The following is a 42,597-nucleotide window of genomic DNA, read 5'->3' on the forward strand; positions in this document are numbered from 1 at the left end:
CGCCACTGCCGTCGCTCTTCACGCGAACCTTTACGTTGTAATCCACTACCCGTTTGACCGGTACCAGGATCTTCATGCGAACTCCCTTGAATCAGAAAAACCGGGCGGCACGCTGCTCACGCAGCCCGTGCCGCCCGCGAAGAATACGAACTTACTCGATCTCGCGCCCTTTCGTCTCGGGCAACAAGAAGGCGGTGACCAACACTACGAAATAAGCACCGCCGGCAAACATGCCGATCGCCGTGCCCAGACCGCTCGTCTTGGCCAGATAGCCGACCAGACTCGGGAACAGCGCACCGATGCCGCGCCCGAAGTTATACGCAAAGCCCTGCCCGTTGGCACGCACGGCCGACGGAAACAATTCCGTCAGATAAGCGCCCATGCCGCTGAAAATACCCGAAGCGGCGAAGCCCAGCGGGAAACCGAGAATCAGCATCTGATCGTTGCTCAGCTGGAACTGCGTATAAGCATAGATGCTGGCCCCAGAGAGTACCGCGAAGATCAGCAGGTTTGCACGGCGCCCGAGCCGGTCGGTCAGGTACGCGCCGGTCAGGTAGCCGATGAACGACCCCAGAATAATCACCAGCAAGTATCCGCCCGTGCCGATGACCGACAGATGACGCTCGGTCTTCAGGAACGTCGGCAGCCACGTCGTCACCGCGTAGTACCCCCCTTGCACGCCCGTGCACAGCAGCGCGGAGAGCAGCGTGGTCTTAATCAGCGCAGGCGAGAAGATGGCCCATGCCGACGTGCGTTTGGCCGAGGCCGCTTCCTGCTTGCGCGTGCGTTCGAACAGTTCCGGTTCAGGCACGTTCTTGCGGATGAACAACACGAACAGCGCCGGAATCACACCGATCCAGAACAGCGCGCGCCACGCGTAGTCTTCCGGCAGCAGCGAGAACGACGCCGTGTAGCACAGCGCCGCCACGGCCCAGCCGATGGCCCAGCCGCTTTGCACCGTCCCCACCGCGCGGCCACGATATTCCGTGCGCACAATCTCGCCCATGAGCACCGAGCCGACGGCCCACTCGCCGCCGAAGCCCAGCCCTTGCAGCGCGCGCAGCACGAAAATCTGCTCGAAGTTTTGTGCGAAACCGATCAGCACCGTGCACACCGAGAACCACAGAATCGTGGCCTGCAAAATGCGCACTCGGCCGAAGCGGTCGGCGAGCACCCCCGCCAGCCAGCCGCCAATCGCCGAGAACAACAGCGTCACGGTGGCCAGCATGCCGGCTTGCCCCTTGTCGATGTTGAACACGGTAATCAACGTCGTGATGACGAACGTGAACACCATGAAGTCGAGCGCGTCGAGCGCCCAACCGCCGAACGCGGCGATAAACGTGCGCCGCTCGGTCTTATTCATCTGACGATACCAATCCATCTCTGTCTCCCCATTCCTTCTAGGTGATGCAAGGGCGCGCAATACGCCCGGTAATTACAACGTAGTGACTTCAGTCCTTTGCCGGAAAGCCGTACAGGCGCGCCGGGTTGTCGACGAGAATGCGGCGGCGCGTGTCGGCATCGGGCGCCCATCGCGGCAGCAAGTTGCGCAACGCGCCGGTATTCGGCATGCGCGTGAGCGACACGTGCGGCCAGTCGCTGCCCCAGACCATGCGATCGGGCGCATCTTCGATGAGCGTTTGTGCGAACGGCGTCACGTCGTCGAACGTCGGGAACCGCTCACTAATGCGATATGCCCCGGACAACTTGACCCAATAGCCGTGATCGCGCACGAGCGAGCGCAGTGCCGTGAAGCCCGGCGAATCGAGACCTTGCGCGACCGGGGTATGCCCCATGTGATCGACGATGCCCGGCACGGGCAGCTTCGTCATGCGCGGCATCAGTTCGGGCAGCGTCTTCACATCCATCAGGAACTGCATGTGCCAGCCCAGATCCTTGATGCGATGCGCGAGCGTTTCCATCGCCGTGAAACCGATACCGCCGCCGAACAGCACGTTGATGCGCAGACCACGAACGCCTGCCGCGTGCATCGCTTCGAGTTCGGCGTCGGTCACGTCGGGCGACACCACGGCGATACCGCGCAGGCGGTCCGGGTTGCGCTTGAGCGTCTCGAGCATGTAACGGTTGTCGGTGCCGTAGACACTGATCTGCACCAACACGCCATAAGTCATCCCGGTGGCGTCGAGCATCGCGAGGTATTTGTCTTCGGGCGCGGGCGGCGGCGTATAGCTGCGCTCGGGCACCATCGGATACGCATCGCTCGCCGCCACCACGTGAGCATGCGTATCGACAGCGCCGAACGGCACGTCAAACGTCGGCGGATCGATTTCCGGCAGCGGGCCAAGGCACAGCGGTGCCCCGGCAGCGGAAGTTACAGACATGGCGACTCCTCAATAGGCGCGAGGCGTCAGGCAGGACGTCGGGCTCACGCCGGAAAAAACGCGGACGAATGCCGCAGGTAATCGTGGTGGACACCGGCATCGCCGATGTCCATAAAGCGATGCTTACTGCACCTTCAACAACTTGCCCGGATTCATGATCCCGGCGGGGTCGAACACCGCCTTGATCTCACGCATCAGGCGCAGTTCGAGCGGCGATTTGTACTTCGCGAAGTAATCGCGCTTGAGTTGACCGATGCCGTGCTCGGCGCTGATGCTGCCGCCGTAGCGCGCCACTTCGTCGAGCACTTCGGCGGAAATCGCTTCGCCGTGCTTCGCCATGAAATCGGCGGCTTCGCCCGCTGGACGCGAGAGGTTGTAGTGGAGATTGCCGTCGCCGAAGTGACCGAAGATGAACGGCCGCACTTGCGGGCACACACAGCGTACGCGGGCTTCGGCACTGACCATGAATTCAGGGATGGCCTCGATAGGCAGCGACACGTCGTGCTTCAGATGTGGACCGTCGGCGCGTTGTGCTTCGGAAATCTCTTCGCGCAGTTTCCACATTTCCTCGACCTGACCGAGCGTGGAGGACACCACCGCGTCGGCGCAAAGATCGCGCTCGATGGCGGTTTCGATCACGCGCTCGAGCAGCGCGGCGAGTGCTTGTTCGTCGGCCGTGTCGGCCAGTTCCACCAGCACATAACCCGGATGACGCTCACCGAACGGCGCGCGCACGCCGGGCACGTGGGCCATGACGAGGTCGACGCATTCACCGGTGAAGAACTCGAACGCCTGCATGCGCGAGCCGCACTCGGTGAACAGCAGCTCATACAGTTCAAGCGCCTGACGCGGCGACGTGACGGCAGCGATCACCACCTGACGCACCGGCGTCGGCGCGAACAGTCGCAACGCAGCGGCGGTGATGATGCCGAGCGTGCCTTCCGAGCCGATCAGGAGTTGTTTGAGGTCGTACCCCGTGTTGTCCTTTCGCAAGGTGCGCAAGCCGTGCAGGATCTCGCCATTGGGCAGCACGGCTTCAATGCCAAGCACAAGCTCACGGGTCATGCCGTAGCGCACCACATTCACACCACCGGCATTCGTCGCAAGATTGCCGCCGAGCTGGCACGAGCCTTCGGCTGCCAAACTCAGCGGGAACAGACGGTTCACATCGCTGGCGGTGCGCTGCAAGTCCTGCAAGATGCAACCGGCTTCGGCCACCATCGTGTTGGCGATGGTGTCGAGGCTGCGCACAGCGTTCATGCGATCGAGGCTCAGCACCACGTTTTGGGCCGCGCCATCGGGCGTCGCACCGCCGCACAAGCCCGTGTTGCCGCCGCGCGGCACGACCGGCGTGGCCGTCTGCTGGCACAGCGCGAGCACTTTCGCGACGTCCTCTGCCGAGCGCGGACGCACCACCGCCTGTGCGTTGCCACGGTACATGCCGCGCCAGTCGGCGAGCCAAGGGGCGATGTCGTCAGCGGAGGTGAGCACGCTGTCGGCACCGATAGCGTCGATGAGTCGTTGAGCGAAAGCAGTGATGGTCATGGGATCACGCGTCGGGGGTTAGGCGAGAAGTTGGGGGAGCGATTCGATAGCGACGGGTCGAGCGGCAGACGCAGCGCGTTACGTTGCGTGCGTCGGCGCAATGGCGCCTGTAATGATGTCGCGCCCTGGGAGCGTCAGGCCTAGCCGGGCCGAGGCGCGCAGCAAGTGCGAGAGCGACGCCGCGCGCGCGAGCAGCGGATCGCGGGCCTTGATCGCGTTGAACACGGCCACGTGTTCCTGATGCACCTGTGCGGCGAGCCCTTCATGGCGCAACGTGTTCGTGCGCGCGGCTTGCACCACTTGGCGGATTTGAAGATTCAGGTATTGCAATAAATCGGCGTAGTAGCGGTTGTGCGTGGCGCGCGCGATGGCGGCATGGAACGCCGTGTCGTACTCGACGCCGTTTTCCGCGTGATAGAGATTGGTTTCGAGCTTTTCGAGAATCTCGCCCAGGCGGCGGATGTCTTCGTCGGTGTGGCGCACGGCTGCCAGCGCCGCCGCCGTGCTTTCCAGGTCGAGACGCAGTTCATACACGCTCGCAAGGTCGGCGGCGTCCTGCCCGACCGGCACCTGAAAGCCGCTCGACGGCGTACGTGCCCGCACGGTCACGCCCGCGCCCTGACGACTGTCGATCAGCCCCTGCGCACGCAAACGCTCGGTGACTTCACGAATCACCGCCTGACTCACGCCATAGGTTTCGGAGAGCTGCTTGCCGGTCGGCAATTTGGTGCCGACGGGATAGGTCCCCTGCCGGATCGCTTCGTGCAGTTGCTGCGCGACCTGTTCGGTCAGGGTTTTGGGCTTGGTTGTCATCCTCTCGCGTCTTCTCATGCTTTTCTGGTTTGCATGTTATATGAAAACTTTTGAGAGGTTACATCGCGTTAACCCTCGGTTCAACCCTGCTATCTCATCTCATGAAAAGACTTGGGCGGTGCCGGTAACGCTACCGGACACCGCCCTGGATCCTGCCGACTGCCTGCTTAGAAGCCGATCAGCGCTTCAGTCACGTGGCTCACGTTCGGCGGTGCGGCGAAGCAGTCGCTCACCAGAGCGCGCCATTGCGTGAAGGCTTCCGAATTGCGGAAGTCGACGGTGTGGTTCTCCAGCGTTTCCCAAGTGACGACGAGGCTGTAGTGCGTCGGGTTCTCGATCTGCTTGAGCAGGCGCATGCCGTGGCAGCCTTTCGAACCCTGGAACAACGGTGCGGCTTTGGCGACGCCTTGCTCGAATGCCGCTTCCGTGCCGGGTTTGACTTGGATCTGGGCGATTTCAAAGATCATGGGGTTTCCTCAGTGGTTAGCTCGTGTGTGACTGGATGTTTTGATGTGGTCACGCGGTTGCAGCGCAAGCGGCGCGGCATCCAAATAACGGGATACGCGCCGCCGCGAGAACGCCCGATTCTATACCGCCCCATGTGGCGATGTATTGCGCGTGCCATCACGAGCGGCTTACAGAATTTTATCGATACGTCCCACGCCTGCCCGTGCACCGGCCTCGGTCACGATGCCGCTCGCCGCACCACGAACGTGCCGCCATTGCCCCCTTAAGCATTTCCATCTAGCAAAACATTCATATAAATCAGTCACCTGAATTTTCTGGCATCGGTCTTGCTCATCTTCTTTCTTCTTCCCGTTTGCACCAAAAGAGCACATTCATGCCCAATACCAATACACCCGGCGACGTGCTGTTCCTGCTGCTCGGCGCGATCCTGGTGCTTGCCATGCACGCTGGCTTTGCCTTTCTCGAGCTCGGCACGGTTCGCAAAAAGAATCAGGTCAACGCGCTGGTCAAGATCCTGACCGACTTCGCCGTCTCGGGGCTGGCCTACTTCTTCATTGGCTATCCGCTCGCGTATGGCGTGGACTTCTGGTCGAGCGCCACGGTGCTGTCCGAGCACAACGGTTATGCGCTGATTAAGTTCTTCTTCCTGCTGACGTTTGCGGCGGCCATTCCGGCGATCGTGTCCGGCGGGATTGCGGAGCGGGCGAAGTTTCATCCGCAATCGGTCGCGACGTTCTTCCTCGTGGGGTTGATCTACCCGTTCTTCGAGGGCATCGCGTGGAACGGTCACCTCGGCATTCAGGACTGGCTGACGCGCACGCTCGGCGCGCCGTTTCATGACTTCGCGGGGTCGGTGGTCGTGCATGCGGTGGGCGGCTGGATTGGATTGGCGGCCGTGTTGCATCTCGGCGCGCGCCGCGGGCGTTACAACGGACAGGGCCAGGTCGCGGCACATCCACCGTCGTCGATTCCGTTTTTGGCGTTGGGCGCGTGGATTCTGATCGTCGGTTGGTTCGGCTTCAACGTGATGAGCGCGCAGCGCGTCGGGGGCATTTCGGGGCTGGTCGCAGTCAATTCGCTGATGGCGATGGTCGGCGGGACGCTGGTGGCGATGTGGGTTGGCAAGGACGATCCGGGCTTCATCCATAACGGCCCGCTCGCGGGTCTCGTCGCGGTTTGCGCTGGCTCGGACGTGATGCATCCGCTGGGCGCGTTGGTGGTCGGTGCCATCGCTGGCGGGTTGTTCGTGTGGTTGTTCACCGTGACGCAGAACCGTCTGCGCATCGACGACGTGCTTGGCGTGTGGCCGTTGCACGGCGTCTGCGGTATTTGGGGCGGGCTTGCCGCGGGCATCTTCGGCCAAACCGCGCTCGGCGGCTTGGGCGGTGTGAGCTTTATCGCGCAGATCGTCGGCACCGTGTTCGGCGTGGCGATTGCGTTCGCTGGCGGCTATATCGTCTACGGCGTGCTGAAACGCACCGTGGGGCTACGACTCGACGACGAGCAGGAATACTATGGCGCCGACCTCTCTATCCATAAGATCACAGCGACGCCGGAGCGGGAGACGAACTGGTAACCGCAGGTGCGCTGGCAAACCAACGCCGGACGAGCAACGACCAGAATCTGGCACCCACCGAGAGGTTGTTGTCATTGAAGTCGTAATTCGCGTTATGGAGCGGCACACCGTCACCGTGCGCAGGCCCGTTGCCGATCCAGCCATAGGCGCCAGGCACCGCCTGCAACATGAAGCTGAAGTCCTCTGCCCCCATGGAAGGCGGTCGATTCGAATGCGCTTTGTTCTCGCCAACCATCTCGCGCATCACGCTTCCCATGAAAGCCGCCGCCTCGGGGTCGTTCTCCGTCGCCGGGTATCCGGGATGGTAGATGACCTCCGCAGTGGTTTCATGCGCCGCGGCCACGTGCTGTGCCATGCGCTCGAGACCCCGGCACACTTCATCGGCCACCTGGGTGCCCAACGCACGGCAAGTGCCGTAAATGACGGCCGACTCGGGAATGACGTTGAAGTTGGTGCCACCGTCGATCCGAGTCACGGACAATACCGCCGAATCGAGCGGATCGATGCGTCGGGAAACCAACGTCTGAAGTTGCCCTACGAGCGCACAGGCGACCGGGATCGGGTCGATCGTCAGATGCGGTTGCGCGGCATGACCGCCACGCCCGGCAATCCGAATCTCGAACCGCCGCGACGCGGCCATGATCGGACCGGCCCGAACGGCCATTTCGCCAGCCGGTAGCTTCGGCCAGTTGTGCAGCGCGAAGACGGCGTCACACGGAAACTCACGAAAGAGGCCCTCGTCGATCATCTTCTGTGCCCCTGCGCCGCCCTCCTCGCCCGGCTGGAAGATAAGGTGCACGGTGCCGTCGAACTCGCGGTGCCGAGCCAGCAATTCGGCAGCGCCGAGCAGCATGGCGGTGTGCCCGTCGTGACCGCATGCGTGCATCTTGCCTTCGCAGGTACTCGCATGATCAAAGGCGTTCAGTTCGTGGATCAGCAACGCATCCATGTCGGCGCGCAAGCCGATAGCCCGTCCCGGATTGGCAGGCCCCCGCCCTTGACCAAATACGGTTGCCACGACGCCCGTTTGTGCAAGACCGACCCGGACGGGCAGCCCCAATGCCTCCAGAAACGCAACGACCTTGCGCGACGTACGATGCTCCTCGAACTTCAGCTCCGGATGCGCATGAAGATCGCGCCGCAGCCGAATCAGTCGCTGAAGATCGAGGCCCGTCTCGGCGCCCACATTCGCTCCCGATGCCACGTCCCACTGCTCTCGCCTGCCGTTATCCATTGCTAACTCCCTGCTCCGACGAGCGACCTCAACACGTATCCGCTATCTTCGAGTGCCGCCAGCAACGGCGCAGGATGAGGCACGCGGTCCTTGCTTTGCACGTAAGGCACAACGCTGCGGACCACGTCGAGCACCTTGGCCGTGGTCACGCCAAGCGGCGTTGCACCCCGCATTTCCACTGCCTGCGCCGCCACGATCAGTTCAATGCCGAGCAGCGATTTGCAGACCTCGACCGTGTCGCGCACGCGACGCGCCGCGATCGTCGACATACTGGCCCGATCGAGATTGCCGTTCGAATGACTAGAGCTGGAGAGCTCACCGACGACTGGCGCGGCCAGCAATCTTGCCTCGGAAGCGATGGACTTATGGAATTGCGCGAGACCATTGAAACCGGGTAACCCGACGCTGTCTTCCTCGATCAGCCCGACCGGCAAACCCGACCAAAACGAGTCGGTGAGCTTGGCGACCCGCTCCGTGCAACTGGTGACGACTGGCGAGAGTGCGAGGCGCGCGGTGTCCAGCGCCATCGACAGCGACAGCATGTCGAAGTTGGCCACCGAGAACAGCGCGTCGTCCTCAATGGAGACAATCGGGTTGTTCTGGCTGGCGTTCAGTTCGATGCCGACCTGACGCTCGACGAACGCGAAGCTGTCCAGCGCATTGCCGAACAGGATGGGGATCGAACGAAAACTGAGCGGATCTTGCAAGTGCCGGGGGCCCTGCTTCTGAAAGAGATAGCTACCCTCAAGGTCGGCGCGAAGCGATTCGGCCACCGAGCGCAATCCGTCGAACGGTCGCGAGCTCACCGCCGCAGGCGAAAGGATCGACGGATTGGCGGCAAATCCTTCCATGCTCAACCCGGCAGCCAGCGTCCACGAACCGAGCAGACGCCCGAGATCGTCGATCGCCATCGCCCCCATGCCGAGCGAGAGCGCGCTGGAATTGAGCAATGCCAGGGCTTCGCCAGACACCAGTGTCACGTCCGCATAAAGCTGTAGCGCCAGATCGGCGACAGGCGACATATCGCTTTGCCCGATCGATCCCCATGCATGCACCGTGAAGCGCTTGTGGCTGTTGAGCGCGTCGACCAGTATCTCGGCTAAAAGCGGGCGTACGCCTAGCCGGCCCGTGGCCATCGAGTTCAGGAGAATCACCATCATCGCGCGCACCACTTCGTCCGGCGCCACTGGCCCATGCCCGAAGTTATGGGTCAGGAGCAGACGACGGTTGAATTCGCCGATCTGCTCGCTCGCAATGGGCACTCCGGTTTTCGCGCCGACGCTGGTTGTCACGCCGTAGACGCGGTCGCCGCGCGCAACCGCCCGTTCAACGACTTCGCGAGCCGCCTGAATGCGCTCGCACGCCTCTGGCGTGAGTGCCACGGGCGCGTCGAAGCGCGCAATCGAAACCAACTTCCGTGTGGTGAGCGTTTGCCCGTCGAGGGTCACTGCATTCGTCATCATTACTGACTCTTTCGGTTATCAGGCACTGGCGCGAGCCTTCGGCCCCGCGGTGGTAACGGTTTCGCGAGCGTTCTGTCTGACCAGCGGCGGCTCCCGATAAAACAGCATCGAGAACAGGCCAAGCACCAGGAACACCATCAGATAGTGCGCCGGCATCAGTTTGTTTCCGGTCGCGCCCACCAGCCAAGTCAGCACGAACGGCGTAAAGCCGCCGAGCAACGACGCGGCCAGGTTATACGTCAACGACAAGGCAGTCGAGCGAATGTGCGGGGGGAAAATCTCTGCGATGGCGGTCGAGTGCGGGCCAAAAACGACAGCCATCAACAACGCGAACACCAACTCGATGCAAAGCAACGTCTGGAACGTGGGGTGCGACGTCAGCCAATAGAACGCGGGATAGACCGATAGCGTGAACAGCACCAGCCCGACGCCGATCACCTTCTTTCGACCGATTTTGTCCGAGAGATGACCGAAGAAAGGCACCAGCGTCATGCGCACCAACAGCGTGACGGTCAGGACGATGAACGGCGCATTGAGCGGCATGTGCAACGATTGAACCGCGTAGATCGGAATGTAGGCGATCAACACATAAACCATGATGTTCGCGACCGCGCTCAGCGCAAACGCCACGAACAGCTCGGCGGGATATTGGTTGAAGATATCGGAGAACGAGAGCTTCTGGTCCGGCTTGCTTTTGACGAACTCGGCAGGCTCCTCAACGTTGCGACGGATGTAGAAGCCGACCGGACCGATGCACAGCCCGAAGATAAATGGCAGGCGCCAAGCCCACGACGACAACGCGTCCTCGGTGAATACACTCGTGAGCAATGCCCCCATCATCGTCGCCAGCAATACGCCGACAGACTGTGCGACCGCTTGCCAGCTTCCGTACAGGCCACGACGATGCGGCGGCGCATATTCGACCAGCAGCGATGTCGCGCTACCGAATTCGCCGCCAACGGAGATGCCCTGCAAAATCCGCGAAAACACCACGATCACCGGTGCGAGCACGCCGACCTGACCGTATGTCGGCGAAAAGGCCAGCATTGCTGTCGACACCAGCATGAGCAGAATGCAGGTCGACAGCGCGGCACGTCTTCCCACGCGGTCTGCATAGACACCCAACACCACCCCGGCAATCGGGCGGACGATAAAGCCGACGCCAAACGTTGCCGTGGTGAGCAGCATCGAGACGAAAGGGTCGTCCGCCGGAAAGAACTGCTTCGCGATAATGACGGCCAGATAGCCGTAGATAAGAAAGTCGTACCACTCCAGTGCATTACCGATCGTCGATGCCGTGACCGCCTTCCACTGATTCCCTTGCCGGGTTGCCATGCTGCCTCCTGAATCCGTTTGTTGTCTTGTTGTCTGTTGACCAACAGCAGCGCGAATCTCCGCAACCACGGAACGCAATGCCTTCAAAAAATCGTAGCTCGCCATATATCCCCCGCCAAGCGCGGTTCACGGAGATTTCGAGTGGCGGAAAGTACGGGCGGATGACGTCGAATTTGACGATTTGCGCAAACGGATTGGCGCCCTGTTCGGGCTGCTGAAACGCCGTGGGAGAAGTGCACGCGGCCAGACGCCGGACGTGTTGTCACTACGCCCCCGTGCGACAAGACAAGACGAGACGAGACGGTCGGGGCTAGAGTTGCGCCGCGATCTGCCGGGACACTTCGGCCAGGCGGCCGTAGTAACGATCGACCACCTTCTCGACCGTCAGGGCAGACGAGAACCAAGTCAAACCGATGGACGCGATCACGAAGCCGTTCACCATCACGGGCACTGCAAGCGTGCCAGACACCGGCCGCACGGAAGTATCGCGCAGCGCATAGCCGCGCTGCCGCGTCTCGGCAAGCATGACCTGCACCGCCTTCTGATCCTGCGCAAGACGGTCTTCGGGATGGTGACTCTGACGAACGACCTCGAGCAACATCTCCTGCTCCTCGGGCGAGCAGAACGCGAGGTACGCGCGGCCCAATGCCCGGGACACAAGGCTCAGACGCATATTGATCGAAGAATGCAGCAACGAGAGCGGCGAATAGGGAATCGTGCTGTACCGGACCACGAGCGCATCGACATCGAGCATGCCGACAGCAATCGGCCACTTGATCTCCTCGGTCAACTCACGCACGAGCGGCCCGGCGACCTGCACCACACGCGGTACATGGTGATATCCCGAATTCAGCGAATTAACCCCGTCGATCAGACGGTATTCCCCCGGCCTCGCGCCTCGCGCGACGAGTCCCAGCTCTTCGAACGTGCGCAGCAGGCGCACCAGCGTCGGCTTGGGCAGCGAAGTCGACTGATGCAAGCCGTCGAGTGTCGATATGGGCATCTGATTAAGTGCGCGCAGCAGGACAATGGCCCGCTCGACCGCGCGGATCGACGAATCGCGTTCCGCCATTGAGTCGCTCTGATCGGTGGTCCTGAGCAGGATGCCCGCGCCGTCATGGCGCGACCGATGCCCAGTGGAAACGTGCGAATTATCGCAGTTTTGGCCGCCCACCGCCGCGTCTTGTCTCATCAGGACATCAACGCCAGCGCACCCTTGCGCAACAACGACTGATCGGAGCCGATCACAAACCACGTTGCGCCCATTTGCGCAAACTCCCCGCATTCGCCGACGTCGCCCACGGCAACACCGGCAATCTTGCCAGCGTGCTTTGCGACGGCCAGCACATCGACTGTCGCGCGCATGACCTCAGGCGCCTTTGCATCGGTCAGATCGAACGACAACGCAAGATCGGCACGCCCGACGAAAAGGCCCGCTACGCCGTCGACGGCGGCAATTTCACGCGCGGCGTCGCAACCGGCACGGCTCTCGATCTGGCAGATGATGGTCGTGCCGTTGCCCGCATCGACGGCGCGCTTCATGCCCAGCGCGCCGTAGCCCGCAAAGCGTGGCGAGCTGGAATAGCCACGCTCGCCCCCGAGAAAACGAGTACGGGCGACGACTCGGCGGGCGTCTTCTGCCGAATCGACGTGAGGCACGAGCAGTCCCGACACGCCCAGGTCGAGCGCGGACTGAATCGTCGCCGCCTGCATGTCGGGAATTCTCACGAACAGCGGCAAGCCGACCGAGCGCGCCGCGATCACCATGATGTCGAGCGTGTTGCGATCGAACGGCGCGTGCTCGGCGTCGACGACTGCGAAATGAAGGCCCGCGCCGCCGAGAATCTCGACGATCTGCGGGGCGCCGGTTTTGACGAAAGTGCCAATCTGATGCGTGGTGTCGTGCATGGGGATAGGTCCGTAATTCCGTGATTCCGTGAAAGCGGGAGACAGGCGATCGAGTCAGCGCGCCGATGAGGCGGCCGACGTCCGACGACTCAATATCTCCATCGACAAGGCAATACCGGCAACGAGCAACAGACACAGCGCCGGCAGCAGCATGGCGTACGCGGCCTGACCGAGCGTCTTGCCGATCCACGGCATGGCGTTCTGCGCAAGGAAACCGCCGAAGTTGCCGATACTGCTAATCGCCGCGAGGCTGGCGGCCGCGCGTCGCCCGCTGAAATATTTCGACGGCAGCGACCAGAAGCACGGCAGCAGCAACGACGTGCAGGGTGTGCCGACGACAAGCGCGATATACCGGTGTGTGGGGTCGCTTACCAGCAGGCTCACGATGAACGCGACGCAGCCGATCGAGCCGATCGTGGCCGCGGCAAGGCGCACGTGACTGTCGCGCTTGAGCAGACGAGGCACGCTCAACAGGAGCAGCGAAGTCAGTGCCCACGGCAGCATCGTGAGCACGCCGTTGTACGAGTTAGACACGCCGAAGCCCTTGATCACCGTCGGTAGCCAGTAAATGATCCCGTATAGCGACGTCAGCATTAGCGTGTAACCGAAAGCGAACGCCATCACGACACGGTCGCGCAGCACTGTCCAAACAGTCCCTTCGTGGTTGGTCGACGGCGCTTCGTCGTGAACCATCTGCGCGAGACGTGTGCGCTCGCTCAAGTCCAGAAACGGCGCGGTCTCGATGTTTCGCGGCAAATAGAGCAGGACAACCGGCGCGAGGATGAGGGCGAGTGCCCCCGTCACCGTGAATACCCACTGCCAGCCGGCGTGTCCGAAGGTGCCGTCGAGCGAGAGCAGTGCCCCGCCGAACGCCGAGCCCAGCATGTTGCCCAGGGCACTGCCAAGTGTGAGCAGCGCCACGGCGCGCACCTGATAACGGCGGGGCAGCCACACCGTCAGGTAATAGACGACGCCCGGATAAAGCCCGGCCTCGGCAGCCCCCACCAGAAACCGCAACGCCGCAAACATCGAGCCTGACGAGGTGTAGGCAAGCAGCACGGTCGCGATGCCCCAACTGAGCATGATGCGAAAAATCCACTTCGGCGCGCCGAAGCGATGCACGCCAAGCGCGCTCGGGATCTCGAAGGCGAGGTAGCCGATGAAAAACAGCGACGACGCCAGACCGTAAGCCGTCTCGCTCAGGCCGATCTGATGAACCATCTGCAACTTCGCAAAGCTGACGTTCATCTTGTCGATGACCGATACCAGATAGGTCACCATGATCAGCGGCATGATCCGCCACCACACGCGCCGGATCAGTTGCTCATCGTGCTCGGCCATCGGTCTGGCCGTAGCGGTCATTGAAATCTCCATGTCTCCTCCAGCGGAGTTGCGGGCAGCCATCGGAAGCACCGGCTCCTTTTTGTGTTTGTCGGCCAGGCCGTACGCGAATCCGCTCGGCCCATGGCGGCCAATACTACGTCGCGCCTCAGCCCCCCACCAGCAGGAATACGGGAGATTCCGCAGGTCGGAATCTGTCGGTTTATTTCGCAAAACCATGCGCTGGCAAGGCCCCCGGTTTTCGCGCTGCGGAATGTCTTCGCAACGCGCTTGGCTCGCTATGCGCTGCGTGGAAACATAGGCGCCAGCCTGTCAGGCCGACCGCAGAGTTGCCCGACATCGGCACACACAGCCTGCGCAAAAGCAGGGCGCTATCTCTCGGAGGAGACACCGTGAAACTGAAATGGGTACTGACGGCCGCGGCATGCGGCGTCACGTTAGGCGCGCATGCGCAAAGCAATGTGACGCTCTACGGCATCGTCGATGCCGGTTATCGGTACAACAGCAACGCGGGCGGTGCGTCGCAGTCTGCGGTTACCGGCGGTAACGGCAGCGCATCGCGTATCGGCTTTGCAGGCAGCGAGGATCTCGGCGATGGCTATCGCGCCATTTTCACGTTGGAAAATGGGTTCACGACAACGACTGGCGTGTTGCAAGCCGGGCTGATGTTTGGTCGGCAGGCATACGTCGGCATCAGCTCGCCATTCGGTACTGTCACGCTCGGTCGGCAATACCTGACGCTGTCCACCTACCTCGGCCCGTTCTCTGCCGGCAGCGATTGGGCTGCGCGCGGTTCGGGCTGGGGATATCACCCCGCCGGCCTCGATAACGTGGATGGCACCGAGCGAGCGAACAATGCGATCAAATACGTGAGTCCGCGATATCGCGGCTTGCAATTCGGACTGACCTACAGCGTCGGTGGCGTCGCCGGTCAATTCTCACGCAATTCGATGGTGTCTACGGGCGTGGACTACGCGCAAGGGGCGTTCAAATTCGCGGCGGCCTATCTGTACGTGAAGAACCCGAACTATTCGTTATTCGGCAACAACGCGACCAGCAGCACGACCGGCAACAACTTCACCAGCCCAATTTTCAGCGGCTATGCCACTGCGGGCACCCAGCAGGTCATCGGTGCGGGTACCTCGTATGCCATCGGTGCCGTCACCGTTGGCGGCATTTTCACGAACACGAAGTTCGGCGATCTGGGCGCGACACCCGTCGCGGGCGCCACGGTACCCAGCAGCGAAGTGGGCCAGAGCATCAGCTTCAACACTGCGGAGGCAAACGTGAAGTATCAGGTGACGCCCGCGTTGATGCTTGGCCTTGCGTACGCCTACACTCGCGCCAGTTCATTCAACGGACAAAGCGGCGCGAGCTACCAGCAATGGAATATCGGCGCAGACTATACGCTGTCGAAGCGAACCGACCTTTATGCGGTGGTGCTTTACGAGAAGGCGGCCGGCTTCGATTCGACGGGACAACGCGCAGTGGCGGTATTGACCGGAGCGACGCCGTCGACGAGTAATGCGCAAACGGGCTTCACAGTCGGCATTCGTCACACCTTCTGATTCATGGTCCGCCTCGCGTCGCAAAACAACACGCACCGGACCCGCATCAAACACGCATCTGAATGGAGATAACATGCGTTCCCCCCAGCCCAACCCGACCGGTCCCACCGGCCAACCCATTAAGCTTTTCGATTCGCACGCTCACCTCGTTGCGGACGATGTCACCCGCTACCCGCGCAACCCGATGAAGCGCTCGCCGAACGCGCCGCCCCGTCTGCCGGGTGTGATCGGACTGCCAGGCGGCAAGCACGGCGACCATCCGATTAACGAGGTGCCCGATGTCTCGCGCATGCTGCCGTGGATGCGCGAGGCCGGTGTCGTCGAAGCCGTCGCGGTGCAAAAGCGCATGGTCTACCGTTACGACAACAGCTACATCATGGACTCGTCCGACGCTCACCCGGATGTGTTCTCGGCCGTCGTGATTCTCGATGCGGAAGACGAGCGCACGCCGTCGGTCGTGCGCGATTACGTCGAGAACCACGGCCTGGCCGGTGTGCGCTTATTCGGCGGACGCGAGCCTGACGGCACGATGCCCTGGCTGGATTCGCCGCGCGCGTTGGAAACCTGGGCCGTCGCCAACGAATACCAGATCGTGATGGACATCGAGGTACTGGCGGCGGGGGGTGGCGGCCCATCGGTGCCGGCGATCATCGCGCTCGCACGCCGCTTCCCGAATCTGCGCGTCGTCCTCGACCATATGCTCGAACCGGAGGCAGAGGACGACAACTTCGGCTTCGACGCCCGCTTCGAGCCCCTCGCCGCCGAGCCGAACATCTACTTCAAGTTCACGTCGATCAATCTCGACATCTACCGCGAAACGGGCATTCCCGCCGATCAGGCGCTGCGCAGCGCAGTGGATCTGTTCGGCGCCGACCGGATCATGTGGGGCTCGGATATCGGCACATCGTCGGGCACCTATCTCGATATGGTGCAGCGAATGATCGACGCCACAGCGCTGCTAAACGATGCGCAGCGCCACGCCGTGCTGTACGAAACCGGCAAGGCGGTTTTCGCGAAAGGCGGCCTGCGCTAATCGCGCGGCCTGAAATACAAGGAGATGGCAATGTTTCTCGACCCGGCGAATACCCCCGGATTCAAACGCACGCTGTTCAACGCGATCGTTGCGCCCCGGCCCATCGGGTGGATCAGCACGATGAACAGTAAGGGGCAGGTCAATCTCGCGCCGTTCTCGCACTTCAATCTCGTGTCGACCGCACCGCCCGTGGTGATGTTCTCGTGTAACGCGCCCGCCGACCGCCATGAGAAAGATACCGTCATGAACATTCGCGAGACCGGCGAATTCGTGACGAATCTCGTGACGTGGGATCTACGCGAACCGATGAACATGAGTTCGTTCAATGCGCCGTACGGCACTGACGAATTCGAACTGGCCGGGCTGGAGAAGGCACCGAGCGTATTCGTCAAGCCGCCCCGAGTCGCGGCATCGCCAGCGAGCATGGAGTGCCGGCTGCTTCAAATCCTCGACATCGAACCCACGGCGCCCGGCGAAACGTTCAGTCGCGTGGTATTCGGGCGCATCGTCGGCGTGCATCTCGACGAGCGTTTCGTCGGCCCCGACGGTCGCTTCGACACGGTACTCGCCGAACCGCTCACGCGACTTGACGGCAATCGTTACGCGACGGTCGGCCGGCTCGACGAGCTGGGCCGCCCAAGTCCCCGCAATGACTGATCCCCATACTGAGACATCCCGATATGACAACCTCCACTGAAAACGGTGTGCGACGTACCGCCGTCTACGACTTGTCCCCTGCCACCGTGGCGCGCGGGCAGAATTTCTTCGTCCAATGGCTGCAAGGCGACGACGTCACGTTCCATGCAACGAGCACGCGCGAAATGATGGTGCTGCTGCCCGACGACGGCGCCGACATCGCGATTGGCGGCGGCACTGCGCAGCGGGTGCCGGGTCGCAGTATCTGCGTGGCGCCCGCCGGCGACGTGAGCGTGCGACTGGCCAACGGCGCACGTGCCGTGCTCATCGCATCGTCACGTCCGGACCTCTCTGCCGACGCAGCATGCAACACCCAAGACTACCGGGTGCCCGACGCGCGCATCGTCGGTAGCGACGCCGGTTATCGCCGCACGCGCGGTGCTGGCTCGTTGCAGGTGATCGGCATCGACGACATCACGCCGCCCGCCGACAAGCCGCGTCTCAAGATGCTGCAAACAGACACGCTCAGCATTAATTGGGTCGAGTATCAAGACGCGCGCGACCGCTCGCAACTGAGCCCCCACAGTCACGCCGAGTTCGAGCAGGGCTCGCTCGCCATCGACGGGCATTTCGTTCATCACCTGCGTGTGCAATGGGGACCGGACGCCAACGCATGGCGCGACGACGAGCATCTTCAAGCGGGCCCGGCTTCGATGATGACCGTGCCGGTGCAGTTGATCCATACGACCGAAGGCGTCGGCGACGGACGTCACCTGCTGATCGACGTGTTCTCCCCGCCCCGCCACGACTTCATCGGCAAGGGCTGGGTGGCGAATGCGGCCGACTATGCACGCGACTGATCGCTAGCGAGTCGTCGCGTGCAGCACTCAACGTTCCGCTCGTGTGGCTCGCAGCGATGCGAGCGCCAGCACCGTTCGCATCAGCCCGGCGTCCACGCCGAGCGTGGCGGCGCACGCGAGCGGCGCGGCGAGAATGGCGTCCAGTTCCACCGCACGGCCAGCCTCTATGTCCTGAAGCATCGACGACTTGACCGCACCGAGCTCACGCGTTTGCGCCATGCGTTGGGCCACGTCGATATCGAGCGTGAGCCCAGCGCGACGGCCGATGGTGAGGCACTCCGCCATCAGTTCCGCATAGACGACACGAGTTTGCGGATCGTCGAGCATGCGGTCGGTCGTCGTCTGCGTGAGCACGCTCAATGGATTGGAGCACACGTTGCCCAGCAGCTTGATCCACAGGTCGCGGCGAATGTCGTCACTCGCGGTCGTGGGCAAACCGGCCTGCGTGAGCACGGTTGCCCAATCGGTCGCGCGGTCGCTAACGCCACCGTTCGGCTCACCGAGCGTGATACGTCCACCGCTATGGTGAAGCACGACGCCCGGCTCGGGGGCACTGCACGAGGCCATCACAGTGCCACCCAGCACACGCTCGAACGGCACTGCCGCCTCGATCGCCCCATGCGGATCGACGCTCTCCAGCCGCATACCCGCCAGCGGATGACCGGGCGCAAGGCAGTACCACCACGGCAGTCCGTTGCCCACCGGCAGCACGACGGTGTCGGGCCCCACGAGCGATGCGAGCGAAGCCGCGAGCGACGGCAATGCATAAGATTTCAGCGCAATCACGACGAGATCCTGTGGGCCCATTTCGGCTGCGCTCGCGCATGCGTTAACGCTGACGGTGCGCGGCCCCTCGCCCGGGCTCGTATGGCGCAGGCCCGAGGCGACGAGCGTCTCGAGCGTCTTGCCACGCGCCAGTACCGACACACGATGTCCGGCGAGTGCCAGCCGAGCGGCAAAGTGACCGCCAATCGCGCCTGCGCCGACGATACCGATACGACGTGCGTGCTGGGAGAAAGCATCCATGTTTCAAGGATTCAAAGGGTTGACGTTCGCGCATTGTCCCTGAGCCGCTTCGATCGCCGGACATTTTCTGTTGGCTTTTCTCCTGGCGAAATCGTGCATATCGCGGCCTTTACCTCCCCACATCACATAAGGAATCACCGAGATGTCGATTGACAGTGCGACGCTCAGAGGCGTCACCGCGCAGTTGTACGAGCGCTCGCTGAAAACGATCCCCGACGATACGCGCGCCTTCCTGCAACGGGCGTCGGAACAAGAGACCAGCCCGACCGGCCGGGCCACGTTGAAGATTCTCGTCGAGAGTGCCGATGGCGCACGTCGGGACGACTCGCTCGTTTGCAGCGACGTCGGCATTCCCACGTACAGCATCAAGATCGGCACGCGCGTGCAATTCGAGGGGCCGGTGCGCGCCGCGATCCAGGACGGTTTCGCTGAGCTCGCAGCGTCGATCTCGCCGCCGATGCTAAAAATGGTCACCAACCCGCTGACGCACGAGCGTAGCTATGCGGGCAAAGACATGCCGATCGTGAGTTTCGATGTGATCGACGATGCCGATTACGTCGACATCGTCTGCTCACCGAAAGCGATGGGTACGGGGCGTTGGGAGGCCATCGACGCGTTCGTTTATCCGACCCACGAGCAAATCGAACGATTCGTGCTCGACACCATGTTGCGTGCCGGGTCGCAGCCGTGCCTTCCGCTGGTGATCGGCGTGGGTATCGGCGGCACATTTGACTACGCGGCACGGTTGGCGAAAGAGCAAATGCTCCGGCCCATGGGGCAAACCAACCCGGAACCTATCCTGGCGAAGATGGAACAGCGCCTGTTTGACGCCATCAACAAGATGGGTTTCGGACCGATGGGCACAGGCGGCGACACCACGGCGATGGCGGTGAATATCGACTATGCCGCGAGCCACGGCTTCGTACCCGTCGCCGTTTGCTTCAATTGCTGGATCAATCGTCGCACTGCCGCTCGCATTCACGGCGACGGTCGCGTCGAATTTCTGGAGGGCAAGTGATGAGCCGAATACACGACCTGACACTACCGTTGACGCAAGCACAGGTTCTGGCGCTGGAACTCGGAGACATGGTACGGCTGTCGGGGGAGATCACCGTCAGCATCGGACTACCGACGCATAAACGGCTCGCGCAAGCGATCGAGGACGGCATGCCGCTGCCAGTCGATATGCGCGACGGCGCGTTTTTTCACCTGAGCACCTACGTGAACGAGACACCGGACGGCCCCGAGGCGCTGTACCTGAACCCGAGTACCAGCACGCGCTACAACACATGGATGCCGACGCTCATTCGCGGGCTGGGGGTGAGGCTCGTCGGCGGCAAGGGCGGACTTGACGAAGCGAGTGCTGCGGCGCTTCGCGATTGCGGGTGCGCCTACCTGTCGTTCCCCGGCGGCGGTTTGAACCTGCTCTCGCGTGCGCTTCGCAAAGTCGTTGCCATGAACTGGACGGAATACATCTCGCAGTTTCGCTTGCTGACGTTGGAGGTCGAGCATCTTGGACCGGCAACGGTCGCGATCGATGCCCGCGGGAACAGTCTTTACACACAGTTGCACGAGCGCGCGGTCGAACGCATGCCCGAGATCGTCCGAGATCTGGGGCATCGTTGAACGCGTTGCCCGGCGCTCACACGTCCGTCCCTCTCCCCAACCCCAACACCGCCTGAAGTATCGCGACGCGTGCCTGCCCGAGAATCTGGCCTTGCCACGCCAGATTGTCGAAACAAAACGCGGCACGTACCGCGTCACGAATCTCGGCCGCTTGGGCTGGCGGCGTTTCGGGGTTTCGGCGCAGCCACGCATCGGCCCGCAGCATGTGCAGCATGTCGATGAGCGGCACCGTGCCGTACTCGATCGCCACGGCCGTCACCTGCGCATCGGGGCGGGCAAAGCGCAGCGTGTCGAGCAGCGGGCCACCCACGTTGGACGCCACCGTCGTGCCGTCCAACGGGCTCGCCAGATCGGCGCCCCACCAGCGGCGCGCGCGCTGCAACTCCTCGTCATCCAACTGCCCCACGCTGATCTTCTCGCCATGCCCCGGTGGCCCCAGCCCCGTATGGAAGTCGATCCAACCGATCGCATCGCACCCCTGCGCGTGCTCGTCGATCAACGAACGCATCAGACGAGTGCTCCACACCGGCTCACGGCCGCCGTAGAACAGCCCATCGGCATAGCCATACTGCCCGATGGTCAATGCGCGCTGATACGCCGGTTCGCCATGCGTGGCGATGTAATCGGCAATGGCCGCCGCATTCGCCTCCGAGGGCGGCCACGTCGGTGGCACGAGCAACGCATGCAGATCGGCATAAGCAACGTTTACCGGCAACGGCTGCGCGAAGTCGATGCTGTTGCGATTCAAATCGACGTTGTCCTCGTTCGTGCGCGACAGCCACGAGAAGCCGTACGGATTGATCGCATGCACCACCAGAATCGCCACATCGGCTGGCGCCAGACGCGCCTGTAGTCCAGCATCGCCCAGCAAGGCTATTTGCGCCGCGCTGCCGCAAAAGCCTTCCACCCCATGCGTGCCCGACGTCAGAATCAGCAGACGGCGTGCATTGGCGGCACCAAGCCGCACGACGTCGGTCGCCAGCGTCTCTCCCTCGCGGCCGATGACGCCCTCGATGACATGGCTCTGCACCTCGACACCCGCTGCGCGGGCGGCAGCGGCGAACCGCTTGCGCGCCTGCGAGTAGGAGACGGAAAAAAGTCCGGTCGTCATATCGGGTTATGCCACCAGGAAGGCTTCGGCCAGTCGCACCCAATACGTGGAACCCAGCGTGAGCACTTCATCGTTGAAGTCGTAACTCGTGTTGTGCAACATGCACGGCCCCAAGCCGTGACCATGCGCGCGGTGATCGCCCAGGCCATTGCCGATGTACGCATAGCACCCCGGACGCTCCAACAGGAAGAACGAGAAATCCTCCGCCCCCATCGTCGGATCGATCGGACTTACGACATGGTCGCGCCCCACGATCTCCTGCATCACATTCACAGCAAACTGCGTCTCGGCCGCCGTATTGACCGTCGGCGGATAGTTACGAATAAACGAGAACTCGACCGTGCAGCCATACGCGGCCGCCGTCGCCTCGCAGAATTCGCGCATGCGCGACTCCACCAGATCGAGCACTTCCAGCGAGAACGTGCGCACTGTTCCGGCCAGTGTGGCCGTGTTCGGAATCACATTGATCGCCTCGCCCGCTTGCATCTGCGTGATCGACAGCACCGCGGCATCGATCGGCCGTTTGTTGCGCGTAATGATGCTTTGCAGCCCTGTGCCGATCTGCATGGCGGTAAGCACCGGATCGATACCGTCGTGCGGCAAGGCAGCATGCGCGCCCGTGCCCTTCACGACAATGCGGAATTCGTTGCTCGACGCCTGCGTCGCCCCCACACGTGCGCCGAAACGCCCGGCCTCCAGCCCCGGCCAGTTATGCAACCCGAACACCGCATCGACAGGGAATTTCTCGAACAAGCCGTCTTCGAGCATGGCCTTGGCACCGCCACCGCCCTCTTCCGCCGGTTGGAAAATAAACACGATGGTGCCGTCGAACGTGCGGTGCGCGGCGAGATGCTGTGCTGCGCCGAGCAGCATCGCCGTGTGGCCGTCGTGACCGCAAGCGTGCATCTTGCCCGCGTACTGCGATGCGTGTTCGAAGGTGTTCAGTTCTTGAATCGGCAACGCATCCATATCGGCACGCAAGCCGATGGTCTTCTTGCCGGTGCCATTGCGCAGCACACCGACGACGCCGGTCTTGCCAAGCCCGCGCGTGACTTCAAGGCCCCACGATTCGAGCAGGCGCGCCACGACGTCGGCCGTGCGCTCCTCTTCGTAACGCAGTTCAGGGTGGGCATGGATGTCGCGGCGAATCGCTTGAAGCTCCGCTTTACGTTCGGCAATTTCAGGAATGATGGACATGGGAGTGGGCTCTTGAATGGATATGGGCTTCATTGAATGGCCCCAATGCAGCGGCGACTACCCGGTCGTGGGCAGGGAAGCACGTCATGCGCTGTGGGACGAGGGGCCGGTTGCGGAAAGGGGTTGCGCAAGACGCGCGCGGGAGTCGGACTCCCGCGCGATAGTGAGTGAGGAATTACGCCAGTGGCTGACGCGACCGGTCTTTGAGCATCAGGATGGTGATGAGGCCAACCGCCGCACCGAACAATCCGTAGTAGACGACAGCGAGCTTGTCGCCCGTCCAGCCGATCAACAACGTGGCAATCGCCCCGGCAAAGCCGCCGAAGATCATCACCGCGAAGTTGTAGCCGATGGCCATCGACGTGGCGCGCACCCGTGACGGGAACAGCTCGCACACGAACGCACAGTACGAGCCTTGGAAGAGGCCCAGCGAGAGCATCAGGCAGCACTGCACGAGAATCAGCATCGGCAGCGTCGGCACATGGCTCACCGCCAGGAACAGCGGATACGCAATGATCAGACTGATGACAGCCGAGGCCACCATCGGCTTCTTACGGCCAATCGAATCCGAAATGCGGCCCGATGCGAATGTGCCGATGATGTAGGCAACCGCCGCACAGAGTGACGCGATCACGCTGCTCTTGAACGGGATGCCCAGCGACTTCGTGGCGTAGCTCGGCATGTAGTAATAGAAGATGTACGTGCCGATGGTGCCGTAGACCGTGAGGCCGAACCCGGCCAGCACCTGACGCCAGTGCTGCGTGATCGATTCGATGAACGGCGAGCGCGTCGGTGCCTCACGCTTCGCCGCATCCTTGAACACCGGTGACTCATCGAGGCGCGAGCGCACGTACAAGCCGACCGGCACGATCAGCAGACCGATCACAAACGGAATGCGCCAGCCGAAGGCGTCGATCTGCTCAGGCGTCAGCGCTTGCGTAATGCCCACCGAAACGATAGCGCCGAGCAACATGCTGCATGCCTGCGCAATCATCTGGAAGCTGCCGTACACACCACGGCGCTCTACCGGTGCATGTTCGACCAGGAAGGCCGTGGCGCTGCCTACTTCACCACCCGCCGAGAAGCCTTGCAGAAAGCGGCCGATCAGCATCAGGATGGGCGCGGCCATACCGATCTGCGCATACGTCGGCGCAAACGCAATGACGGCCACGCCGAGCGCCATGACGGAGATGGTCAGCAGCAACGCCGCTTTTCGCCCGTGCTTGTCGGCGTAGTTGCCGAGCACGATGCCGCCTAACGGACGTGTGAGGAAGCCCACACCGAAGGTGGTCCATGCCGCGAGCAAGGCGGCGGTCGGGTTGTCGCTGGGGAAAAACTGGCGGGCAATGTTGGCCGCGAAGAAGGTGAAGACGGTGAAATCGAACCATTCGAGCGCATTGCCGATGGTCGATACCGCGATGATGCCGACGTCGATACGTTTGCCCGATCGCTCGGGGACTGCCGCATTGGCGGGACTTGCAGGATTGGTGGCGCTGTCGCGCCCAACCGACACTTCCATGGTGATGCTCCTGTCTCGAAGTTTTACCGTGGCAAGCCGACTGCACTCGCATCGAACCATTCTGCTTGTGCAAAAAAATCAATAAAAGCTAGAATTTGTGATCCGTCATCGCAACTTTTTTGATGAATTAAAAAGCATCGACGGCCCCCACACCCCAGCAATATCAAGCCAGATCGGCGAGGCACCCCGTGAGCAACCTACGATTCATGCGCACCTTTGCTGCGGTCGCACATTACGGCTCGTTCGCGTCGGCGGCCGAGCATCTCGCCATGACGCAGTCGGCCGTGAGCATGCAGATGCGGGCACTGGAAGAGGAATTCGATCACGCGCTGTTCGACCGCGTGGGCCGCTCGGTGGCACTCAACGCCATGGGCCGAGCACTGCTCCCACACGCGAAACAGTTACTCGCGCAGTACCAGACCATGCGCATGCTGGCCTCCGGCATCGAGACGCCCGCAGGCCCGGTAAGCATCGGTACGGTCGAGTCGGCCGTGAGCGCATTGGCCGCGGCCGTCTCGCAGATCAAGGAAGCGCAACCGCATTTGGATGTGCTGATTCAGACCGCGCGATCGAACGAACTCACGGCGCAACTCGATGCCGGTGATATCGATTGCGCCGTGCTTGTCGAGCCGACGGGACGCCGCCCCGCCGGTGTGCGCTGGACGCCGTTGTATCGGGAGTCGTTGGTGCTGCTCACGCCATCGGATATGAAACCGGCACCGGCAGCCCGGCTGCTGTCGACAGAGCGTTTTCTGCGTTTCGATCGCACACAGCGCACTGGCGCGTTGATCGACCGCGCGGTGCGGCGTCAGCACGTCAAGGTCAACGAGTATCTGGAACTGAGCTCCATCGAGGGCATTGTGGCGCTGGTCCGCCAAGGCTTAGGCGTTGCGGTAGTGCCGATGCTGCGCAGCGCGACGTGGGCGCACGAGGAAGCGTTGCGCATCATCCCCATGCCCGGCGCGACTGAGCAACGCTGCATCGGCCTCCTAGAGCGCACGCGCCACGACAAAGTCGCCATTACGAAGGCCATCGCGCAACAGGTGATGGCGCAGGGATGATCACGGCAGCGGATCGAAGAAGAGATAGACAGCGGCGATACGACCATCGCGCGAGATGATCACATCCGTACCCGCATACTCGGGTGCATACCCCGGCCGCCCGGACACCCATCGAATGCGTCCACCATCGCCCGCGACATCGGGCAAGGCAATTGGCTGATATTTGAAGTCGGGATGCGTGGCCTTGATCGCACCCGCAATTCGGTCGAGTTGATCGCGCCCACGATAAACGCCCATGTTCGGATCGTAAAACACGCAATCGTCGGTGTAGAACTCGTCGATGAGCGCGCGTCGACGCACCGGATCGTTCTCGCCGAACATATCGAGATTGCGTTGCAGCAGGGTCGGAATATCGTGGGACATGATCAGAGCCTCAATGGATTAATCGGCGTTAATCTAGAAACGCCGCCATCTGCGACGAAATGCGACCGAAGCGGGTAGGCGCGCCGACCACGATCGCGTCGTAGTCGGCCAGCTCCGCGACAGCGCTTACGATGCGTTCGGCACCGAGCCGCGCAACGTCGATGCCTTGGCGCGCGCATCGAAGCTGTAAGCGCCCGCACCGAAGTAAGTGATCTGAAGCAGACCGCCCGCCATCATCACGTTCTTCAGGAAGTGGATCATCTGGTTCTGATCGGCGAAGTTGTGATGGAAAAACACCGCCGTAGCGAGCGAGAAAAGCGCCAGCACCAGCGATACCGGACGTGCACGGAAACCCGTCATTAACAGCAGGCCGCCGCCCACTTCGACAATCACCGCCATGAAGTAAGCCAGCGACGGTGCGGGCAAACCGACCGCGCCGATGTAGCCAACCGTGGCGGCATGCGCGCCGAGCTTGCTCAACCCGCTCATGAGAAACGGTGCACCGAGCAGAATGCGGCCAAGTAAAGGAAGAAATTTGTAGTTGTTCATCGCAATGTCCTAAGCAATCTAAAAAACAATTAAGAGAAAAGAAAACCCGAGGGAGTGGATTCGAAAAAGAAGGCTCAGCCGGTCTCCACCATGACCAGTTCAGCGTCTTGAAAAGCGGTAATTTCAGCGGTTGCGACGTCCGTCATCGCGACGCCGTCCAGCGGGCCCATGGACTCGCCATTGATGGCGATCTTTCCCGAAGCGACCACGAGATAAGCACTGCGCGACGGCCCGAGCGGGTGACGCACGGTGTCACCCGCTTTGAGCGTCGTACCCAGCACGCGCGCGTCGGCACCAATGGGCAGCGCACCTTCGTCGCTCGCGTAGTAACCACTGGCCAGCACGGTAAAACGTCCGTTGTCCTTAGCCGCCGCCTTGGGAAACGCCTTCGTATCCCAGTGCGGCTTGCCACCCATGGCGCGAGGCCGCAGCCATATCTGGAACAGCTTGAGCGGCACGTCGCCCTTGTTGAACTCGGCATGACGAATGCCCGTACCGGCACTCATCACCTGCACGTCGCCAGCGTGGATCGTGCCTTCCGAGCCCAGCGTGTCGCGGTGCCCAAGCACGCCCTGCCGGACGTAGGTAATGATCTCGACGTCACGGTGGCCGTGAAACGGGAAACCGCTCTGCACCGCGACTTCGTCGTCGTTCCACACGATCAGCGGACCGAGCGCCGTGTGCGCCGGATTCCCCGTGGGGCTGACCTGAAAGTGATACTTCGCGCGCAACCAACCGTTGTCGGCCTGATCGAGCGATTCCCAACGCCGGTGAGCAAGCATCGCTATCTCCTTGATTCGTACGCCCTGGCCATCGAATTCGCATGACCTCTGGCAATGGAGTGCATGCTATTCAAGCAATGATTCGCTGCATATGTCCTATATTGAAAAGTATCGTTGCTTCCTGTAGAACGATCAATTCACACGCATGCCGCCCGCGGATGGCGAAGGAGCCTCAGCCTCGATGGACCCGATTTCCGATTTGAACGACCTCCGGCTTTTCGCCGAAGTGGTGGAACACGGCAGCTTTACGGCCGCTGCGCGCCACCTTGGGCTGCAAACGTCGAAGCTGAGCCGACGCGTGCGGGCGTTGGAAGAAGAACTAGGCGTGCGACTGCTGAATCGCACTAGCCGCAGCTTGTCGCTCACCGAGACCGGGCGTCAGTTCCATCAACACTGTCTGGCGCTCGTCGCCGAATCTCGCGCCGCCAAGGACCTGATCGATCAGACGCGCAGTCAGCCACAAGGCACGGTGCGCATCAGTTGCCCGCTGGGCTTATTGAGCTCGGGCATCGCCGCGATCATCGCGCGCTACGTGCAGGAGAACCCGCAGGTTCAGGTGCTGCTCGACGCGACCAACCGCCGCGTGGATGTGATTGAGGAAGGGTTGGATTTCGCGATTCGCGTGAGGCTTCCGCCGTTGGACGACACCGAGCTTGCGGTACGGCAGTTGGGCGCTTCCGCGCTCGTGCTGGTCGCCAGCCCGGGGTTGATGAAGCAGTACGGCGTGCCGAAGTCGCTCGATTCGCTCAATGACTGGCCGACGCTGGCAATGGCGGGGCAAAGCGAGCGCCACACGTGGCATCTGGTGGATGCGCGAGGACAAGCCATGTCGCTCACGCATCGGCCTCGCCTCGCGACGGATGATCTTGCGAGCCTGCGCATCGCAGCCATGCAGGGCGTGGGTGTCGCGCTATTGCCTGCTGAATTCGTGAAGGATGATCTGCGCGCGGGCGACCTGCGTCGGCTGCTGCCGACGCTGTCGACTGCTCCGGGGCTGGTGCATGCGATTTTTCCGACGCGTCGCGGCATGGTGCCCGCCGTGCGCCATCTGCTCGATGCACTGGTGGCCGGCTACGAAAACCCGCTGTGAGCGTCCACATGGCGTGTGGCGTGCGGCGCAATGCGCGCCGAACAGGCTCAGAGATACGTTTCGTCAAAAGCAAGATTTCGGCCGATGTCGATGTGCACCGCCGGTTCGGCGCCTGACGTGCTTGCCGCACCCGCGAGATACCCGTCGGCCGTCGCAGACTTGGCATCATCGGCAGCCTGAAGCCGCGACACCCACCACTCCGGCAGCACCGCGCCATAGTGCTGATAGGCAAGCAGCAGACGGTAGGCAGCGCGAACGGACGTTGCTGCGCTCCACTGCCAGGCCTCGTCGCGCCAGCGTTTGCCCCATGAGTTCTCCGCCGGTTGCAGACTTAGGAACGCCATGTTCCCCGAAGCTGACGGATGGGCTGGCACGCCGAAGCGCTCACATGCCTGCGCAATGGCGTTCACGGTAAATGGCTCAGGCGCGCCGAGCAGGTAGCCGCACAGGCGGGCATCCGATGCGATCTTCGCGAGCAGCGGCGTGTCGCAGTGAATCGAGAGCTTCATCACGTTAGCCACGCGGCGCATGACCATCGCCAGCTCAGCTTCGGGCACGCGGCTTACGGCGTCCCCTAGGGCCCGCCATCGTTTTTGTAAATCATGCGCATCGTGGGCGAAAGCGACATTGCGCGCCCATGTGCCGGCAAGGCTTGTCACCGCACGGCAACTGTCGAGCACCAGACCCGCCACACGCAGGACACCGCGATCGCTGTCTAGCTCGCGCGTTTCCGGCCCCAACCATGACGACACCCAGAGAATTAATCGCGCAGGCGGCACGGCGGAATTCGCCAAGGTGAAAAGGGTCGCCACGTCACGCAACCGGGTGAGCGTACCCAACGCGTCACGCCACGACGATGGCGATGGCCCTGTCGCGCTGGGCATGTCGTCCGGCAGACACGCGGCCAACAATCGGCACCCGGCATCCATGCGCTTGAGGACTTCGTCCACCGCATGATGGCGGACTAACGTCGGCGACCCCAGCGACTGCGTGATCAGGCCCTTTAACCCTTCGAAGCTCAACAGTGTCCAGTCGGCCCACGGGATATCGAACGGCGTGTTCGCCGATGCCGCGCCTGTCCATAAGCCTGTGGCGGTATTCGGCGAGGTCTCGGCTTGCGCGGCGTCGCGATAGAAGCGCTCGCCGATGACCGCAAGCAGCGACACGTTACCCACCAACGACAGCACATCGCGCGCGACGCGAAAACGCCAGCCCCGATCTCCCGTCTGCCGCACGCCTTGCAACCAAGCGTCGACGTCGCCAGATAGCGCGTCAAATGTGGCGTGTTCGCGCGCCGGCGCCAGCCTCGCCTCGTTGTCCGACTCTGCGGGCATTGGCCCTGTCAGCGTTGTTTCCGCCTGCTCGAGATGTGTCGCAAGCCGGGCATCGCGCTCATGAGCCAGATCGAACTCCTTGCGATAGAAATGCTGGCACGGGCCGGTCGTCACCCACAGGCCAGCCCACGCACGCGTGAAAGCGTCCGTCAGGTCTCGGCGCATGGCGCGCCGCATCGCCAACACGTCGGGCCCCAGTTCACGCATGCTGTTGGACGCACGTACCAGCGTGTCGGCGATATCGGCGTGCCGCGAATTGCGTCGTTCGACTTCGGCGTGCGAGCGCGAAAAACTCGCCCCGCGTGCGCCATTCCATGAACAACATCTCCCCCGGTTGCCTGTCCCTTGTCCTTGAATTCCCCCGTGTTGCCGCATGACCTTCCCCCTGCCGGAATGTGTCCGCCAGCGTGATTCGATTTGCGCTGGCAAACCGTCGACCATAGGTGGCCGTCGGGGGCATGCGCGACAGCCTACTGTGCGGCTACGCGGCGAACACCCAGTGCGCCTGAGACGACACGCGTGAGCGCGCTAGGAGATCGCCGCACGACACGCCCCTCCAGCGAGTGCCCACTTACGCAGGTTGTGCACGGCAGGCACGCCTCACCGCAACGCGTCGCCTCTCGCCAAGTGCCGATGCGGCGCGGTAGACTTCGGACAACTGATGTCCCCGCATGGAACCTGCTGCGCACGCGATGCGCACCCTGCTCACCCGCTAATTGCCTTGTCTCGCCATGTCTTCTGTCACTTCGTCGTTGCCACTCGTCGCTCTCACGCCCGCCGACATTACGCTTGGCGAACCCCTGCCCTGGGCCATCGTCGACCGTAACGGCGAGCCGCTGCTAGCCGTTGGCGACCTGGTGCCGACACAGGCAGGCCTCGACTGGTTGTTCACCTCGTTCGCCCCGCATCGCGTCGCTACGCTCGGTGCCGATACCGCAGTCGCCGACGGCGAGAACACCGACGCCAGCACCGAAGCGAGCACTGACACGCCGCCCGTTCAAGCCGTTGCCCCAGCACCCGCCGACGCATCGGCGGCGCAGTACGGACTCACTGACCTCAACCTGCGAGCAGGCGACTGGCTTCAGATTCAATTGCCGCCGGGTGCCGGGTCACAACGCATTCGCACGCGCGTCATCGGTCATGCGCCGAATCAGATGCTGTTCATCACCGCGCCGACCGGGCGCTCGGCACCGCCATCGCTGCAACCCAGTGAGCGGCTAGAGTTGTGGACCTTCTCGGGCGAAGACATTTATCACTTCGTCTGCACGGTGGAGCGCGTGGAGCGTTTGCCATTCGAATACGTGGTGCTGTCGGCACCCGCGCAAATCCGCCGCAAGGTACTGCGCCGTTCGCAACGGGTGCCTGCGCGTCTGGTCGCCTCGATCACAGTCGGCGAGGCTCAGCATCTCGCGCTGTTGCAGGACGTAAGCGCGGAAGGCGTGTCGTTGCTGACCGATGCCCCGCTCGGTGCCCCCGGCGACACGATGCAATTGGCGTTTCGCGTGCGCGTTGGCGACATCGACATGCCGGTGGAAGCCACCGGCACGATTCGCGGCATTCAACAGAACGACGACGGCGCACACCTGCATGGCATCGAACTACCGACGCTAGAACCGGCGCATTACGTCGCCCTCAAGTGCTATGTGTACGAGCGGCTGCTCGCGCTCGGGGGCGCGTGATGACGAAAGAATCGAAGGCGGCCAAATCGACGAAAGCCACAAAATCCGAGAAGTCCGCCGAAGGTGAGCGCCCGCGCACATTAGCGAGCCAGACGCTGTTCCGCGGCCTCGATATCGTCGAAGCCGTGGCCGCCGGTATCGATACCGTGGCGGCCCTGTCGGCGCATACGGGCATCACGTCGTCGACCACGCATCGCATCGCCTCGGCGCTCGTGCAAGCGGGTTACCTGCGCTTCGAGCCGCGACGCGGTTACCGGCTCGGCAATAAGCTGATCGAACTCGGCTTTCTCGCCTATCGGCAGATCGACCTGCCGCGTGTCGCACGCCCGACGCTTGAAGCGCTCGCCAGCGAAACGCAGGACACCGTCCATCTGGCGGTCGCCGACGGCTGGGAAGTCATGTATCTCGATAAACTGCCCGGGCAACGGGCGGTGGAAATCAGCTCGCGAATTGGTGGACGCAAACCGATTTGCGTCACCGGCGTGGGCAAAGCCCTGCTGCTCGATCAGGATGAAACCGAATGGCGGGCGCAGCTTGAGCACTATCAGGCGAAAGTGCCATCGCACGAACTGGACGCCGCAGCGTGGCTCACACGCATGCGGGACTATGCGCGGCAAGGTTATGCCTTCGATCTGGAAGACGACACACCGCAAATTCGCTGCGTCGCCGCGCCCATTTACGACGCCAGTCAACGCATCGTGGCAGCGATCAGCGTATCGAGCACCACCAAATACATGAGCCGCGAGCGCATGCAAGAACTCGTGCCGCGCGTGAAAGACGCCGCTGCACGCATCAGCCAGCAACTCGGCTGGTCGGGCAACGCGCGCTAACGCCGCCCGCTCCCCTTCCCGTCTGCCCATAAAAAACGCCGGCCATTCTTTCGAAGGCCGGCGTGAACACTTGCGGAGATGCTACCACTGCTTGGGTGATGCTTTACGTTGGTGCGTCGTTACGCCAGTGCTGCGTTGCGATGATGCTTTGAACGGTTGGTCCGTTGATCCGTTGATCCGGAGATCTGTTAAGCAGCACGACGCTTGAGCAGATCGAGCGCGACGTCCACGATCATGTCTTCCTGACCACCCACCATGCGGCGCTGACCCAGTTCCACGAGGATGTCGACGGTCTTCAAGTCGTAACGGGCAGCAGCAGCCTCGGCGTGACGCAAGAAGCTCGAATACACGCCCGCATAGCCGAGCGCCAGCGTCTCGCGGTCCACGCGAACGGCGCGATCTTGCAGCGGACGCACGATATCGTCGGCGGCGTCCATCAGCGTGTACAGATCGCAACCGTGGTTCCAGCCCAGACGCGATGCCGCCGCAATGAACACTTCCAGCGGCGCATTGCCCGCGCCAGCGCCCATGCCTGCCAAGCTTGCGTCGATACGGTCGCAGCCCTCTTCCACCGCAACGATCGAGTTCGCCACGCCCAGACTCAGGTTGTGGTGTGCGTGCATGCCGGTGAGCGTTTCGGCATTCAGCACGTCCTTGAACGCGCGGAAACGATCACGCACGTCGCTCATACCCAGCGCGCCGCCCGAATCCACCACATAGATACACGTCGCGCCGTACGACTCCATCAGCTTGGCCTGCTCGGCCAGATGCTGCGGCGTGGTCATGTGGCTCATCATCAGAAAGCCGACGGTGTCCATCCCCAACTCGCGGGCGTACTCGATGTGCTGGCGCGATACGTCGGCTTCGGTGCAATGCGTGGCAATGCGCACCACACGGGCACCGGCGTCATAGGCTTCGCGCAGGTCGTGCACGGTACCCACGCCCGGCAGCAGCAGCGTCGCCACCTTGGCGTGTTGCACGGTTTCGGCAACGGCGGCGATCCATTCCAGATCGGTGTGTGCGCCAAAGCCGTAATTGAAGCTCGAACCCGACAGGCCGTCGCCGTGGGCGACTTCGATCGAATCGACGCGGGCCGCGTCGAGCGCCGCCGCAATCGCCTTCACATTGGCAATGCTGTACTGATGGCGGATGGCGTGGCTGCCGTCGCGCAGCGTCACGTCGGAGATATAGAGTTTTTTCTGCGTCATGGTGAAGTGTCTTCCCGAAGAGCGTGCGGCGTTCAGGCCGCGAGGGCCAGACGAGTGGCGGCGATACGATCGGCACAGGCCAGCGCAGCGCTGGTCATGATGTCGAGGTTGCCTGCGTAGGCCGGCAGGTAATGCGCCGCCCCTTCCACTTCGAGGAAGACGGACGTCTTCAGGCCCGTCAGCTTGCCCAGCCCCGGCACATTGAGCGGGCGCGAAGCGTCGAACAGCTCGAATTGCACTTTCTGTTTGAGTCGATAACCCGGCACGTAGGCGTGCACCTTATCGACCATCGCCGCAATGCTCGCTTCGATAGCGGCCTGATCGCCGGGTTCGGACAACACGAAGACGGTGTCGCGCATGATGAGCGGCGGCTCGGCCGGGTTCAGCACGATGATCGCCTTGCCACGCGATGCACCACCCAGCACTTCGATGGCCTTCGACGTGGTTTCCGTGAACTCGTCGATGTTGGCACGCGTGCCCGGGCCGGCCGACTTGCTCGAGATCGACGCGACGATTTCGGCGTAATGCACCTTCGCCACTTGCGAGATCGCCGCCACCATCGGAATCGTCGCCTGCCCGCCGCACGTGACCATGTTGATGTTGGTGGCGTCGAGGTGCGCGTCGAGGTTGATCGACGGGATCACGTACGGGCCGATGGCCGCCGGCGTCAGATCGATGACTTGCACGCCGCGCGCTTGCAGCAGTTCGTTGTGGTGCGCATGCGCTTTCGCGGACGTCGCGTCGAAGGCGATGCGAATGTCTTCGAAGCCGGGCATCGCCAGCAGGCCGTCGATGCCGCCCGCAGTCACCGGCACACCGAGGCGCTGGGCACGCGCCAGTCCATCAGACGCCGGATCGATACCGACCATCGCGCCCATTTCCAGATGCTCGCTATTGCGCATCACCTTGATCATCAGGTCGGTGCCGATGTTGCCCGAGCCAATGATCGCCACTTTCTGTTTGCGTCGTTCCGTCACTGTCGTCTCCTGAACGTGTCCGTCCACCGGTTACCGGTATGAGGCGCATCGTAATTCCGCCATCGACATAATGTCAATATGTAAACATTGATCTCATATATTGAGATTAATGCAATCTGCGATTTTGCCCTTGGCTTATCCACACTTTTTGTTCACAAGCCCGTTGATAACTTGCGGAAAAGCATGGCAAGTGCCTGATTCGACAGGGAAGAAATGCTGCGCTTCAAAGTTGTGCCATGCGCTGCAAATCGAGGCATGGTGCGCGTTTTGGCCGGGTGACGTTATCCACAGATTCTGTTTGCAAGCCAGTGGACAACTTGCGGATAGCTATCTCAAGTGCTTGATGCGATGGGGAAAAAGTGCGGCGCGCAATTGATGCGCCAATGCAGAAGCAGGTCGACTGAGGTAACGCGAGGAAATCGAGGCAATGCCAACGTCATTCGGTGACCGATGGTTATCCACAGAAAATGTTCACAACCCGGTGCATAACCCGCCCATATCTGACGTATCTAATTGATACAACAGTACTTATAGGCGGCGCAGCAGGTTCGATCACGAGGCGCCGCGCAAGTGGGCATCTTCCCAATTACGTCATAGGACGAACTTTCGCTGTGAGGGGGTGGTCTAGTCGTGATTCTTTCCTGCGTACCCCCCGCTTGATTGCATGACGTCTCCGAACCCCCAGAACACCGGGCGGCTCGCGCAATCGATTTGTGTCGTACCGCCCCCTTCACGCTTTCCCTTTTCACCGACATCGCGCATCGCGCTGCCATCGTTTGCCGCACTCACGGCAGCACTGGCGCTCGCATGGCCCATCGAATCGAAGGCTGAAGACAGCGAGCGTAGCGGTATCGCCTCGTGGCCGGGTGCCATCGTCGATGAGTTCCGCGACGTCGCCACGCAAGGCGCAAGCGACCTCTACGTGCCATTGCACACACACCATCTGCGCTTCGCATACACGAGCGAGAAAATCTCCCAGTACAACGAAAATCCCTGGGGTATCGGCTACGGGCGCGTGCTATCGGACGGCAAGGACGGCTCACGCATGTTGTATGCGATGGCCTTCAAAGACTCCCACAACGACTGGTCGCCGATGGCGGGTTACGGGCGGATCTGGAATGTGGTGAAAGCCGGGCCGGTGCGCTTCGGTCTCGGCTACACCGTGTTTCTGATGTCGCGCACCGATACACTCGGTGGCATTCCGTTCCCGGCCGCGCTGCCTCTTGCCGAAATCGGCGTGGGGCGCGCGTCGGTGGCAACGGCTTACGTTCCCGGCGGCAAAGGCAACGGGAACGTGCTGTTCATCTTCGGCCGTTACACGTTCGGCAAGGCCGGTTGATCGACCGGCATGCCCTGTCGGCCTTGCGCACACCACGCCCCGAACCCGGCGATATAACAATAGGCCAGCGCCGGGACCAGGAACGACATCACAACGCCGATACCGTCGGCGAGCGCGCCCTGCATATACGGCAGCACCGCGCCGCCGACGATCGCCATACAGATCAGCCCACCGCCCTCGCTCACACGTGAGCCGAGCCCGCCAACCGAAAGCGAGAAGATCGTGGGGAACATGATCGCGTTGCCCAATCCACAGGCGATCAGCAACCACATCGCAAAGCTCGCGGGTAGCGCGAACGACACCAGAATCAGTAGCAGGTTGTATAGCGCGCACAGGCTCAGCAACTTCCCGGGCGCTATTTGCCGCAGCAACCACGCGCCGACAAATCGACCCACCATCGCCCCGCCCCAGTAAAACGCGAGATAGCGGCTGGCGTGCGCATGGTCCGCAATGCCCGTGTCGGTATGCGTCAGATAGACGATAAGAAAACTGCCGATACTGACTTCCGCACCGACATAAAGAAAGAGCGCCACGATGCCGTATCGCAACGGGCGATGCGCAAGCAGACTGCGCACGTTGCCGAGCAGCCCCGGAGGGGAGCTATCGTTCGTGCGCTGTTCGGGCAATTTCAGCCGCCAAAGCACCACACCGCCCACCATCAGCACGGCCGCCAAGATGCCGTAAGGGCCGCGAACGCTATCCACAGCATGTCCGGTCGCGCCCGCCGCCTGCGGGGCAAGAATCCAAAGCGCGGCCAGCGGCGGCCCGACCGTCGTCCCCAACGAGTTGAATGCCTGCACCAGCGTGAGGCGGCTGGCCGCTTCGCCGCGCGAGCCCAACGTCTCGACATAGGCGTTCACCGCCACTTGCAGCAGCGTGATGCCGCTCGCGAGCACGAAGAGTGCGGCGAGAAAACACGGATACGACACGAGTGCCGCCGCCGGGAAGAACAATGCACACCCCAAACCGGCCAGCCAGAGCGAACTCGCCAGCGCACGCCGGTAACCGACGCGCGCCGTGTATTGACCGGCCGGATACGACACAACGAAATAGGCCGCAAAGAAGCTCGACTGAATGAGGGCGGCGTCCCGATACGTCAAATCGAACGCCGCCTTGAAATGCGGTACGAGAATGTCGTTTAACGAAGTAATCAACCCCATCGCAAAGAACAGCGTCGCGAGCATTGCAAGCACGCGTTTTGCGGAGGGTGGGATGCGGGGAGTGCTGGGAATTTCCGGAACTTCGGTAGCGCGGCTGTGCGCGCTTTCCGACGGCGAAGGCACGTGGGACGGGCGATTGACGGACATGCATGTCTCCAGTGGGTGGTGGCACTGCAAGGACAAGAACCATCAGTGTAGACCGCGCTATCGGCGACGAACACGCGGTGAGCGTCTGCGTTTTCCACCCCTTCGACTCTTGTCAGCCGACGTCTTTTGATCGACTATCCGCTCCATAGGACACGCCGCTACATTTCGGGGAAACGTCATGCGGGGATTTCGGTCATTCAGTATCGCGGCGGGATGGCTCGTCGCTGGGGTGTTTGGCATCGCCGGTCTGAGCTACGCCCAAGCGGGCGGTGCCCACGAGCCGGTCGGCGGATGCGACTGCGCCCATATCGTTGCCGATTGTTCGGCCTCCGTGGCGGTGCTGCCGGTACTGGCGAGCAACGGCGCCTACTCTGCCGACGTCACGCTGCAAACGAACGCGCCGTCGTGCGCCAAGGTCGATTACCGCCTCGACGACACCCCTTACGTCACCATCTTGCGTGACGGCTCGCAAGGCGGGCAGCGTATGTTCGGTACGCGCCCGCTCACGCGCAACAGCCTGTCGAGCTTGTCGTGTCACGTGTGCGCCGCCGCATCCTCCCCGGTGCCCAACGACGGCTTGCCCCCGGATATGGCGCGCCTGAGCGGTGCACCGGGCACGTTCAGCGCGGCGCCGCTGGCACCCGCACCGGCTGCACCGGCCAACAACGCCACCACTTATGTGCCCGCGTCGTCCATGCCAGCCACGCCCGCCAGCGCTGCGCCGAGCGCCACGGCAACGCCGGTTCCTAGCTCCATTGGCGACACCGCAGGCCTGAAGGCCGTCAATGCCTTGACGTCTGGGTCGCCCGAAGTCGCACGCGATGTGGCCGCTATCGATGCGCCTGCCCCTGCCGGCACCACGATCGTCACACCGCCCATTCCGCCAAACGCTGCCATGCAAACCAGTGCGCCAGCGCCGTTGCGCGTGGTGAATCCGTCAGGCCGCTGGCGCGGACTGTGCAAGAACGCACCGCCGTGGTGGGGAATTTGGAGCTCGCCGATGACACGTCTCATGGCACTCGCGCTCAATGGCGCGCAGGTCACCGGCAGTGTCGACGACGTCGAGCCGAACATTCACGCCACCGTCCAAGGCACGCTCGCGGGCGACCGTCTACAGCTTGCCGGCAGCTACGGCGCGAAGCACGACATCACGTTCGGCGCCGATGGCACGACCCTCACCGACGCCTGGTGTAATAGCGACGGCCGCTGCGAAACCTGCCAAATGCAGCGGTTTTAAGCGCATTCCGGCTCGGCAACGGGCCGGTTTTCACACCCGGTAACACAAAGAAAAACAGCGGCGCGGAACCCGCGAGCGACACAACGTGACAAAGACGCCGTGTCACGTCGCGAACGAAACACTCGTAAAACACTTCGAAATAAGGCTCTCTCGGCGCGAACCCTTGTGCGGCAAGCACGCAACATAAGTTTGCGCACTACTCGCAGAAAGCGATTTCTTAGGTAGAATCGTCGGCGCAGCAAGACGTATCATTCGGGTGGCCGTTCTACGACGGCACTTTCTTATTCTCATCGATTGGATCGATATGGCAACGGCAAAGAAAGCAGCAGCTAAGAAGGCCCCTGTGGCGAAAAAAGCTCCGGCAGCTAAGAAGGCTCCGGCCGCTAAAAAAGTTTCGGTGAAGAAGGCAGTCGCACCGAAGGCAGCGCCGAAGGCAGCAGCGACCGACAAGGTCACGCCGCTCAAGGACTCGCTCAACAAGACGCAACTCGCTGCGCACCTCGCTGAGCGTGCTGCGGTCGAAGTGAAGACCGTCAAGGCAGTGCTGGCCGCGCTCGAGAACACCATTCTCGGCTCGCTGCACAAGAAGGGCGCTGGCGAATTCACGCTGCACGGCCTGTTCAAGGTCACCACGCAGAAGATCGCCGCCAAGCCGAAGCGTCGCGGCATCGACCCGTTCACGAAGCAAGAACGTGAGTTCGCCGCCAAGCCGGCTTCGACGCGCGTGAAGGTTCGCTCGTTGAAGAAGGTGAAGGACGCTGCACAGTAAGTCTTGCGCAATGCGCTGCCGCCTCACCGGCAGCAGCGAATATCGCAGAACTTGCCAGATGTGCAGTCAAACGGTGCCGAATTTCGGCACCGTTTTTTTTCGTCCGCCGAATCCGCGACTTCGACTTTTTCGCTGGGGTTTGTGCGGAGTGGACGCTTTACGCGTCGCCCGCTAACATCGCTCGGGGCATCCGTCAGCGCTCGCGGGGGACATCCTTGCAATACACGTTTGCGTTCGGCGACGTCTTCGCGGCGTGGCCGCTGCTACTCAAGGGCACCTGGATCACCATCGAACTGTCGGCCAGCGCCATGGCGCTCGGGCTGACGCTCGCCATTGTCTGCGCGTGGGGCAAAACCTCCGGCCCCACCCCGGTGCGTTGGCTTGTGAACGCCTATATCGAGCTGATTCGCAACACCCCGTTCCTCGTCCAGCTCTTCTTCTTTTTCTTCGCACTACCCGCTGTCGGCTTGCGCTGGAGTCCACACACCGCTGCGCTCACGGCGATGGTCGTCAACCTCGGCGCGTATGCCACGGAGATTATTCGTGCGGGTATCGATGCGATTCCGCGCGGGCAGATAGAGGCTGGGCTGGCGCTCAATCTCAAACCGTGGGAAATCTTTCGCTTCGTTATTCTGAAGCCTGCGCTTAAGGCGATTTACCCCGCGCTCACGAGCCAATTCATCTTGTTGATGCTTAGCTCGGCAGTCGTCTCGGTCATCTCGGCCGACGATCTCACCTCGGTGGCGGCCAACTTGCAGTCGCAAACGTTCCGCAGTTTCGAGATCTATATTGTGGTCGCCGCGATCTACCTGCTGCTCTCGCTCGCGTTTTCTGCGCTCTTTCGTGTGATCTACCGCCGCACGCTCGATTTTCCCGAGCGCCGCCAAACCTGATACGGGGCGCACACGATGCGGACTTTCGGCTGGCCGGAGTTCTGGTTCATCGTCGAAGCGGCGCGCTGGACGCTCGCCCTTTCCGCCATCGCCTTCGTCGGTGGCGCCGTGCTCGGTCTGGGCGTCGCTCTCGCCCGCACGTCGAATATCGGCTGGTTGCGCAATCTGGCGCTCGCGTTCATCAAGTTGTTTCAAGGCACGCCGCTACTGCTCCAACTGTTTCTGATTTTCTTCGGCGCGCCGGTGATCGGACTGGAAATCGATCCGTGGATTGCCGCGGGTGTTGCGCTCATTTTGAACAGCGCCGCCTTTCTTGGCGAAATCTGGCGCGGCTGCATCGAAGCGGTGCCGCACGGTCAGGTCGAGGCCGCGCAGGCGCTCTCTTTGTCGTGGTTCAACCGCATGCGCGACGTGATCCTGCCGCAGGCGGCGCGCATCGCCGTCGCGCCGACCGTGGGCTATTTAGTGCAGATCGTCAAAGGCACATCGCTCGCCGCGATCATCGGCTTCACCGAAATTACCCGCGCCGGACAGATCATCAATAACGCCACGTTCCAACCGCTCGTGGTGTTTTCCGTGGTCGCCGCGCTTTATTTCGTGCTGTGCTGGCCGCTGTCTCGGCTGGCCTCGCGCCTCGAACGGCACCACAAGTCGGCGAATGCGACATAGCCAAATCGCGATCGACATCGCCAATTGCATCGAACAAGGAGCACTAACATGACGCGAAAAACACCTCCCGCACCCGCACATTCCACCCCGCGACGCGAGCATCCGGCGAGCCGTCGTGACGTATCCGCTGCCGTCACCCACTCCCGCCGCGACTTCCTCACCACGCTCGTCGTGGCCGCCATGCCCGCAGGTTTTGCCGGGTCGCTGGGCGGCACGCTCGGCAGCTTACTCACTGGCACGCTGTCGCTGTTCACGACACCCGCACACGCGCAGACGGTCGCCGACATCAAGAAAAAGGGAACGATCAACGTCGGCATGCTGGTCGACTTCCCGCCTTATGGCACGACAAATGCGCAGAATCAGCCAGACGGTTACGACGCCGACGTTGCCAAACTGCTCGCGAAAGATCTCGGGGTGAAGGTCAATATCGTGCCGGTCACTGGCCCGAATCGCATCCCGTTTCTGCTCACGGGCAAAGTCGATGTGCTGGTCGCCTCGCTCGCCATCACGCCGGAACGCGCCAAGCAGGTGCAGTTTTCCAAGCCCTATGCCGCGGCCACCATCGTGCTGCTCGGCAAGACTGGCGCGCCGATCAAGTCCGCCGCCGACCTGAAAGGGCTACGCGTGGGTGTGGCGCGCGCGAGCACGCAGGACGTTGCCGTGACCAAGACCGCGCCGGAAGGCACCGAAATTCGGCGCTTCGACGATGACGCGTCCGCTATGCAGGCGCTGCTCTCGGGTCAGGTCGATGCCATCGGCTGCTCGGTCACGGTTGCCGGTGCCATTCGTCAGCGGGCGCCGGGGCAGTACGAGCCGAAGTTCAATCTGTTGCAGCAGTCGATGGGCATCGCGTTGCGCCCCAATCAGCCGGAGCTGCTCACGGCGGTCAACGACTTCGTCACGCGCAATACAGCGAACGGTGAGTTGAACAAGCTGTATCGCAAATGGCTCGACACCGACCTGCCGAAGCTGCAATGAGCGAAACCGCGCGACAGCTATCCGGCGAATCGGGCGCGCCGATCATCGAACTCGATGGCGTGAGCAAATGGTTCGGGCAGTTTCAGGTGCTCACGGATATCGCTCTTCGTGTCGCGGCGGGTGAGCGCATCGTCATTTGCGGCCCGTCGGGTTCAGGCAAGTCGACGCTCATTCGCTGCATCAATCGGCTGGAGCCTGTGCAACGTGGACGCATCGTCGTCGACGGCATCGATCTCACGGCCGGTGGCGCGAATGTCGCGTCGGTGCGTCAGGAAGTCGGCATGGTGTTCCAGCAGTTCAATCTCTTCCCGCATCTGACGATTCTCCAAAACTGCACGCTGGCCCCGATGCGTTCGCGAAAACTCTCGCGCGCAGATGCCGAAGCGCTGGCGATGCAGTACCTCACCCGGGTGCGCATTCCCGAGCAGGCGCACAAATATCCGAGTCAGCTTTCGGGCGGACAGCAACAACGTGTGGCCATCGCCCGCGCGTTGTGCATGACGCCGCGCATCATGCTGTTCGACGAGCCGACGTCAGCGCTCGACCCGGAAATGGTCAAGGAAGTGCTCGACACGATGAGCGGTTTGGCCGAAGACGGCATGACGATGCTTTGCGTGACGCACGAAATGGGTTTCGCACGCCGCGTCGCCGACCGCGTGATCTTCATGGCGGACGGGAAAATTGTGGAGCAAGCGCCGCCCGCGCAGTTCTTCGAACACCCGCAGCACGAGAAGACTCGGCATTTCCTTGGCCAGTTGCTGAGCCATCCCGGGCAGTAAGCCAACGCGGCGGTGCCCGGCCCCGCCGGGGGGGGGCCCCGCCGGGGGGGGGGGGGGGGGCCGCCCCCCGCCCCCCGCGGGCCCACCCGAGCAGCGCCCCGCCCCCCAGGCGCCGCCACCACAGCCCACGCGGGGAGGGAACAAAAAAATGA

At 62.4% G+C, this 42,597-nt stretch carries 40 protein-coding genes and 2 pseudogenes; 18 read left to right on the forward strand and 24 right to left on the reverse strand.

Annotation, left to right across the window (positions count from 1 at the left end; all coding sequences use genetic code 11):
- The 6 genes and pseudogenes from ACPWR9_RS25605 to ACPWR9_RS25630 all read right to left on the reverse strand — a co-directional run.
- Nucleotides 1-76: pseudogene (locus ACPWR9_RS25605) on the reverse strand (electron transfer flavoprotein subunit beta/FixA family protein); the annotation flags it as partial.
- Between the two features lie 75 nt (nt 77-151).
- On the reverse strand, nt 152-1,381 hold the full coding sequence (locus ACPWR9_RS25610; protein WP_426301850.1) for an MFS transporter: 1,230 nt from the start codon (nt 1,379-1,381) through the stop codon (nt 152-154).
- 70 nt (nt 1,382-1,451) lie between these two features.
- Nucleotides 1,452-2,342 (reverse strand): amidohydrolase family protein, encoded by an 891-nt coding sequence (locus tag ACPWR9_RS25615; protein ID WP_426301852.1) that lies wholly within the window; start codon nt 2,340-2,342, stop codon nt 1,452-1,454.
- 123 nt (nt 2,343-2,465) lie between these two features.
- The gene (locus tag ACPWR9_RS25620; RefSeq protein ID WP_426301854.1) at nt 2,466-3,887 is read right to left on the reverse strand and encodes an FAD-binding oxidoreductase; all 1,422 of its coding nucleotides are present in this window, start codon (nt 3,885-3,887) and stop codon (nt 2,466-2,468) included.
- 78 nt (nt 3,888-3,965) lie between these two features.
- Nucleotides 3,966-4,700, reverse strand: coding sequence for a FadR/GntR family transcriptional regulator (locus ACPWR9_RS25625; RefSeq protein WP_426301856.1), 735 nt, complete (start codon nt 4,698-4,700; stop codon nt 3,966-3,968).
- A 167-nt stretch (nt 4,701-4,867) separates the two neighbouring features.
- A complete protein-coding gene (locus ACPWR9_RS25630) occupies nt 4,868-5,167 on the reverse strand; it encodes an antibiotic biosynthesis monooxygenase family protein (protein WP_150682180.1) in 300 nt (99 codons plus the stop codon).
- Nucleotides 5,168-5,541: 374 nt separating this feature from the next.
- Between ACPWR9_RS25630 and ACPWR9_RS25635 the strand changes: the two genes are divergently transcribed.
- Nucleotides 5,542-6,744, forward strand: a complete 1,203-nt coding sequence (locus ACPWR9_RS25635; protein WP_150682179.1) for an ammonium transporter — start codon at nt 5,542-5,544, stop codon at nt 6,742-6,744.
- Here ACPWR9_RS25635 and ACPWR9_RS25640 read toward each other — a convergent pair.
- From ACPWR9_RS25640 to ACPWR9_RS25665, 6 genes are all read right to left on the reverse strand, one after another.
- Entirely contained in the window at nt 6,710-7,978 is a 1,269-nt protein-coding gene (locus ACPWR9_RS25640; protein ID WP_426301858.1) for a M20 aminoacylase family protein, read from the reverse strand. The genes ACPWR9_RS25635 and ACPWR9_RS25640 overlap by 35 nt on opposite strands.
- Before the next feature lie 2 nt (nt 7,979-7,980).
- Nucleotides 7,981-9,441, reverse strand: coding sequence for an aromatic amino acid lyase (locus ACPWR9_RS25645; RefSeq protein ID WP_426301860.1), 1,461 nt, complete (start codon nt 9,439-9,441; stop codon nt 7,981-7,983).
- An 18-nt stretch (nt 9,442-9,459) separates the two neighbouring features.
- Entirely contained in the window at nt 9,460-10,776 is a 1,317-nt protein-coding gene (locus tag ACPWR9_RS25650; protein WP_426301862.1) for an MFS transporter, read from the reverse strand.
- A gap of 310 nt (nt 10,777-11,086) precedes the next feature.
- Nucleotides 11,087-11,848 (reverse strand): DNA-binding transcriptional regulator, encoded by a 762-nt coding sequence (locus ACPWR9_RS25655; RefSeq protein WP_426301864.1) that lies wholly within the window; start codon nt 11,846-11,848, stop codon nt 11,087-11,089.
- 119 nt (nt 11,849-11,967) lie between these two features.
- Complete coding sequence (locus ACPWR9_RS25660) at nt 11,968-12,684, reverse strand: HpcH/HpaI aldolase family protein (protein WP_426301866.1); 717 nt, start codon at nt 12,682-12,684, stop codon at nt 11,968-11,970.
- Nucleotides 12,685-12,738: 54 nt separating this feature from the next.
- Nucleotides 12,739-14,058 (reverse strand): MFS transporter, encoded by a 1,320-nt coding sequence (locus tag ACPWR9_RS25665; RefSeq protein ID WP_426301868.1) that lies wholly within the window; start codon nt 14,056-14,058, stop codon nt 12,739-12,741.
- Between the two features lie 359 nt (nt 14,059-14,417).
- Between ACPWR9_RS25665 and ACPWR9_RS25670 the strand changes: the two genes are divergently transcribed.
- The 4 genes from ACPWR9_RS25670 to ACPWR9_RS25685 all read left to right on the forward strand — a co-directional run bounded on the left by ACPWR9_RS25670 (nt 14,418) and on the right by ACPWR9_RS25685 (nt 18,122).
- Nucleotides 14,418-15,593, forward strand: coding sequence for a porin (locus ACPWR9_RS25670; RefSeq protein WP_426301870.1), 1,176 nt, complete (start codon nt 14,418-14,420; stop codon nt 15,591-15,593).
- Between the two features lie 73 nt (nt 15,594-15,666).
- Entirely contained in the window at nt 15,667-16,626 is a 960-nt protein-coding gene (locus ACPWR9_RS25675) for an amidohydrolase family protein (protein WP_426301872.1), read from the forward strand.
- 30 nt (nt 16,627-16,656) lie between these two features.
- Complete coding sequence (locus tag ACPWR9_RS25680; RefSeq protein WP_426301874.1) at nt 16,657-17,283, forward strand: flavin reductase family protein; 627 nt, start codon at nt 16,657-16,659, stop codon at nt 17,281-17,283.
- A gap of 23 nt (nt 17,284-17,306) precedes the next feature.
- Nucleotides 17,307-18,122 (forward strand): hypothetical protein, encoded by an 816-nt coding sequence (locus ACPWR9_RS25685; RefSeq protein ID WP_426301876.1) that lies wholly within the window; start codon nt 17,307-17,309, stop codon nt 18,120-18,122.
- A 27-nt stretch (nt 18,123-18,149) separates the two neighbouring features.
- Here the strand turns inward: ACPWR9_RS25685 and ACPWR9_RS25690 are convergent, their stop codons facing one another.
- Complete coding sequence (locus ACPWR9_RS25690) at nt 18,150-19,148, reverse strand: ketopantoate reductase family protein (protein ID WP_426301878.1); 999 nt, start codon at nt 19,146-19,148, stop codon at nt 18,150-18,152.
- A gap of 142 nt (nt 19,149-19,290) precedes the next feature.
- Here ACPWR9_RS25690 and ACPWR9_RS25695 point away from each other — a divergent pair, with 142 nt between their 5' ends.
- Both ACPWR9_RS25695 and ACPWR9_RS25700 read left to right on the forward strand, forming a co-directional pair.
- Complete coding sequence (locus ACPWR9_RS25695) at nt 19,291-20,166, forward strand: fumarate hydratase (protein ID WP_426301880.1); 876 nt, start codon at nt 19,291-19,293, stop codon at nt 20,164-20,166.
- The gene (locus tag ACPWR9_RS25700) at nt 20,166-20,774 is read left to right on the forward strand and encodes a fumarate hydratase C-terminal domain-containing protein (protein WP_426301882.1); all 609 of its coding nucleotides are present in this window, start codon (nt 20,166-20,168) and stop codon (nt 20,772-20,774) included. Before ACPWR9_RS25695 ends, ACPWR9_RS25700 begins: the two co-directional genes overlap by 1 nt.
- A gap of 16 nt (nt 20,775-20,790) precedes the next feature.
- Here the strand turns inward: ACPWR9_RS25700 and ACPWR9_RS25705 are convergent, their stop codons facing one another.
- The 3 genes from ACPWR9_RS25705 to ACPWR9_RS25715 all read right to left on the reverse strand — a co-directional run bounded on the left by ACPWR9_RS25705 (nt 20,791) and on the right by ACPWR9_RS25715 (nt 24,601).
- Nucleotides 20,791-21,885 (reverse strand): M14 family metallopeptidase, encoded by a 1,095-nt coding sequence (locus ACPWR9_RS25705; protein ID WP_426301884.1) that lies wholly within the window; start codon nt 21,883-21,885, stop codon nt 20,791-20,793.
- Nucleotides 21,886-21,891: 6 nt separating this feature from the next.
- Nucleotides 21,892-23,082, reverse strand: coding sequence for a M20 aminoacylase family protein (locus tag ACPWR9_RS25710; protein WP_426301886.1), 1,191 nt, complete (start codon nt 23,080-23,082; stop codon nt 21,892-21,894).
- A gap of 175 nt (nt 23,083-23,257) precedes the next feature.
- On the reverse strand, nt 23,258-24,601 hold the full coding sequence (locus ACPWR9_RS25715) for an MFS transporter (protein WP_426301888.1): 1,344 nt from the start codon (nt 24,599-24,601) through the stop codon (nt 23,258-23,260).
- Between the two features lie 188 nt (nt 24,602-24,789).
- Here ACPWR9_RS25715 and ACPWR9_RS25720 point away from each other — a divergent pair, with 188 nt between their 5' ends.
- On the forward strand, nt 24,790-25,662 hold the full coding sequence (locus tag ACPWR9_RS25720; RefSeq protein WP_426301890.1) for a LysR family transcriptional regulator: 873 nt from the start codon (nt 24,790-24,792) through the stop codon (nt 25,660-25,662).
- Here ACPWR9_RS25720 and ACPWR9_RS25725 read toward each other — a convergent pair whose 3' ends face one another.
- The 4 genes and pseudogenes from ACPWR9_RS25725 to ACPWR9_RS25740 form a co-directional block, all read right to left on the reverse strand.
- Nucleotides 25,663-26,025, reverse strand: coding sequence for a nuclear transport factor 2 family protein (locus tag ACPWR9_RS25725; protein WP_426301892.1), 363 nt, complete (start codon nt 26,023-26,025; stop codon nt 25,663-25,665). It lies immediately after the preceding gene.
- Between the two features lie 31 nt (nt 26,026-26,056).
- A pseudogene (locus tag ACPWR9_RS25730) lies at nt 26,057-26,155 on the reverse strand (NAD(P)H:quinone oxidoreductase); the annotation flags it as partial.
- Nucleotides 26,152-26,574, reverse strand: a complete 423-nt coding sequence (locus ACPWR9_RS25735; protein WP_426301894.1) for a DoxX family protein — start codon at nt 26,572-26,574, stop codon at nt 26,152-26,154. The gene ACPWR9_RS25735 and the pseudogene ACPWR9_RS25730, both read right to left, overlap by 4 nt.
- A gap of 74 nt (nt 26,575-26,648) precedes the next feature.
- On the reverse strand, nt 26,649-27,356 hold the full coding sequence (locus ACPWR9_RS25740) for a pirin family protein (protein ID WP_426301897.1): 708 nt from the start codon (nt 27,354-27,356) through the stop codon (nt 26,649-26,651).
- A gap of 181 nt (nt 27,357-27,537) precedes the next feature.
- Here ACPWR9_RS25740 and ACPWR9_RS25745 point away from each other — a divergent pair, with 181 nt between their 5' ends.
- The gene (locus tag ACPWR9_RS25745) at nt 27,538-28,446 is read left to right on the forward strand and encodes a LysR substrate-binding domain-containing protein (protein WP_426301899.1); all 909 of its coding nucleotides are present in this window, start codon (nt 27,538-27,540) and stop codon (nt 28,444-28,446) included.
- 47 nt (nt 28,447-28,493) lie between these two features.
- Here ACPWR9_RS25745 and ACPWR9_RS25750 read toward each other — a convergent pair whose 3' ends face one another.
- Complete coding sequence (locus tag ACPWR9_RS25750; RefSeq protein ID WP_426301901.1) at nt 28,494-29,987, reverse strand: hypothetical protein; 1,494 nt, start codon at nt 29,985-29,987, stop codon at nt 28,494-28,496.
- A gap of 524 nt (nt 29,988-30,511) precedes the next feature.
- On the opposite strand from ACPWR9_RS25750, the gene ACPWR9_RS25755 reads away from it, so the two are divergent.
- Both ACPWR9_RS25755 and ACPWR9_RS25760 read left to right on the forward strand, forming a co-directional pair.
- Nucleotides 30,512-31,459 (forward strand): flagellar brake protein, encoded by a 948-nt coding sequence (locus tag ACPWR9_RS25755; RefSeq protein ID WP_426301903.1) that lies wholly within the window; start codon nt 30,512-30,514, stop codon nt 31,457-31,459.
- The gene (locus ACPWR9_RS25760) at nt 31,459-32,289 is read left to right on the forward strand and encodes an IclR family transcriptional regulator (protein WP_426301905.1); all 831 of its coding nucleotides are present in this window, start codon (nt 31,459-31,461) and stop codon (nt 32,287-32,289) included. The genes ACPWR9_RS25755 and ACPWR9_RS25760 overlap by 1 nt, the downstream gene beginning before the upstream one ends.
- A 188-nt stretch (nt 32,290-32,477) precedes the next feature.
- On the opposite strand, the gene dmpG is transcribed toward ACPWR9_RS25760, so the two are convergent.
- Together dmpG and ACPWR9_RS25770 are read right to left on the reverse strand one after the other, a co-directional pair.
- Nucleotides 32,478-33,497: a 4-hydroxy-2-oxovalerate aldolase gene (gene dmpG / locus ACPWR9_RS25765; protein ID WP_426301907.1), complete on the reverse strand. Its 1,020-nt coding sequence runs from the start codon at nt 33,495-33,497 to the stop codon at nt 32,478-32,480.
- A gap of 32 nt (nt 33,498-33,529) precedes the next feature.
- A complete protein-coding gene (locus ACPWR9_RS25770; protein ID WP_426301909.1) occupies nt 33,530-34,474 on the reverse strand; it encodes an acetaldehyde dehydrogenase (acetylating) in 945 nt (314 codons plus the stop codon).
- 664 nt (nt 34,475-35,138) lie between these two features.
- On the opposite strand from ACPWR9_RS25770, the gene pagP reads away from it, so the two are divergent.
- Nucleotides 35,139-35,813, forward strand: coding sequence for a lipid IV(A) palmitoyltransferase PagP (gene pagP / locus ACPWR9_RS25775; RefSeq protein ID WP_426301911.1), 675 nt, complete (start codon nt 35,139-35,141; stop codon nt 35,811-35,813).
- Here pagP and ACPWR9_RS25780 read toward each other — a convergent pair.
- Nucleotides 35,789-37,120, reverse strand: a complete 1,332-nt coding sequence (locus ACPWR9_RS25780) for a sugar MFS transporter (protein WP_426301913.1) — start codon at nt 37,118-37,120, stop codon at nt 35,789-35,791. The two genes, pagP and ACPWR9_RS25780, sit on opposite strands and share 25 nt — an antisense overlap.
- Before the next feature lie 178 nt (nt 37,121-37,298).
- Here ACPWR9_RS25780 and ACPWR9_RS25785 point away from each other — a divergent pair, with 178 nt between their 5' ends.
- The 6 genes from ACPWR9_RS25785 to ACPWR9_RS25810 all read left to right on the forward strand — a co-directional run bounded on the left by ACPWR9_RS25785 (nt 37,299) and on the right by ACPWR9_RS25810 (nt 42,445).
- Complete coding sequence (locus tag ACPWR9_RS25785) at nt 37,299-38,357, forward strand: hypothetical protein (RefSeq protein ID WP_426301915.1); 1,059 nt, start codon at nt 37,299-37,301, stop codon at nt 38,355-38,357.
- 304 nt (nt 38,358-38,661) lie between these two features.
- Complete coding sequence (locus tag ACPWR9_RS25790; RefSeq protein ID WP_150682161.1) at nt 38,662-39,126, forward strand: HU family DNA-binding protein; 465 nt, start codon at nt 38,662-38,664, stop codon at nt 39,124-39,126.
- A gap of 215 nt (nt 39,127-39,341) precedes the next feature.
- Nucleotides 39,342-40,019: an amino acid ABC transporter permease gene (locus tag ACPWR9_RS25795; RefSeq protein WP_426301917.1), complete on the forward strand. Its 678-nt coding sequence runs from the start codon at nt 39,342-39,344 to the stop codon at nt 40,017-40,019.
- 15 nt (nt 40,020-40,034) lie between these two features.
- The gene (locus ACPWR9_RS25800; protein WP_426301919.1) at nt 40,035-40,688 is read left to right on the forward strand and encodes an amino acid ABC transporter permease; all 654 of its coding nucleotides are present in this window, start codon (nt 40,035-40,037) and stop codon (nt 40,686-40,688) included.
- A 48-nt stretch (nt 40,689-40,736) separates the two neighbouring features.
- Nucleotides 40,737-41,666 carry a transporter substrate-binding domain-containing protein gene (locus ACPWR9_RS25805; protein WP_426301921.1) on the forward strand — a complete coding sequence of 310 codons (930 nt, stop codon included), beginning with the start codon at nt 40,737-40,739 and terminating at the stop codon, nt 41,664-41,666.
- On the forward strand, nt 41,663-42,445 hold the full coding sequence (locus ACPWR9_RS25810; protein ID WP_426301923.1) for an amino acid ABC transporter ATP-binding protein: 783 nt from the start codon (nt 41,663-41,665) through the stop codon (nt 42,443-42,445). Before ACPWR9_RS25805 ends, ACPWR9_RS25810 begins: the two co-directional genes overlap by 4 nt.
- Nucleotides 42,446-42,597: the final 152 nt, after the last annotated feature.

This window comes from Pandoraea pneumonica, assembly GCF_049918595.1.
Classification (GTDB): Bacteria; Pseudomonadota; Gammaproteobacteria; order Burkholderiales; family Burkholderiaceae; genus Pandoraea; species Pandoraea pneumonica_A.

Coding starts and splice junctions, on each gene's coding strand:
- ACPWR9_RS25725 (WP_426301892.1), bottom strand. CDS start 26,025: ATGTCCCACGATATTCCGACCCTGCTGCAACGCAATCTCGATATGTTC.
- ACPWR9_RS25625 (WP_426301856.1), bottom strand. CDS start 4,700: ATGACAACCAAGCCCAAAACCCTGACCGAACAGGTCGCGCAGCAACTG.
- ACPWR9_RS25750 (WP_426301901.1), bottom strand. CDS start 29,987: ATGCGTGAACTGGGGCCCGACGTGTTGGCGATGCGGCGCGCCATGCGC.
- ACPWR9_RS25675 (WP_426301872.1), top strand. CDS start 15,667: ATGCGTTCCCCCCAGCCCAACCCGACCGGTCCCACCGGCCAACCCATT.
- pagP (WP_426301911.1), top strand. CDS start 35,139: ATGACGTCTCCGAACCCCCAGAACACCGGGCGGCTCGCGCAATCGATT.
- ACPWR9_RS25635 (WP_150682179.1), top strand. CDS start 5,542: ATGCCCAATACCAATACACCCGGCGACGTGCTGTTCCTGCTGCTCGGC.
- ACPWR9_RS25695 (WP_426301880.1), top strand. CDS start 19,291: ATGTCGATTGACAGTGCGACGCTCAGAGGCGTCACCGCGCAGTTGTAC.
- ACPWR9_RS25620 (WP_426301854.1), bottom strand. CDS start 3,887: ATGACCATCACTGCTTTCGCTCAACGACTCATCGACGCTATCGGTGCC.
- ACPWR9_RS25700 (WP_426301882.1), top strand. CDS start 20,166: ATGAGCCGAATACACGACCTGACACTACCGTTGACGCAAGCACAGGTT.
- ACPWR9_RS25645 (WP_426301860.1), bottom strand. CDS start 9,441: ATGATGACGAATGCAGTGACCCTCGACGGGCAAACGCTCACCACACGG.
- ACPWR9_RS25760 (WP_426301905.1), top strand. CDS start 31,459: ATGACGAAAGAATCGAAGGCGGCCAAATCGACGAAAGCCACAAAATCC.
- ACPWR9_RS25640 (WP_426301858.1), bottom strand. CDS start 7,978: ATGGATAACGGCAGGCGAGAGCAGTGGGACGTGGCATCGGGAGCGAAT.
- ACPWR9_RS25710 (WP_426301886.1), bottom strand. CDS start 23,082: ATGTCCATCATTCCTGAAATTGCCGAACGTAAAGCGGAGCTTCAAGCG.
- ACPWR9_RS25790 (WP_150682161.1), top strand. CDS start 38,662: ATGGCAACGGCAAAGAAAGCAGCAGCTAAGAAGGCCCCTGTGGCGAAA.
- ACPWR9_RS25665 (WP_426301868.1), bottom strand. CDS start 14,058: ATGGAGATTTCAATGACCGCTACGGCCAGACCGATGGCCGAGCACGAT.
- ACPWR9_RS25745 (WP_426301899.1), top strand. CDS start 27,538: ATGGACCCGATTTCCGATTTGAACGACCTCCGGCTTTTCGCCGAAGTG.
- ACPWR9_RS25755 (WP_426301903.1), top strand. CDS start 30,512: ATGTCTTCTGTCACTTCGTCGTTGCCACTCGTCGCTCTCACGCCCGCC.
- ACPWR9_RS25780 (WP_426301913.1), bottom strand. CDS start 37,120: ATGTCCGTCAATCGCCCGTCCCACGTGCCTTCGCCGTCGGAAAGCGCG.
- ACPWR9_RS25805 (WP_426301921.1), top strand. CDS start 40,737: ATGACGCGAAAAACACCTCCCGCACCCGCACATTCCACCCCGCGACGC.
- ACPWR9_RS25655 (WP_426301864.1), bottom strand. CDS start 11,848: ATGGCGGAACGCGATTCGTCGATCCGCGCGGTCGAGCGGGCCATTGTC.
- dmpG (WP_426301907.1), bottom strand. CDS start 33,497: ATGACGCAGAAAAAACTCTATATCTCCGACGTGACGCTGCGCGACGGC.
- ACPWR9_RS25680 (WP_426301874.1), top strand. CDS start 16,657: ATGTTTCTCGACCCGGCGAATACCCCCGGATTCAAACGCACGCTGTTC.
- ACPWR9_RS25715 (WP_426301888.1), bottom strand. CDS start 24,601: ATGGAAGTGTCGGTTGGGCGCGACAGCGCCACCAATCCTGCAAGTCCC.
- ACPWR9_RS25660 (WP_426301866.1), bottom strand. CDS start 12,684: ATGCACGACACCACGCATCAGATTGGCACTTTCGTCAAAACCGGCGCC.
- ACPWR9_RS25810 (WP_426301923.1), top strand. CDS start 41,663: ATGAGCGAAACCGCGCGACAGCTATCCGGCGAATCGGGCGCGCCGATC.
- ACPWR9_RS25690 (WP_426301878.1), bottom strand. CDS start 19,148: ATGGATGCTTTCTCCCAGCACGCACGTCGTATCGGTATCGTCGGCGCA.
- ACPWR9_RS25740 (WP_426301897.1), bottom strand. CDS start 27,356: ATGCTTGCTCACCGGCGTTGGGAATCGCTCGATCAGGCCGACAACGGT.
- ACPWR9_RS25615 (WP_426301852.1), bottom strand. CDS start 2,342: ATGTCTGTAACTTCCGCTGCCGGGGCACCGCTGTGCCTTGGCCCGCTG.
- ACPWR9_RS25705 (WP_426301884.1), bottom strand. CDS start 21,885: ATGACGACCGGACTTTTTTCCGTCTCCTACTCGCAGGCGCGCAAGCGG.
- ACPWR9_RS25650 (WP_426301862.1), bottom strand. CDS start 10,776: ATGGCAACCCGGCAAGGGAATCAGTGGAAGGCGGTCACGGCATCGACG.
- ACPWR9_RS25735 (WP_426301894.1), bottom strand. CDS start 26,574: ATGAACAACTACAAATTTCTTCCTTTACTTGGCCGCATTCTGCTCGGT.
- ACPWR9_RS25610 (WP_426301850.1), bottom strand. CDS start 1,381: ATGGATTGGTATCGTCAGATGAATAAGACCGAGCGGCGCACGTTTATC.
- ACPWR9_RS25800 (WP_426301919.1), top strand. CDS start 40,035: ATGCGGACTTTCGGCTGGCCGGAGTTCTGGTTCATCGTCGAAGCGGCG.
- ACPWR9_RS25685 (WP_426301876.1), top strand. CDS start 17,307: ATGACAACCTCCACTGAAAACGGTGTGCGACGTACCGCCGTCTACGAC.
- ACPWR9_RS25630 (WP_150682180.1), bottom strand. CDS start 5,167: ATGATCTTTGAAATCGCCCAGATCCAAGTCAAACCCGGCACGGAAGCG.
- ACPWR9_RS25785 (WP_426301915.1), top strand. CDS start 37,299: ATGCGGGGATTTCGGTCATTCAGTATCGCGGCGGGATGGCTCGTCGCT.